Source organism: Pseudomonas sp. NPDC077186, assembly GCF_044543505.1.
Taxonomy (GTDB): domain Bacteria; phylum Pseudomonadota; class Gammaproteobacteria; order Pseudomonadales; family Pseudomonadaceae; genus Aquipseudomonas.
This window is the reverse complement of the sequence record NZ_JBITWE010000004.1, coordinates 446,009-500,698: the sequence shown is the minus strand read 5'-3', so window position 1 is coordinate 500,698 and position 54,690 is coordinate 446,009. Positions and strand designations below refer to the sequence as shown.

The window sequence follows — 54,690 nt, the reverse complement described above, 5'->3', positions numbered from 1 at the left end:
TGGTTTTGTGCCCATTCGATGCAGTAGTCGGCAATTGTTTCCCAACCCGGTTCGGCAATCAGCCAGTGGCTGTAGCCGCTGAAATGCTTGAAAGTGGTGACCGCCGTCGAGCCCCGGTGGCGACGATAGGCTGCCGCGACCGCGGCGGGGCGGACGCTACGGTCCGCGCCCGCAGCAATCAGCAACAGCGGTGGGCGGTCGGGATTGCCGAAGTCGATACGGCTACCGATGCCCAGCGCGTTGTCGAAGAATACCCGGCCCGGTGCCGGCACGATATGCCGCGCGTAGGCGGCGGCCTGCCGCTCTGACGTCAGGGTCTGCGCCATAGTGCGGGCGAAATGTTGCGGGCTCAGGTGCAGCACGCCGCGCCAGAGCGCCTGGCGCAGCAACCAGGGCCCGCTGCCGCGCAGCCCTTCCAGCCCGCCGTGGGCCGGTGGCGCGATGGCGATGCCGGCGCAGCCCAGCCCGCGGTCGAGCAGCAGCTGCACCAGCAGGCCGCCAAGGTCGTGGCCGATCAGCAGCGGCGGCTGTGCGAGGTCGCCGATCTGCCCTTCGTAGTGAGCGAGAATGGCGGCGATGCCCAGGCTGGCCGTTGCCCGCGGCGGCTGGCTGCGCTGACCCGCCGGGTCGGCAGCGAGCAGCGGCCAGGCCGGCGCGCTGCAGCTGTAGCCGCAGGCCTCGAAGCGACGACGAAATTGGCCCCAGATCAGCGGGGTGAGCCAGGTGCCGTGGATAAACAGGGCCTGCCGGCTCATGTTGACTGCGCTGTGCCGTTATGGCCGGCCGGCGGCATGCTGCGCTTGCGCAGGTTCCGCCGCCTGCTTGCCCGGCGTCAGGAAGTGGTCGATGCGTATCGCAACCCCGGCGCTCTGGAACTGCCTGGCCGCCGCCTCGATGCGTTGCTCGGCGCGGGTGACCCGGCCGTGGTGGCGCAGGTGTTCGAGCCAGGACTCGTCGAAGAAGAACTCCTGCCAGTGGCGCGGGTTCTCGCTGCTCTGCACCAGGCCCCAGGAGAACGCGCCGTTGCGCCGACGCATGCGCGCCACCTCGCTCATCGCCTGGCGAAAGGCGGCGGCCTGCTCCGGGGCGATGTCGTAGTGCAGGGTGACCATCACCGGGCCGCGCTCGAGGTCGGCTTCGTCGGCGAGGATCGGCGCCGGCCAGTGCAGCGACGGGGCGAGATCCTCGGCCTCGGTAACCGGCAGCGGGAAACGCGGCGTGAGCAGCCCACCCAGCGCCAGGCAACCGGCCGCGGCGAACATGGCGAGCGGAATCGACGCCTGGCTGGCGACGAAGCCCCACAGCGCGCCGCCGGCGGCCATGCTGCCGAAGAACACCAGGATATAGACCGACAGCGCCCGCGCCCGTACCCAGTCCGGCACCGAGGTCTGCGCCGCGACCTGCAGGCTCGATAGCACGGCGATCCAGGCCGCGCCGCTGAGCAGCATCACCGGCAGCAGGGCGGCGAAGTGGCGCAGGCTGGCCAGGGCCAGCAGCACCAGGGCGTAGAGCAGGCTGGCCAGCAGCACCAGGCGGTCGCTGCTGATGCGCTCGCGCACGCGCGGCAGCAAGGTGGCGCCAAGTACTGCACCGACGCCGACGCTGCCGAGCATCAGGCCGAAGTCGCTGGCGCTGCCCTGCAGCTCGCCGCGCACGATCAATGGCAGCAGCGACATACCGGCGCTGGCGCCGACGAAGAAGGCCGCCGCGCGTACCAGCACCGCTTGCAGCGGTTTCGAGGCGCGGCTGTAGCGCCAGCCGGCGCGCATGGCACCCAGCAGGCGTTCGGCCGGGAAGCTGGCGACCTGGCGCTCGCGCTTCCAGGTCAGCAGCACCGCCATCACCGCGAAGAACGACAGGGCGTTGAGGGCGAAGGTCGCCCAGGGGCCGCTCAAGCTGACCAGCACCCCGGCGATGGCCGGCCCGAGCGCACGGGCGACATTGATGCCGAGGCTGGACAGGGCGATGGCCGAGGGCAGGTCGCGCTTGCTTACCAGCTCCGGCGTCAGCGCCGACCAGGCCGGCATCATCAGCGCGGTGCCGACGCCCATGGCCAGGGTCATGCCCAGCAGCAGCCAGACCGTGGTCAGCCCGAGCAGGGTCAGCACCGCCAGCAGCGTCGCCACCGCCGCCATCCACAACTGCACGCCGAGCAGGTAGCGGCGCTTGTCGACGATATCGGCCATGGCGCCGGCCGGCAGCGCCAGGAGGAACATCGGCGCGGAGCCTGCGACCTGTACCAGCGCCACGTGCATGGGGTTGGCCGACAGGCTGGTCATCAGCCAGCCGGCACCCACCTCGTGCATCCAGGTGCCGATGTTCGAGGCGATGCTGGCCAGCCACAGCCAGCGAAAGGTGCTGTGCTTGAGTGCGCCCCAGGGCGAAGGTTTATCGCTGGCCATGTCAGAAGGCAAAGCAGGAGCAGCCGAAGGCGCCCCAGAAGCCCTGATGGTCGCTCACCGGCACATTGCTGCGGCGCGCGCGGTCGTGCTGGTGCTGATGCACCGCGCAGGCGCCGATGCACTGGTGGATGCTGGCGGCCATGGGCGCCGCTGCCGGCTTCCAGTGCCCTGGCACCATGGCCACCGGTGACCAGTCCGGCAGTACCGGCAGCGTGGGCGGGGCGAGTTTGTCGAACTCGCCGGTGCCATGCACCACCTTGCCGCCGACGATGGTCAGCACCGATTCCAGCCACTTGATCTGCTCTTCCTCGACGCTGAAGAAGTCCGCGCTCAGCGCCACCAGGTCGGCCAGTTGGCCCACCTTGATCTGGCCCTTCTTGCCCTGTTCGCTGGAGAACCAGGCGCTGCCATGGGTGAACAGCTGCAGCGCGGTGTCACGCGGCAGCCCCTGCGGGTTGAGCGTGGTGCCGCCGACCGTCTTGCCGCTGACCAGCCAGTACAGCGCCGTCCAGGGGTTGTAGCTGGCCACGCGGGTGGCGTCGGTGCCGCCGCCGACTGGCACGCCTTTGGCCAGCATGCGCTGAATCGGCGGGGTAGCTTCTGCGGCTTTGGCGCCGTAGCGGTCGATGAAGTACTCGCCCTGGAAGGCCATGCGGTGCTGGATGGCGATACCGCCACCGAGCGCGCGTACGCGTTCGATGTTGCGCGGGCTGATGGTCTCGGCGTGGTCGAACAGCCAGGGCAGGCCGTTGAATGGCATGTCGCGGTCGACCTTCTCGAACACGTCGAGCATGCGCGAGATGGATTCGTCGTAGGTGGCGTGCAGGCGGAACGGCCAGCGCTGTTCGACCAGATGACGCACCACCGGCTCCAGATCGGCTTCCATGCTCGGCGCCAGGTCTGGGCGCGGTTCGACAAAGTCTTCGAAGTCGGCGGCGGAGAACACCAGCATCTCGCCGGCTCCGTTATGGCGGAGGAAATCATCGCCCTGGTGCAGCTTGACGCTGCTGGTCCAGTTCTTGAAGTCGGTCAGCTCTTCCTTGGGCTTCTGGGTAAACAGGTTGTAGGCGATGCGCACGCTGAGCTGATCCTTGTCGGCCAGCTCCTGGATCACCTGGTAGTCGTCCGGGTAGTTCTGGTAACCGCCACCGGCGTCGATGGCGCTGGTCACGCCCAGGCGGTTGAGCTCGCGCATGAACTGGCGGGTGGAGTTGACCTGATACTCCAGCGGCAGCTTCGGGCCCTTGGCCAGGGTGGCGTAGAGGATCAGCGCATTGGGCCGGGCGATCAGCATGCCGGTGGGCTGGCCGCTGGCATCGCGCTGGATCTCGCCGCCGGGCGGGTTCGGCGTGTTCTTGTCGTAGCCCACGGCGCGCAGCGCGGCGCGGTTGAGCAGGGCGCGGTCGTAGAGGTGGAGGACGAACACCGGGGTGTCCGGTGCCGCTCGGTTCAGCTCATCCAGGGTCGGCAGGCGTTTCTCGGCGAACTGGAATTCGGTCCAGCCGCCGACCACGCGCACCCACTGCGGCGTCGGCGTGCGGCCGGCCTGCTCCTTGAGCATGCGCAGGGCGTCGGCCAGCGACGGCACGCCCTCCCAGCGCAGCTCCAGGTTGTAGTTGAGGCCGCCGCGGATCAGGTGCAGGTGCGAGTCGTTGAGGCCGGGAATCACCGTGCGTTTCTGCAGGTCGATGACGCGGGTGGCATCGCCGCGCAGGGCCATGGCTTCGGCATCGCTGCCGACGGCGACGAAGCGCCCGTCCTTGATGGCCACGGCGCTGGCCTGGGGTTTTTCGCGGTCGACCGTGTGCAGGCGGCCGTTGTAGAGAATGAGGTCGGCACTCATGTTGCCTCCTTGTGAACTGGCGGATGAGTCGCCGGACAAGGCGGCGAAGGGCAGGGTGGACCACAGCGCCCCGGCGGCGCCGAGCACGCTGCTGGTGGCGAGAAAATGGCGACGTTTCGGGTCGGAGGGATCCTGGCTCATGGTCGATCCTCGTCTGCGGTTGGGCTCAGCCAGGCGGCGAACAGCCGCGTGGCCATGGGCATGAACAGGTACACCACGAGCAGGACGATGCTCAGGGTGATCACGACGTTGCTCGGCAGGTAGCCGCCGAGCCAGGGAGCGAGCTGAAACAGGGGTTGCCAGAGCAGCGGCACCAGCAGGCTCAGCGGCAGGATCACCAGGAAGGTGACGCAGGCCTGTTTCCAGCGGGGCGGCGGCGTCTGCGCGCTTTCCGGCATGAACCAGAATTCCTTGCCCTGGGCGATCTCCAGCTGGTCGCCGGCGCGCAGCAGCGGCTCGATCTCGGCGATCAACTGGCGCCTTTGTTCGGAGTCGGTCCAGTTCTGCAACTGCTGCAGGCCGGCGAAACGCAGCACGCAGGTGAATTGCGCCAGGCTGGCCTGACGGCTGCGCACCACGTCCACGCCGAGGTGGCCTGGGCATTGGCTGGCGGTGGCGATGATGCGCCGTAGCCAGGCCTCGTAACGCGGCACATGGTCGGGGCGCACCTGGTGGCGCACCACCAGGGTGACGGTTTCCTGTTGCGTCTCGCTCATGCTGGAGACTCTGCGCGTGGCCTGGGTCTTGCCGAGCCGGTGACGTGCGGCGGGGCGCGGCGCCGGCTCGGCCGTCATCGGCTCAGATGGGGGCTGCCACCGGGGCCAGGGTCGGGCCGTGCTGCACACGCTCCGGCGCCTTGTGCACCATGGTGTAGGCGTAGTCCACGCCCATGCCGTAGGCACCGGAGTGTTCCTTGACCAGGGCCATGACGGCGTCGTAGGTGTCGCGGTTCTTCCAGTCGCGCTGCCATTCCAGCAGTACCTGCTGCCAGGTCACCGGCACCACGCCGGCCTGGATCATGCGCTGCATGGAGTAGTCGTGGGCGGCCTGCGAGGTGCCACCGGAAGCGTCGGCGACCATGTAGATCTCGTAGCCGGCGTCATGCATGGCGGAGAGGGCGAAGGTGGTGTTACACACCTCGGTCCACAGGCCGGAAACGATGACCTTGTTGCGGCCGTTCTTCTTCAGCGCGTCGCGGACTTTCTGGTCGTCCCAGGAGTTCATCGAGGTGCGCTCGAGCAGCGGCGCGTCGGGGAATACGGCGAGCAGTTCGGGGTAGGTGTGACCGGAGAAGCTTTCGGTCTCGACCGTGGTGATGATGGTCGGCACGTTGAAGATCTTGGCCGCCTTGGCCAGGCCCACGGTGTTGTTCTTCAGGGTTTGCCGGTCAATGCTCTGCACGCCGAAGGCCATTTGCGGCTGCTGGTCGATGAAGATCAGCTGGCAGTTGTGCGGGGTCAGGACTTCGGTTTTTGGATTGCTCATAGCGGTTACCTGTTGGGGGGCGGTGGACGATGCACGCATCCCGTCGGTCGTTACCGTCGGGTAGACGCAAGGACTATTGCAGAGCGGTCGTCGCCTGGATTGGATGGAACTGCGGTTTTGGCACAGGGCTGTGCCGAGCTTTGTCGACCGGCACGACGCAGGGGGGCTGCTAGAGTGAGTGCAGGGATTGCCTGGGGGATGTGCATGACAGGGGAAAGTCGCAAGCTGGGCCTGGGATCGCTGACCGCGCTGGTGGTGGGCTCGATGGTCGGTGGCGGGATCTTCTCGCTGCCGCAGAATATCGCCGCACGGGCCGATGTCGGCGCCGTGCTGATCGGCTGGGGCATCACCGCGGTGGGCATGCTGGCGCTGGCCTTCGTCTTTCAGAACCTGGCCAACCGCAAGCCGCAGCTCGATGGCGGGGTGTACGTCTACGCCAAGGCGGGCCTCGGCGATTACATGGGGTTTTCCTCGGCCTGGGGCTACTGGATCAGCGCCTGGCTGGGCAATGTCGGCTACTTCGTCCTGCTGTTCTCCACCCTGGGTTACTTCTTCCCGGTCTTCGGCCAGGGCAATACGCCGCTGGCCATCGCCTGTTCCTCGGTGCTGCTGTGGTGCGTGCATGCCCTGGTGCTGCGCGGCATCAAGGAGGCGGCGCTGATCAACCTGATCACCACCGTGGCCAAGCTGGTGCCGATCCTGCTGTTCATCGTCATCGTCGGCCTGGCCTTCGACCGCGACATCTTCACCCGTGACATCTGGGGCCGCAGCAATCCGCAGTTCGGCGGCGTGCTGGAGCAGGTGCGCAACATGATGCTGGTCACCGTGTTCGTGTTCATCGGCATCGAAGGGGCGAGCGTGTACTCGTCGCGCGCCGAGCGCCGCCGCGATGTGGGCAAGGCCACGGTGATCGGCTTTCTCGGCGTGCTGGCGCTGCTGATGCTGGTCAACCTGCTGTCGCTGGGGGTGATGAGCCAGCCCGAGCTGGCTGCGTTGCAGAACCCGTCCATGGCCGGGGTGCTGGAGCATGTGGTGGGGCGCTGGGGCGCGGTGCTGATCAGCATCGGCCTGGCGGTGTCGCTGCTCGGTGCGCTGCTGTCCTGGGCGCTGCTGTGCGCCGAAATCCTCTTCGTCTCCGCCAAGGACGGCACCATGCCGGCCTTCCTGCGCCGGGAAAACGCCAACCAGGTGCCGGTCAACGCGCTGTGGCTGACCAACGGCATGATCCAGCTGTTTCTGCTGATCACCCTGTTTTCCCAGGGCACCTACCTGTCGCTGATCTACCTGGCCTCGTCGATGATCCTGGTGCCCTACCTTTGGTCGGCGGTCTATGCGCTGCTGCTGGCGCTGCGCGGCGAAACCTACGAAGACCAGGCCAGGCTACGCCGCAAGGATCTGGCGATTGGCCTGCTGGCGGTGGGCTACGCGATCTGGCTGCTGTATGCCGGCGGGGTCAAGTACCTGCTGCTGTCGGCGCTGCTCTATGCGCCGGGGGTGCTGCTGTTTCTCAAGGCCAAGCGCGAGCAGGGGCAGATGCTGTTCACCCGCTTCGAATGGCCGATCTTCGCCGCCGTATTGCTGACCGCCGCGCTGGCCGGCTACGGCCTGTATGCCGGGCATCTGAGCTTGTAGTGCTGGACAAAGCGGCCAGCGCGCGGATAATCCGCCCCATCGCCCTCTGACTCTGGCCTCGCGACCCCCATGCGCAAATCCCTGCGTACCGCCCTGATCTGGATGCTGATGCTGGCCCTGCCGGCACAGGCCATGGCGGCGCTCGGCATGCAGTTGTGCGAGCAGGTGCATCGCAGCGGCGCCCTGCAGATGAGCGGCAGCGAGCATGGCGAGCACCACGACATGACGGCCGATAGCGCGCATGACGCGCATCAGGATGACGCGCCTGCTGCCAGCAGCGAGGCTCCCGGCGATGGAAGCCTCTGTACCCTGTGCGCCTTTTGCGTCGGTGTCGCCGCGCCCAGCCAGCCGTTTCTGAACAACTCTGCCCTGCAAGCCGTCGAGCCGGCTACAGCCTGGCCCGAGCGCCTCGTCGTCGGCGTGGCCGACACGCCCGAACGCCCCCCGCGTCTTTCTCTCGCCTGAGCCCCTTAGATAGCGCCGTCCTGCGGCGCCTGTAGCTCACGCGGCCGTCTGGCCGCCGTACGCGAGAACACATCATGACTTTGCATTCCCTTGCCGGATGGCTGCTGGGCATCGCCGCCCTGGCGCTGCCTGGCAGCCTGATGGCGGCCCAGCCCGACCCGCTGGACGCCAACGCCGCCGTGCCGGCGCAGGATTACCGTTCACCCTTGCAGCACTACCGCGCCCAGGCCGACGAGCCGTTGCAGGACTGGCGCGCGGCCAACGATCTGGTCGGCCGTATCGGCGGCTGGCGCACCTACAGCATGGAGGGCTGGGAGCAGCCGGCCGAGCAGGGTGCCGAGCCCGCCGAGGGAGGTGGCCATGACCACCATTAAATCCACCGTGCTGCTCTGCGCCGCGCTGCTGTTGGCCGGTTGCGCCGGCTTCAGCCAGGACGGCGGTTTCGACCCGGTGCAGCAAAACGCCGAGCGCCAGCTGGACAAGCAGCTGCTGTGGGCGCGCGACGAGGCCGGGCGCGGGCAGATCGAGGCGCGCGTCGCCGAGCTGCTGGCCGAACCCCTGAGCCTGGACGCCGCGGTGCAGCTGGCGCTGCTCAACAATCGCGGCCTGCAGGCGTCCTTCGACGAGCTGGGCATCGGCGAGGCCGAGCGCGTGCAGGCCGGGCGCCTGCCCAATCCCGGCTTCTCCTACGGCCGCCTGGAGAAGGGCAGCGAGGTCGAATACGAGCGCGGCCTGCACCTGAACCTGGCGCGCCTGATCGCCCTGCCGCTGACCTCGCGCCTGGAAGGCCGGCGCTTCGAGCAGCTGCAGCGGCAGACCAGCCTGGCGGTGTTCGAATTGGCCAGCGAGACGCGCAAGGCCTGGTACCAGGCGGTCGCCGCCGAGGAGAGCCTGGTCTACGCGCGGCAGGTGCTGGACGCCGCCGAAGCCGGCGCCGAGCTGGCCCGGCGCCTGGCCGCAGTGGGCAACTTCAGCAAGCTGCAGCAGGCCGAGCAGCAGAACTTCTACGCCGAGGCCGGCATCGGCCTGTTGCAGGCCGAACAGGCGCGGGTGCGCAGCCGCGAGCAGCTGACCCGACTGCTCGGCCTGTGGGGTGAGCAGCTCGACTACCGCCTGCCCGAACGCCTGCCGGCGCTGCCGAAAAACGCGGACGAGTTGCCGGACGTGGAGCGCCTGGCCATGAGCCAGCGCCAGGACATCCAGGCCGTGCGCCTGGATGCCGAGCGCCTGGCGCAGAACCTCGGTCTGACCCGCACCACGCGCTTCATCAACGTGCTGGAGCTGGGCGTGGTCAACAACCGCTCAAACGAGGAGCCGACCCAGCGCGGCTACGAGATCAGCGTCGAGCTGCCGCTGTTCGACTGGAGCGGTGCCAAGGTGGCGCGGGTCGAGGCGCAGTATCGCCAGGCGCTCAACCGCGCCGCCGAGACGGCGATCAACGCCCGCTCGCAGGTGCGCGAGGCCTACCACGCCTACCGCAACGCCTTCGAGCTGGCGCAGCACTACCGCGCCGAGGTGCTGCCGCTGCGCCAGCGCATCGCCGAGGAAAACCTGCTGCGCTACAACGGCATGTTCATCAGCACCTTCGACCTGCTCGCCGATGCGCGCCGTCAGGTGCAGGCGGTGGACGGCTACCTGCAGGCGCAACGCGACTTCTGGCTGGCTCGCGCCGACCTCGACATGGCCCTGTTGGGCGCGCCCAATCCCTCGCTCGGCGCGGCGCCTGCCGCTGCTGCCGAGCCGGCCGCCGCCGGCCACTGAACAAGGAAATTCCCAGATGGTTTCACGACGCGATTTCTTTCTCGGGGCCAGCGCCATCGGCGCTGCGGTGGCCACCTCGGCGGTCAGCCGGGTGGCCATGGCGGCCCTGCCCGAGCCGGTGCTGCAGGCCAGCGCCGACACCCAACCGCCGCTGCAGCCGGGCAGCGGGCGGCCCTACAACCCGGTGGTCACCCTCAACGGCTGGACCCTGCCGTGGCGCATGAACAACGGCGTCAAGGAGTTCCACCTGGTCGCCGAGCCGGTGGTACGCGAGCTGGCGCCCGGCTACAAGGCCCACCTGTGGGGCTATAACGGCCAGTCGCCGGGGCCGACCATCGAGGTGGTGGAGGGCGACCGGGTGCGCATCTTCGTCACCAACAAGCTGCCCGAGCACACCAGCATCCACTGGCACGGCCAGCGTCTGCCCAACGGCATGGACGGTGTGGCGGGCCTGACCCAGCCGGCGATCCCGGTGGGCAAGACCTTCGTCTACGAGTTCGTCGCCCGTCGCCCCGGCACCTTCATGTACCACCCGCACGCTGACGAGATGACGCAGATGGCCATGGGCATGATGGGCTTCTGGGTCACCCACCCCAAGGAGCATCATCCGCTGATCAGCGAGGTGGACCGCGACTACTGCTTCCTGCTCAGCGCCTACGACATCGAGCCGGGTGCCTACACGCCGAAGATCATGCAGATGCTCGACTTCAACCTGTGGACCTTCAACAGCCGGGTGTTTCCCGGCATCGACCCGCTGGTGGCGCGCCAGGGCGAGCGGGTGCGCCTGCGCGTCGGCAACCTGACCATGACCAACCACCCGATCCACCTGCACGGTCACGAGTTCGAGGTCACCGGCACCGACGGCGGGCCGACCCCGGTCGGCTCGCGCTGGCCGGAGGTGACCGCCGACGTGGCGGTGGGGCAGATGCGCCAGCTCGAGTTCATCGCCGACGAGGAGGGCGACTGGGCGCTGCACTGCCACAAGAGCCACCACACCATGAACGCCATGGGCCACGACGTGCCGACCCTGGTCGGCGTCGATCATCGCGACATGACCCGCAAGATCGCCAAACTGGTGCCGGACTACATGGTGATGGGCGAGCGCGGCATGGCCGACATGGCGGAGATGCAGATGCCGCTACCCGACAACACCGTGCCGATGATGACCGGCGACGGCCCGTTCGGCTCGGTGGAGATGGGCGGCATGTTCACCATGCTCAAGGTGCGCAAGGAGCAGGCCGCCGGCGACTACCGCGACCCGGGCTGGTTCAAGCATCCGGCCGGCACGGTGGCCCATGAGTGGAAGGGCGCACTGGCCAGCCCGAGCCGCTCGCACGACGGCGGTGGCCAGTCGATGCCGCTCAAGCAGCCGCTCGAAGCGCCGGTGGAAGTGCAGGTACGCAAGCCGGGCGGGCATGCCGGGCATTGACGGGGATCGGGTTGGCATGTGCCGCCCGGCCATAACGCAATTTGAGGAAATGCATCGATGAAATCACTACAGCTACTGGTACTGACCCTGGGCGGATTACTGGGCAGCCCGGCGGCGCTGGCCCACAGCGAGGCGCACAAGGGCCATCAGGCCGCCGCGACGATCAAGGAGCAGAAACCCTGGGGCATCGCCGGCGATGCGGCGCAGGTCGACCGCACCATCGAGATCCGCATGACCGACCAGATGCGCTTCACCCCGGACCATCTGCAGGTCAGGCAGGGCGAGACCATCCGTTTCGTCCACCGCAACGACGGGCAGATGCTCCATGAGTTCGTCATCGGCACCCGCGCCGAACTGGACGAGCACGCCGCGCTGATGGCCAGGTTTCCCGGCATGGAGCACGACGAGCCCTATATGGCCCACATCGCGCCGGGGCAGAGCGGCGAGATGATCTGGACCTTCAACCGCGTCGGCGAATTCGATTTCGCCTGCCTGATCGCCGGCCACTACCAGGCCGGCATGGTTGGCACCATTCGGGTGCTGGCCGACTGACCTAAGAGAGGAAATACGCATGAAGAAGCCACTGATGATCGCGGCCCTGGCCGCCCTGTTCAGCCTGCCGCTGCAGGCCGCCGACCCCGCGCCGCTGAGCCAGGGCGAGGTGCGCAAGGTGGACGCCGCCACGCAGAAAATCACCTTGCGCCACGGTCCCATCGCCAGCATCGGCATGCCGCCGATGACCATGGTCTTCGAGGTGCAGCCGGCCAGTCTGCTCGAGGGCGTCGAGGCCGGCGATCAGGTGCGCTTCCAGGCGCGCCAGGAAGGCAACCGCTATATCGTCACCGAGTTGCAGGTAGTCGAGTAGCCGGCGTTCTGCCGCAGCCTCGCTCAGCGCTGTGGCTGCGGCGCCGCGGCGGTCTGCAGCTGCGCCTGCGGCATGCCGATATGCTGGCCCTGGGAGTAGTCGATGCCCAGGGCCAGCACCTTCTCCTGCACCGCCGCCGAATGCACGAACTCGGCCACCGTCTGCATCTTCAGGCTGCGGGCGAACTGCACGATGCCCTGGGTCACGGCGTAGGCGTCGGGGTCGCTGTCGAGCTGGCGGATCAGGCTGCCGTCGATCTTGATCAGGTCGACGTTGAGCCGCAGCAGGTGCTCGAAGTTGCTGTAGCCGGTGCCGAAGTCGTCGATGGCGATGCGGCAGCCGAGTGCCTTGACCTCGTCGATAAAGGCGCGCACCTGGCTGTAGTTGTCGATGCCCTCGGACTCCAGGATTTCGAAGATCAGCCGCGGGCCGATGCCGCTCTGCTGCAGCTTGAGCTTGATCGCCCGGCTCAGCTCGGGGTCGATCAGGTCCTCGTAGGACAGGTTGAGGGAAAATTCGTAGGGCAGCTCGCGAAAGCGCTCGAAGCACTTGTCCAGCATCACCCGGGTGATCTGCCGGTGCAGGCGGATCTTCTTCGCCACGCCGAGAAAACGCCCCGGGTTGATCACCTGGCCGTCGTCGTCGCGCATGCGCACCAGGCACTCGAACTTGTCGATGCTGGCGCTGCGGTTGTCGTGGATCGGCTGGAAATAGGGCAGCAGCCGGTCGTCCTGCAGCGCCGCCTTGACCTTGTTGGCCCACAGCAGGTTCTGTTCGTACTCCTCGCGGATCTTCAGCGCCGGGTCGTAGAGCAGGTGATTCTTTTGCTGCAGGCGCGCCAGCTTGAGGGCGATGGCGGCCGAGGCGAGCAGGCTGTCGCGGCCCTGGCGCGCCTCGTCGGCGCTGAGGCTGGCGGCGCCGAGGGTGGCGTTGAAACCGATCTCCTGGCCCTGCCAGTCCAGGCGCTGGCGCTGGATAAAGGCGCCCAGCTCGGCCATGCGCGCCTCCAATTGCTCGCCGCTGTGGCGCGGCAGCAGCACGGCGAACTCGTCGGCGGTCAGGCGGTACAGGCGCGCCTGGCCGGCATCGAGGCGCAGGTGCTGGCTCAGGTGCGCGCCGAGGTGGCGGAGGATCTGGTCGCCGCAGGTGTGGCCATAGAAGCCGTTGATCTCCTTGAAGGCGTCCAGGTTGAGCAGGATCAGGCTCGGCCGCGGCGTGCGCCCGAGGTCGAGCAGCAGGCGGGCGCGGTTCGGCAGTTGGGTCAGCGGGTCGGTGTAGGACGCCTCCAGCTGGCGCATGGTGCTGGCGATCAGGCGCAGCAGCAGGGCGCCGAGCACCAGCAGCACCAGCCCGGTGACGGCGAGGATGCGCAGGTTGCTCTGGCGCATCGGCGCCAGCACCGCGTCGATCTCGTTCTGCGGCACGCCGAGGCCGAACAGCATGCCGGCGCGGGTCATGGCGAACAGCAGGGCATAGCGCTCGCCGTCGATCTGCAGCTCGCGACTGTACAGCGGTGCGCGTTCGCCGCCGTTCGCCCCGGGCGCGGCGGCGCGGGCCAGTTGTTCGGCGAGGATGGCGTCCATGATGCGCTGCGCGGCCGGGGTGTCTTCCTGCTCGCTGAGGCTGCTCAGCTTGCGGTTGTCGCGGTCGAGCAGGAAGGAAAAGGTGTTGGGGGTGAGCTTGATGTCGCTGATCAGGCGCACCACGTCCTCGCTGCGCCAGTCGCTGCTGGCCAGGCCGATGATGCGTCCGCGACGGTCGTGCAGCGGGGTGGCCAGGGTGATCACCGCGGCATCCGGCAGCGGGTTGTAGTAGGCGGCGCTCCAGAGTAGCGGTTCGGCCAGGGCCTGGCTGCGATCCTGCTCGCTGGGCAGCAGGCTGCGGTACCAGTCCTGCCGGCGTGGGTCGCCGGCCTGGCGGCGCACCTCGATGCGCCGGTCGGCGCTCCAGTGGGCATAGATTCCGGGGGCTTCGCCCAGCGCCGGAAAACGCCCCGGCTCGTACCACAGGCCGACGCCGAAGGCATCGGGAAAATCGCGCAGCTTCTGCTCCAGCTGCGCCGCCAGTTCGTCGGCCAGCGCATTGCGCTGCAGCAACTCGCCGATGCGCGCGAGGTTCTCGGTGTGCTGCTCCATGCGCCGGTGGTGGCCGTTGATGCGGCCGAGGTTGGCGTAGAAGCTGCCCTCGATCTGGCCGCGGCGCAGCTCGGCCATGGCGCGCTGGGAGAAGTCCAGGTTGAGCGAAGACATCACCCACATCGCCGCGATGAACAGCGCCACCAGCAGCAGAACCAGCAGCATCAGCAGTTGCTTCGAGGATTTCAGCGGCACGCCGGGCAGTCGGGGCAGGGCGAGCATCAGCGCTGCTGCTCCAGGGCCCGGCGCACCTGCAGCTGGGCTTGGGCGATCTGGCCATCGTCGAGCTGCACGCGCAGCTGCTGCAGCCTAGCCGCAGCACGCGGCTCGCCGTTGTCTTTGGCCAGGCTCAGCCAGACATAGGCGGCCGCGGTATCGGCGGGTACGCCGCGGCCTTCGGCATACAGCTCGCCGAGTTGGTACTGCGCCGCGGCGCTGCCCTGGCGCGCGGCGCGCAGCAGCCAGTCGCGCGCCTTGCCGTTGTCGACGGCGACGCCCTCGCCGTGCAGGTAGAGCAGGCCGAGGGCCAGCTGCGCGTCGCGATGACCCTGGCGCGCGGCCTGTTCGAAGCGTTGACGGGCCTTGCTCGGGTTCGGCGCGGCGCCCTGGCCGCGCTGGTACATCCGCGCGCTCTGGTACTGGGCCCGTGCCAGACCCTGCTCTGCGGCCTGCTCGAACCAGTTAAGGGCGCTGGCCGGGTTCTGTTCGACGCCCTGGCCGCGCAGGTACAGCTGACCGAGCTGGTAGCTGCCGTCGGGCGAGTGTTCGGCGGCGCGGCGCGCCCAGTGCAGCGCCTCGGGGTAGCGCTTGAGGCTGCTGGCGATCACCGACAGGTTGTACTGCGCCTTGCCGTCGCCGGCTTCGGCCGGCCCCAGGCAGGCGTCGCGGGCCTGGCTGTAGTTCTTGATGGTGAACAGCAGGTAGCAGTCGTTGGCCTGCTGGCGGTCGATACCGGCCGCGGCGGGCGCGGCTGCCGGCGCGGTGCGTGGGCGCGTCTGAGCCGTGTTGGCAGTGTCGGCGGCGGGGCGCGGCGTCGCGCCTGGTCGGGCTGGCGGCAGCAGGGCGGCGAACTGTTCGATTTGCCCCGGGCAGGAGTCGCCGTAGCTGGCGCGCATCTGTTGCAGCGTGGCCGCGGTCTTGTCGCGTTCGGCGTAGCGGCTGGCGACTTGCTGGCAGCGGCGCTGGCGTTCTTCCACCACCTGGCGCAGGTGTTCGGCGCGGCTGGCGTCGCTGCCATGCTGGTTCAGGTAACGGGTCAGCGGGGCGATATAGGGTTGGTCGAACAGCTGCGCCAGTTCCCGGTCGTACTGCGCGTTGTGTTGCGAGGCGCCCCAGTTGCCCAGGTTCTGCGCCTGTCGGCTGATCAGCTCGCCGGTCTTGCTCAGCAGCTCGGCCGATTTGGCGATCAGGTCGTCCTTCGGCGGCAGGCTCGAGCAGCCGCTCAACCAGGGTAGGCAGAAAAGACAGGCGATCAGCGTGCGCACGGTTCCCCCCAACTTCACGGCTGCCGAGGCGACGGGCAGCGTCTGCGTGCCGGCCTGTTCACTCTAGTCGAAAACCGCACAGGGCGATGGCGCGTGCGCGCGGGGAGGGCGGGTGTGGCAGGAGTCGACCGCGGCTGATGGCAGCCGCGGCCGGCGGAGACTCAGTTCAGCGCGTCGGTCAGCGCCTTGGCCGGCACCAGCTTGACCACCTTCTTCGCGGCGATCTCGATGGCCTTGCCGGTCTGCGGGTTGCGGCCGGTGCGTGCCGGGCGCTCGCTGACCTTCAGCTTGCCGACGCCGGGCAGGGTGATCTCGCCGTCGTTTTCCAGCGCGTCGCTGACAATTTCGCCCAGCTGATCGAGCAGGGCGCGTACCGAGGTCTTCGGCAGGTCGATGGCCTCGGCCAGGTCGCCGATCAGTTGGTCTTTGGTGATTGCCATGATGTAACTCCATTTTCGGGTGAGGGTTTCGGCCGCGGTGCCGGGCCTCGCTGGCCCGGGCGCTGTGGCCGAAAGCGGGGGGAACGCTAGCACAAAAGCCGGCGCTCGGGCGCGGCGGTGAACTCGCATTAGTCGCCGGCTCCGGGCTGCTGGTTCCAGCGGGCGAGCAAAAAGCGCAGCTGGCCGCGGATGCCCGGCTCGCTGGCGCTGTCGAAGGGCAGGCGAATTTCCAGGCTGCCGTCGGCCTGCAGGGTGCCGCCGAGTACCTGGTTGGCGGCATGCACGCCCTGGTTCTGCCAGGCGTGGTGCACCTGCCAGTCGCCGCTGGCGGCGCCGGGCGGGGTGATCTCCAGCACCAGGCTGTTGCGGAACAGGTAGCTGCCCTCGTAGTGCTGGTTGATCCAGAGTTTGCGCTCCACCTCGTAGTCCGGCACCCGCACGTTGAACGTCAGGGTGTAGGCCAGACCCTTGCGCCGCGAGTTGACCCGCGCGCGGTCGGCGAGAAACAGGCTGCCGAGGTATAGCTTGCCATGCTGCTGCGGCGCCTTGAGCCAGTGCTGGTGCGCCAGGCAGGCCACCGAGTCCTCCTCGGCGGTGCGCCGGCTGAGGTACCACAGCTTGCCGCGCGGCGCGGCGAGCACCTCGAACTGATACAGGGCGTTGACCGTCTGGCCCTGGGCCTCGGCCTTGCGCAGCTCTTTGGGCAGCGCGATGGCGTCGACCTCGGCCCAGATGTCCACGCGCACGTCGCCGAACAGGAAACGGCTGAGGTTCTGGTAGGCCTCCTCGCTGTTGACTATGCCGAAGTAGCCGGAATGCGCGCGGTAGGCGAAGGCCTTGGCGCAGGGCGCAGCCGGCTTGCCCTGGGCGTCGAGGCCGCACAGGGTGGCGTTGTCGATGCGCACCAGGCCGTCGCTGCCGTGGCCGGCGAAGGTGCGCGACAGGCCCAGGCCGGCCTCGTAGTCCAGGCGGTTGGTGCCGACCATGCAGAAGAAGCGCTTGGACGCAAAGCGCGCCTCGGGCAGCCAGTCGACCCGCTCGGTGGCCTGGTAGGCGGCCTCCAGGCCGAGGAAGCCGGCCAGGCGCTCGCGGTTGAAATTGCTGATGTCGCTCAGGCTCAGCCAGCTCGGCGGGTTGATGCCGAGCAGGTCGATGCCGTTGTGCGGGGTGGCGTAGGTGAACACCTTGTCCACCAGCTGCGCCGCGCCCTTGGGGTCGAGCTTGGGGTTCTGCAGCAGGCCGCGGCAGACCAGACCGCCCATGGAGTGGGCGACCAGGTAGCAGCGAAAGTCCGCGGCGGCGATGGCGTTCTTCGGGTTGCCGCAGACCAGCTCGCGCACCTTGAGGATCAACTCGCCGAGCTTGCCGGCGAACACCTCCAGGCTCGGCGTGCTGCCGATGCCGAGCAGGCGCGAGGCCTCGTCGTAGTAGCGGTAGACGATGATCGAACGGCTGCCCATGCGGTTGTCCGGGTTGGCCGCCCATTCCGGGTCGAGGATGTCGTAGCCGTCCTCGTACACGTCCTGGTAGCCGAACTCCGAGGCCAGGCGGATCACCGGCGACTCGAAGACGAACTTGCGCGGCTGGCGCGTCTTCTCCGCCACCGCGCGGTACAGGGTGGAGCCGAGGTTGAAACCGCAGAAGGGGTCGGCGCTGGTCTGGTCGATCTCGCCGGGCGTCATGGCGTAGCCGCGCACGTAGATGATCGGGTGGAAGGGGCTGTGCGGGTTGGCCATGGGCGCTCCTGAGAGGGTGCGCGCGTGCCTCGGGACTGCTCATCAGGGCCGGACTGCGGGATGCGACGAGTTGCGCGGGATGCCAGCCAAGGCTAGCCGAAAGCCGCGGCTTGTCGCGGCATTTGGTCGGCCGGGCGGCGCACCGGCGCGCCTCGTCTAAGCTACTGGTACCTGGCTGATACCGGAGTGCCATCATGCTGCGTGCCTTCGCCGACCTCGGCTTTCGCTGGAAAATCGCCTTGCCCATCCTGTTGCTGGCCGCCTTGCTGGTGACCATGGGCGTGCTCGGCATGCGCGGCATCGCCCAGATGGCCGAATCCAGCACCACCCTGACCAACCGCCATCTGCCCGCCATCAGCCTGCTGCTCAACGCCGACCGCGACCTCTATCAGGCCTTCGTCGCCGAGCGCAGCCTGCTGGGCGAAGGCGCCAGCGCGCATGTCGCCGGACTGAAGACGGCCCATGCCGAGAACCTGCAGCAGGCCTACGACCGCGTGCACAAGTTCGCCGACATGCAGCCGGGCAGCGAGGCGCTGGCGCTGGTGGCCGAGTTCGACCGCGGTTTCGCGCGCTGGAAGGCCACCTCGCAGCGGGTGCTGGAACTGGCCGCCAGCGATCCGGACGGCGCCAGCCGGCTCAGCTTCGGCGACAGCGAGGCGCAGTTCGAGGCGGCGCGCACCGCTATCGACAAGCTCGGCGAGCTGGAAGACGGCGCCGCCAACGCGGTCGGCACCGCCGCCATCGCCCGCGGCGAGGCACTGGCCTGGCAGCAGGGGCTGATCATCGCCATCGGCCTGGGCGTGTGCCTGGTGCTGGTGCTGGGCTTTCCGCTGCTGGTGACCCGGCCGCTGCACAACCTGCTGTACCGCATCGAGCAGATCGCCGATGGCGACGGCGACCTGCGGGTGCGCCTCGACGTGCTGTCGAAGGACGAGCTGGGCAAGCTCAGCCATGCCTTCAACCGCTTTCTCGACAAGCTGCAGCCGCTGATCAAGGAAGTCGGCCGGGTCACCGGCGAGGTGGCCGACTCGGCGCAGAGCCTGGCCGGCATGGCCGCGGCCAACGATCGGCTGATCAGCAGCGAGCATGCCGCAGTGGATCAGGTCAGCACCGCCGCCACCGAGATGAGCGCGGCGGTGCACGAGGTGGCGCGCAACGCGCAGAACGCCGCCGATGCCGCGCGCCATGCCGAGGTGCAGTCGCGCGAGGGCGCCGAGGTGGTCGGCGCCACCATCCATTCGATTCGCCAGCTGGCCCAGGAGGTGGAGAGCGCCTCCGACACCATCCAGACCCTGGAACAGGAAACCGCCAATATCGGCGCGGTGCTGGCGGTGATCAAGGGCATCGCCGAGCAGACCAACCTCCTGGCGCTGAACGCCGCCATCGAGGCGGCGCGGGCTGGCGAGCAGGGTCGCGGCTTCGCCGTGGTCGCCGACGAGGTGCGCGCCCTGGCGGCGCGCACCCAGGAGTCGACCAAGGACATCCAGCAGATGATCGAGCGCCTGCAGGTCGGCGTGCAGAATGCGGTCAAGGCCACCCATTCGGGCAGCGCGCGGGCGCGGCAGAGCGTCGAACAGGCCGCCGGGGTCGACCAGGCGCTGAGCGTTACCGGCGATTCGGTGCAGCGCATCAACGACATGGCCGCGCAGATCGCCACCGCCTGCGAGGAGCAGAGCAGCGTCACCGAGGAGATCGCGCGCAATATCAGCGATATCCGCGACCTCTCCAACGAGGCGGCGCAGACCTCGGAGCAGAGTACCCGCGCCAGCCAGCACCTGTCCGAGCTGTCCCATGGGCTGGCCCAGCTGGTGGGCCGTTTCCGTGTCTGAATAGGGCCACCGACTAATCTAAGTGATTGAAGCGGTTGTAACTTTGCGTTTAGTCGCTACAATGGCGCGGCCCGTCGCCAGGCGGGCAGCGTTATGGTGGCCCTGCCGGTCCCCTCGCATTGATCAGCCGTGAACCCGGTCAGGCCCGGAAGGGAGCAGCCGCAGCGGTGACATCGAGTGCCGGGGTGTGGCTGGTAGGGTCCACCTCCAGTTTCTCCGGCGTCCGCCGATTCTTCAAGCCTTCGACTATTTAGGCGTCCGCGCTTCGGCGGCAACTCTCTGCGCCCAAGAAAAAATTTCCAGGAGAAATTTTTAACGTCGCGCAGCGACGGCCCGTAGGGTGGCCGCCATGGATGGCAGGCCATAAAAAGCCCGCGACGGGCGCGGGCTTTGCGGTCTGCGAGACTCAGGCCAGGCGATAGCTGAGCACGCTGTCCTGTTCCTTGAGGGTCTTGCGCAGGTCGGCGGGGATATTGCCGGCGCGCACCGCCAGCTCCAGGCGGATTTCCTCGAGGCTCTGGGCGAAGGCGTCGCGGTCTGCGAGCTGCGGTTTGCCCAGCACGCGGCTGTAGACGGTGCTGTCGCTCTCGTCGAGCAGGGCGAGGACGATGCTGCCATCCGGGCGCGGCGGGCTGAAACTGGCGCGCAGCGGGCTGAACAGGCGCTCGACGAGTTGCTGGTTGGTGAGTTCCATGACCTTACTCCATCCTGAGGGTGACACTCTGTGACCCGGGGAGTCTGGGTAAGTTCAGGCGGTCAGCGACTGTTTGGTGCGCTCGATCACACGCTGCAGCGATTCACCGCTGTACTGACCGGGGTACAGCCGCTGGCTGTACTGGGCGATGCCGGCCTGGTTGACCAGGGTGAAGCTGAAGCTGCCCTTGCGAGTGGCCTGGATGCGGCAGTCGAAGGGCGCGAAGGCGCGGGTGAGGGTGCCAATGGCATCCTGAATCTGATGTTGAGTATTCATTTTTCTGGGTACTTCCTAAAAACAGCTGCGCGTCAGTGCGCGGAATATTGCTCCATGAGGTCGGCCTGCTACGGCCATCGGCATGAACCTGCTCGGAGCTTGATTAGCACGATAAAGTTCCGATGTTACGGTTCTTCAACGGGTCGGTACGTCGGAGGCAGGCGAAGCACTGCGCCGGGTGGCGAGTCGGCCTGATCAGTCAGCAGGTGGGATCGGGGAGGGCGGCAGCAGCGGCGTGCTACGCGTTGAACCGGGAAACCAGCGAGAGGGCGCGAGGCCCGAATGACTTACAGCGTGGTACGAACGCGGCGTATGGTAACGGCTTGGTCAAGAATTAGCCAGCGACATTTTTCCTCGGTGCCGCGTGCCAGAGGGCGGGCGCGGGCGGCGGATGCAATTTGCCGGTCGCTCCGCTAGGATTAGCCCACTTTTGCTTTCCTCATACGACGGTTTTCCATGAGTTATCAGGTTCTTGCACGTAAATGGCGTCCGCGCTCGTTCCGCGAAATGGTCGGCCAGACCCATGTGCTCAAGGCCCTGATCAACGCCCTGGACAGCCAGCGCTTGCACCACGCCTACCTGTTCACCGGCACTCGCGGGGTGGGCAAGACCACCATCGCGCGGATCATCGCCAAGTGCCTGAACTGCGAGACCGGCATCAGCTCCACGCCCTGCGGCAGCTGCTCGGTGTGCCGGGAGATCGACGAGGGGCGCTTCGTCGACCTGATCGAAGTGGACGCCGCCAGCCGTACCAAGGTCGAGGACACCCGCGAACTGCTCGACAACGTGCAGTATTCGCCGAGCCGCGGACGCTTCAAGGTCTACCTGATCGACGAAGTGCACATGCTTTCCACCAGCTCGTTCAACGCCCTGTTGAAGACCCTGGAGGAGCCGCCGCCCCACGTCAAATTCCTCCTCGCCACCACCGACCCGCAGAAGCTGCCGGTCACCGTGCTGTCGCGCTGCCTGCAGTTCTCGCTGAAGAACATGCCGCCGGAGCGGGTGGTCGAACACCTGACTCACGTACTGACTGCCGAGAACGTGCCGTTCGAGGACGACGCCCTGTGGCTGCTCGGCCGCGCCGCCGACGGCTCGATGCGCGACGCCATGAGCCTGACCGACCAGGCCATCGCCTTCGGCGAGGGCAAGGTGCTGGCCGCCGATGTGCGCGCCATGCTCGGCACCCTCGATCACGGCCAGGTCTACGGCGTGCTGCATGCGCTGATCGAGGGCGATGCCCGTGCGTTGATCGAGGCGGTGCGCCACCTGGCCGAACAGGGCCCGGACTGGAACGGCGTGCTCGCCGAGATGCTCAACGTCCTGCACCGCGTGGCCATCGCCCAGGCCCTGCCGGAGGCGGTGGACAACGGCCAGGGCGACCGCGAGCGGGTGTTGCAGCTGGCCCAGGCGCTGCCCGCCGAAGACGTGCAGTTCTATTACCAGATGGGCCTGATCGGCCGTCGCGACCTGCCGCTGGCGCCGGATCCACGCGGCGGCTTCGAGATGGTGCTGCTGCGCATGCTGGCCTTCCGTCCGGCCGATGCCGACGACGCACCGAGGGTGACGCTAAAGCCCTTGGGGATCAGCCAGGCCACTGCTGATTCCCAACCAGATCCAGTGGCCGGCCCCGCTATGGCGGCGTCGGCTGCCGTCGTTGTCGCTGCGCCTGCCGCAGCCGTTGTCAGTGCCCCGGCGCCTGCCGAGCCGGCACCGGTGAGCGCGGCCCCGTCAGCGCCTGTTGCCGAGCCCGAGCCGATTCAGTCGCCGAGCGCAGCGATCGGCGCCACGCTGCCCGCCGAGCCCGAGCCCGAGCCCGAGCCCGAGCCTGCTGCAGTCGATCTGCCCTGGGAAGCGCCCGCGCTTGCCGCGCCGACCAGCGAAGCGGCACCCTCTGCGCCCCAGGTCGAACCCGTGGCGGCCGTCGTGGCTGCCGAACCAGTGGTCGAGGCAGCGCCAGCGGCAACTCCGGCTCCGCCTGAACCGGCCGAGCCGCCCGCGGCAGGCGCAGCGGAGGGCGACGAGGACGAGCCGCCGCTCGGCGATTACGACTATGTGGAAATGGACGCCGAGACGCTGGACTACGATTTCGGCCAGACCGAGGTCGCGGCGCCGGCCGCCGCCGAACCCCTGCCCGCGGCCAAACCGGCCACCGGCCTGGCCGCCGAGTGGCTGGCGCTGTTCCCGCAGCTTGGCCTGGGCGGCATGACCGGCAGCATCGCCGCCAACTGCACGCTGATCGAAGCCAATGGCGACGATTGGTTGCTGCACCTGGACCCGGCGCACAGTGCGCTGTTCAACCCGACCCAGCAACGCCGCCTCAACGATGCGCTGAACCAGCAGCAGGGGCGCGCCATCAAGCTGCGCATCGAGTTGCGCAAGCCCGAGCAGGAAACCCCGGCGCAGGCCGCTGCGCGTCGCCGTGCCGAGCGCCAACGCAGCGCCGAGGCGTCGATCCAGGCCGATCCGCTGGTGCAACAGATGATCCAGCAGTTCGCCGCCAAGGTGCGCGACGGCAGCATCGAACCCATCGACACCCCCAGTTAACCCCCGAACACCGAGGATACCGAGATGATGAAAGGTGGCATGGCCGGCCTGATGAAGCAGGCCCAGCAGATGCAGGAAAAGATGCAGAAGATGCAGGAAGAACTGGCCAACGCCGAGGTCACCGGCCAGTCCGGCGCCGGCCTGGTCAGCGTGGTGATGACCGGTCGCCACGACGTCAAGCGCATCACCCTGGACGACAGCCTGATGCAGGAAGACAAGGAAGTGCTCGAAGACCTGATCGCCGCCGCAGTCAACGACGCGGTGCGTAAGGTCGAGCAGAACAGCCAGGACAAGATGGCCGGCATGACCGCAGGCATGCAGCTACCTCCCGGCTTCAAAATGCCTTTCTGAGCATGTGACGCCCAGCCGGCACGCATTACTGCGTTGCGAAAGGCCCCGAGCATCCTCATTTACAGACGTAAACTCCGGTGCTCGGGGCCTTTCGCGCCTTGTACTGCATACCGTCTGATCGCCCCCGTGGTGGCGGTCGGATCAAATGCACCAAGTGTGTAGCCCGGATGCAATCCGGGAATGCCCAGTGACATCTTTCCCGGATTGCATCCGGGCTACGAACCTGTAGGAACCCCATGAGCTTCAGCCCCCTGATCCGTCAACTGATCGACTCCCTGCGCATCCTCCCCGGGGTGGGGCAGAAGACCGCCCAGCGCATGGCCCTGCAGTTGCTCGAACGTGACCGCAGCGGCGGCCTGCGCCTGGCCCAGGCGCTGAATGCGGCGATGGCAGGGGTCGGCCACTGCAAGCGCTGCCGCAGCCTGAGCGAGGACGAGCTGTGCCAGCTGTGCCTCGACGAGCGTCGCGACGACAGCCTGCTGTGCGTGGTGGAAGGACCGATGGACGTGCATGCGGTGGAGCACACCGGCTATCGCGGCCGCTACTTCGTGCTCAAGGGGCATCTGTCGCCGCTCGACGGGCTGGGGCCGGAGGCCATCGGCATCCCCGAACTGCTCGAGCGCATCGCCGCCGGCAGCTTCAGCGAAGTGATCCTGGCCACCAACCCGACGGTGGAAGGCGAGGCCACGGCCCACTACATCGCCCAGTTGCTGGCCGGCAAGGGCCTGGTCGCCTCGCGCATCGCTCACGGCATGCCGCTGGGCGGCGAACTGGAGCTGGTCGATGGCGGCACCCTGGCTCATGCGCTGGCCGGCCGCCGGCCGATCAGCCTCTGATCAGCCGTAGTCTCTGGCATCTCTCTGCAATGCCCGCGATCGCCGCCGCCCTGCGCCGCGCCGCCCTGCTGCTGGTGCTCGGGGCACCTGTTGCCGCACAGGCCCAATGTCCGAGCGGGCAGGTGCAGGTCTGCCTCGGTGGTTCCTGCCTGTGCGTGCCCGATCCGGTTCGGCTGCGTGAGGACGGCCTGAACCTGGCGGCGACACGACTCGAGTCCTGGCTGCTGCAATCGCGCCAGGCGGCGCTGCGGGCCGGCACCGAGCCGCTACCGCTGATGATCCGCGCGCAGCTCGCGCCTTTCTACGATGCCGCGTTGCTGGACGAGGTGCGCTTTCGCGTGGACATCACCGAGGAGATGGACGCCGCCACCCTCATGCTGCAGAACCCGGACGTGCAGGCCGTGACCCTGGTCGATGTGGTGGTGTTTCGCAGCGGCGAGGCGGCCGAGCACGACGTGGCGCTCTGGGCCCATGAGCTGTGGCATGTGCAGCAGTATCGCGACTGGGGCAGCGATGGCTTCGCCCAACGTTACACCCGCGATTTCCAGTCCGTGGAGGGGCCGGCCTACGAGATGCAGGCGCGGGTCAGAAGGGCCTTGCGCGAGCAGAAATAAAACGCTCGCTTGAAAACCAAGCAAGCGCTAGGTTAGGGTGACCGAAACAATAACGGGAGAACCCCGCATGGCCGCCCCTCAGTCGTACTTCGATGATTCCCACCAACTGATCCGCGATTCGGTGCGGCGCTTCGTCGAACGCGAGATACAGCCGCATATCGATGGCTGGGAGGAGGCCGAGGAGTTTCCCCGCGAGCTGTACCTCAAGGCAGGCGCGGCGGGCATTCTCGGTATCGGCTACCCGGAGCAGTATGGCGGCAGCCACGAGGGCGATGTATTCGCCAAGGTGGCGGCCAGCGAGGAGCTGATGCGTTGCGGCTCCGGCGGTCTGGTGGCCGGGCTCGGCTCGCTGGATATCGGCCTGCCGCCGGTGCTCAAGTGGGCCAGGCCGGCGTTGCGCGAGCGGGTGGTGCCGCAGGTGCTGGCCGGCGAGAAGATCATGGCGCTGGCGGTGACCGAGCCGTCCGGCGGCTCCGACGTGGCCAACCTCAAGACCCGCGCCGTGCGCGACGGCGATTGCTACCGGGTCAGCGGCAGCAAGACCTTTATCACCAGCGGCGTGCGCGCCGACTACTACACGGTGGCGGTGCGCACCGGCGGCGAGGGCTTCGGCGGCGTCAGCCTGCTGCTGATCGAGAAGGGCACGCCGGGTTTTTCCGTCGGGCGCAAGCTGAAGAAGATGGGCTGGTGGGCCTCGGACACCGCCGAGTTGTTCTTCGACGACTGCCGGGTGCCGGCGGAAAACCTGATCGGCGCGGAGAATGCCGGGTTTGCCTGCATCATGGCCAACTTTCAGAGCGAGCGTCTGAGCCTGGCGATCATGGCCAATATGACCGCGCAGCTGGCGCTGGACGAATCGCTGCGCTGGGCGCGCGAGCGCCAGGCGTTCGGCAAGCCGCTGGGCAAGTTCCAGGTGCTCAAGCACCGCCTGGCCGAGATGGCCACCCAGCTGGAGGTGTCGCGCGAATTCACCTACCGCCAGGCGGCGCAGATGGCCGCGGGCCGCAGCGTGATCAAGGAAATCTCCATGGCCAAGAACTTCGCCACCGATATCGCCGACCGCCTCACCTACGATGCGGTGCAGATCCTCGGGGGCATGGGCTACATGCGCGAGAGCCTGGTGGAGCGGCTGTACCGCGACAACCGCATCCTCTCCATCGGCGGCGGCACGCGCGAGATCATGAACGAGATCATCGCCAAGCAGATGGGGCTGTAGAACCTGCCGTGGGAGGGGCTTTAGCCGCGATCATTCTCAAAAAGGGCGGAAAAGCTCGCCGCTGAAGCGCCTCCCACGGGGCATGGCCCTGCGCGGTTATCAGGACGCCGCCTGACTCTGCGCCGCCTGGCGCAGGCGGGCGATGTCGCGCTGCGGCGGCGAGCCGAACAGGCGGCTGTATTCGCGGCTGAACTGCGACGGGCTCTCGTAGCCGACGCGGTAGCTGGCTGCCGCCGCCTCCAGGTTGTCGCACAGCATCAGCCGGCGCGCCTCCTGCAGGCGCAGCTGCTTCTGGTACTGCAGCGGGCTGAAGGCGGTGACCGCCTTGAAGCGGTGATGCAGGGTCGAGGGGCTGAGGTTGACCTCGCGCGCCAGCTCCTCGATGCGCAGCGGCTGATCGAAGTTCTTGCGCAACCATTCGATGGCGCGCGAGATGCGCTGGCTCTGGCTGTCGGCGATGACCACCTCGTGCAGGCGATGGCCCTGCGGGCTTAGCAGCATGCGGTAGAAGATCTCGCGCAGCGCCAGCGGCGCCAGCATGGCGATGTCGCGCGGGGTTTCCAACAGGCGCAGCAGGCGGATCACCGCGTCCAGCAGGCGCGGGTCGAGGCGATCGAGAAACAGCGCGCGTTGCGAGGCGGCATCGGGGGCCGCGATAGGCGGCATCTCGGTCAGCAGGCTGCTGATCAGCGCCGGATCGATTTCCAGCGCCAGGCTCAGGTAGGGCTGCTGCGGGCTGGCCTCGATCACCCGACCGGTCACCGGCAGCACCACCGAGGCCACCAGGTAATTCAGCGGATCGTAGACATAGAGCTCGTCGCCCAGGCGGATCTCCTTGCTGCCCTGCGCGATGATGCACAGGCAGGGGTCGTACACCGTCTGCATCGGCAGGCTGGGCGTGGTGGCCCGCGCCAGTTTCAGGCCGGGAATGGCGGTGACATGCACCCCGTCTTCGGGCACGAAGCGCTCGACCAGGCGCGCCAGTTCATGGCTGAGTTCGGCCAGCGGGGTCTCGAGCGCGCTGGTACCGGGGGAGGCTGACTGCATGGCAAATCTCCTGAGCAAGGGTGAAGCCTAGCCAGGTTTTTCAGGCAAGTCATGAGAGGTAGCAGGATTAGGCAAGCATTCGCCAGGAATGGGCAAATCGCCGATGAAACAAGGTGTTTCATCCATGGCGACAGCCCTTTCCTATTCGTCCTCTGCCAAATTGCGCTGGCAGTTTTAGGCAAGAATTGGCCAGTAATCGACTAACGCTCGTACGCCGGCCGGCCTAGTCTCTGCAGGCATCGCCGATTGCCCTGCCGTAGCGCCGACAGAGGCAAGCCACTGCGCCAATTCAGCGGCAGTCGCGCTATCGCCGGCTGATCGGTGATTGGGCCCCATTCGCCACGAGGAGGGCAGGCCATGTCCGGCAAATGGCTGCTCGCGCCCCTGACCCTGCTGCTGCTCGCCACCGCCTGGCTCGATTCGCCGGCCGGCGACTGCGCGCCGTTCGGCGAGCCCGACGCCGCGCCCCAGATGCGGCAGCGCAACGCCGCGGGCCTGTACTGAATGCATTCCAGGAGGTTGTCATGTGCATCGTTCACCGTATGACCTTGCGCGCCCGCCAGCGCCGTTCGGCGCAACTGGGCCAATGCCTGGCCCGGCTGGATGGCGTCGGCATCGATGGATCGGGTTGCCTGGAGCTGCGGATTTTCCCGCTGCCCGGCGATGCCCTGGTTTGGCAGGTGGAGGGGCGCTGGCGCTCGGTCGCGGCGCGGGACGCCTTTCTCGCCGGCGAAACCTTGCGCGGCGTGCTGGCCGAGGCCATTGGCGCAGACCTGATCGCCAGCCTCGAATGCGCGCTGGAGCCGCTGCAACAGGTGGCCTGAGGCGTCGGCCGCGTCCGCGGCGTGCTGAGCGAGGGCGGCAGAGGCATGGCTTGCCTTTGTGAATTTATCGGCGTAGATTTTCATGAAATTACAAATTGATAATTTCATGAGGCGCCCATGTTCCGCCACGCCAGCCAGCACGTCGACAGCTATTACGCCCACAGCTGCGCCGATCGCCTGAGCGAGCATGCGCCGCTGCAGGGCGAGCAGCGCTGCGAGGTGCTGGTGATCGGCGGCGGTTTCAGCGGCCTGCACACGGCGCTGCGCCTGGCCGAGGCGGGCAAGCGGGTGATTCTGCTGGAGGCCAGCCGGGTGGCCTGGGCCGCGTCCGGGCGTAACGGCGGCCAGGCGATTCTCGGCTGGTCCTGCGATATGCCGCCGCTGGAAAAGGCCCTGGGTCTCGAACGCGCCCGCCGGCTGTGGGACGGCATGGCCTGGGCCGCCGGCGAGCTGCGCGAGCTGCCGCAGCGCCACGGCTTCGACTGTGACTACCGCCGCGGCCACCTGTGGACAGCGGTGCTGACGCGGCGGGTGGCGCTGCTGCACGAATGGCAGGAGGAGGCCGCGCGCAAGTGGGGCCATCGCACGCTGCAGTTCGTCTCCCGCGAGCAGATGCCGGAGTGGGTCGCCAGCGAGCGCTACCAGGCCGGGCTCTTCGATCCCGAGGCCGGCCACCTCAATCCGCTCAAGCTGGCCCTGGGCCTGGCCGAAGCCTTCGTCCGCGCCGGTGGGCGGCTGCATGAGCAGAGTCGCGCGCTGAGCCAGCAGGCGCATGCCGGGGGCTACCTCGTGCGCACCGCGCAGGGCAGTGTGCAGGCCGAGCAACTGGTGCTGGCCTGCAACAGTTATATCGACAGCCTGGAGCCGCGCCTGGCCCGGCGCATCCTGCCGGTGGGCACCTACCAGATCGCCACCGCGCCGCTCGGCGCCGAACGCGCCGCGGCGCTGCTGCCGCGCAACGCCTGCGTCACCGACAACCAGTTCGTGCTCGATTATTTCCGCCGCACTCCCGACCACCGCCTGCTGTTCGGCGGCGGCTGCACCTACCTGGGCGGCCTGCCGCAGGACATGGCGGCGGCCACCCGGCCGTTCCTCGAACGGGTGTTCCCGCAGCTGGCCGGCGTCGCCATCGACTTCGCCTGGGGCGGGCATATCGACGTGACCCGCGCGCGTACCCCGGATGTCGGCGGCGAGCACGGCCGCTACTGGCTGCAGGGCTATTCCGGCCACGGCGTGTTGCCCACCCTGGCGGCGGCGCGGGCGGTCAGCGACGCCATCCTCGGCCGGCCCGACGAACTGGCGCTGTACCAGCAGCTGCGCAATCCGGCGTTTCCCTTCGGCGAGCGCCTGGCCGCGCCGCTGGAGGCCATCGGCAAGGCCTGGTATCGACTGCGTGACTATTTCTGATCAAGAGGCGGCGATGGACAAGCACGAAGAAATGGCCGCGCTGGCCATCCTCATCCACGACCTGCGCAAGCACAAGAAGGTTACCCTGAACGAGCTGGCCGAACGCATCGGCCGCTCGGTGGGCTTCCTGTCCCAGGTCGAGCGCGGCCTGTCGCGGCCGACCGTGGCGGACCTGACCGCCATCAGCGAGGCGCTCGACGTGCCCACCACCTATTTCTACAACCTGCCCAGGCCCAAGGCGCTGGACTGGGTCACCCGCCCGGACGAGCGGCGCACCCTGTATTTCGCCGGCGGCATCACCGACATCATGGCCTCGCCGACCCTGCAGGGCGCCTTCACCCTGCTCGAAAGCCTGCTCGAACCCGGTGCCAGCAGCGGCGAGCGGCAGATGAGCGACCGCTCGGAGCAGGGCGGTTACGTGCTCGAAGGCCAGCTGACGCTGTGGCTGGGCGAGGACGAACAGAGCGCCACCCTGTATCCCGGCGACGCCTTCCAGGTGCCGAGCTATGCGCGCCTGCGCTACGCCAACCTGGGCGACGCCCCGGCGCGGGTGCTGTGGATTTACACCTGATTCTGCGACCTGGACACCACAACAATGACTACCGATGCACTGCTCGATGAAGTTCGCCAGTTCCGCCAGGCCCACCCCGAGGTGCGCTTCGTCGACCTGATCTGCCTGGATATCCCCGGGCATTTCTACGGCAAGCGCTACCCCGTGGAGATGCTGGAAAAGGTCGCCGCCGGCAGCGCCCTCAAGCTGCCGCAGAACTGCGTGCTGCTCGGCGCCCAGGGCGGGCTCTACGAGATCGGCGACTACTGCTTCCACGATGGCGACCCAGACGCGCCGCGGCGGCTGATCCCCGGCACGCTCAAGCCGGTGAACTGGGAACGCCAGCCGCTGGGGCAGATGCTGATCAGCTCCGACGGCACCGGAGCGCCCATCGAGTTCGAGCCGCGCGAGGTGCTGGCGCGGGTGGTGCAGCGCCTGGCCGCGCGCGGCATTCGCCCGGTGGTGGCCTTCGAGCTGGAGTTCTACCTGTTCGACAAGGCGCTCAAGGATGGCCTGCCGCAGTTCCCTCGCGACGACCTGAGCGGCGATGCCGACGATCAGCCGAACATGCATATCGAGCGGCTGTCGCGTTTCGCCGACGTGCTGGGCGACATCACCGAGACCGCGCGCCTGCAGGGCATCGACGCCACGGTGATCACCGCCGAGCTGGGTCCTGGGCAGTTCGAGATCAACTTCGGCCACAACGCCGACCCGCTGCAGGCCGCCGACTGGTCGGCGCTGTTCTGCCGGCTGACCCGCGGCGTGGCGCTCAAGCACGGCCATCGCGCCAGCTTCATGGCCAAGCCCTACCTGCAGCATCCGGGCAGCGGCATGCACCTGCACGTCAGCCTGTACGACCAGGCCGGCGACAACCTGCTGGCGCGCGACGGGCAGCGCCCGCTGCGCCATGCCGTGGCCGGCTGCCTGGCATTGTTGCCGGAGCTGATGCCGATCTACGCGCCGAACCACAACAGCTACCGCCGCTTCGGCGCCATGGTCAATTCGGCCAGTAAAGCCAGCTGGGGCTTCGAGGATCGCGACGCCTGCGTGCGCATCCCCGAGTCGGACGCGCGCAACCTGCGCCTGGAGTTCCGCCTGCCCGGCGCCGATGCCAACCCCTACCTGGTGCTGGCGGCGCTCTTGACCAGCATCGAGCAGGGCCTGGACGCGCAGGTCGAGCCCATCGCCCCGCTCAACGACGACCGCGCAAGCGGCATCGACTTTCCCAAGGACATGCTCGAAGCGGTGCGCCGCATGCAGGCCAGCGAGCGGGTCACCGCCGGCCTCGGCCGCGAGTTCGTCATGGTCTATTGCGAGAACAAACGCCAGGATCACCTGGCCTTCATGCACGACATCAACCCGCGCGAATACCGCTGGTATCTGTAAGGAGGCGCCATGCACAACCCGAAAACCGCCCAGTGGCAGGCCATGAGCCGCGCCCATCACCTGGCGCCGTTCAGCGACTACAAACAGCTGGCCGAGAAGGGCCCGCGCATCATCACCGAGGCCAAGGGCGTGTACCTGTGGGACAGCGAGGGCCACAAGATCCTCGACGGCATGGCCGGGCTCTGGTGCGTGGCCGTCGGCTACGGTCGCGAGGAACTGGTCGAGGCGGCGGCGACGCAGATGCGCCAGCTGCCGTTCTACAACACCTTCTTCCAGACCGCCCACCCGCCGGTGCTGGAGCTGGCCCAGGCCATCGCCGAACTGGCCCCCGAAGGCATGAACCACCTGTTCTTCACCGGTTCCGGCTCGGAAGGCAACGACACCATGCTGCGCCTGGTGCGCCACTACTGGGCGTGCCAGGGCCAGCCTGCCAAGAAGATCATCATCGCCCGCGAGAACGGCTACCACGGCTCCACCGTGGCCGGCGCCAGCCTCGGCGGGATGAAGGGCATGCATGAGCAGGGCGACCTGCCGATCCCCGGCATCGCCCATATCCCGCAGCCCTACTGGTTCGGCGAGGGCGGCGACAAGAGCCCGGACGAGTTCGGCCTGTGGGCCGCCGACCAGTTGGAGGCGAAGATTCTCGAGCTGGGCGTGGAGAATGTCGCCGCCTTTATCGCCGAGCCGATCCAGGGCGCCGGCGGCGTGATCATCCCGCCCGAGAGCTACTGGCCGCGGATCAAAGAGATCCTCGCCAAGTACGACATCCTGTTCGTCGCCGACGAGGTGATCTGCGGCTTCGGCCGCACCGGCCAGTGGTTCGGCAGCGACTACTACGGCCTCGAGCCGGACCTGATGACCATCGCCAAGGGCCTGACCTCGGGCTACGTGCCCATGGGCGGGCTGATCGTCAGCGACCAGGTGTTCGACGTCATCGAGGCGCACGGCGACTTCAACCACGGCTTCACCTACTCCGGCCACCCGGTGGCGGCGGCGGTGGGCCTGGCCAACCTGCGCCTGCTCAAGGACGAAGGCATAGTCGAGCGGGTCAGGACGGAAACGGCACCCTATTTGCAGCAACGTCTGCGCGAACTGACCGAGCATCCGCTGGTGGGCGAGGTGCGCGGCGTCGGCATGCTCGGCGCCATCGAGCTGGTGCGGGACAAGGCGACGCGCAAGCGCTTCTCCGGCGAGGTGGGTGTGGGCATGGTCTGCCGCGGTCATTGCTTCGACAACGGTCTGATCATGCGCGCCGTGGGCGACACCATGATCATCGCGCCGCCGCTGGTGATCAGCCTGGCCGAGATCGACGAGCTGGTGGAGAAGGCGCGCAAGTGCCTGGACCTGACCTGGGAACAGGTTCGTAGCTCTGTGTGAGTAGCAATTCGCGGCTGAAGCGGAATACCGCCCAGCCGCTCCTACAGGTGCAGCCTTCGTGCCGCTTACTCGAGGCTGTTCTTCAGCGCCTGGGCGGCCTGATCCAGCGCACTGCCGGCCCTGGTCATCTCTGGCCGGCCAAGACCGGCAGCAGCCATTCGCTTCAATGCAAGAACCCTGTGCACTGGGCTCCGGCAACCGCCAAGGATCCATGGCTCAGGAATGCGGGTAACTGTCCACCACCCGCTGGTACTGGCTCGGCGAGGCGCCGATATGGTGCTTGAAGAAGCGCGTGAAATGCCCCTGCTCGGAGAACCCCAACGACTCGGAAAGCAAGCCCAGGGTGCCACTGCGCTCGCTGTCGAGCCAGGAAAAGGCACGTCGCATCCTCGCCGCGTTGAGCAGCAGGTTGGGGGTCATACCGGTGTCCTTGCGAAACAGGGAATAGAAGTGCGCGCGCGACAGACCACAGCTTTTGGCCGCATTGTCGATTGGCGCCGGGTCATCCAGGTGATTGAGCAAATAGTCGGTACCTTTGCGTACCCGCGCGTCGCGGTAGTCATTGATGGTACGAGCGCCCATTCGACAGAGATGCCGCCACTGCGAGGAGTCTTCGATCAGTTGGATGAGGAAGTCGAACAAATAAAACTCGATACGCTCCTGTGGAACCAGGCCAGGGCTGTGCATTTCAGCAATCAAGCGATCCGCCAGATTGCGGTTTTGCGTGCTCAGTTCCATGGCGGATTGCGCAAAAAAGTCTGGACGACTGCTCAAGGCGAGCGACTGTTGCGCGGTGGCAAGCCAGGCCGGCTCGATGTACAGAGCCAGAATCAAGGTATTGCCGGCACCTGCCTGATAATCGAAATAGTGCGGTTCCCAGGCGTTGACCAAGACTGCATTGCGGTCGGTCAGCGGCACCTGACGGCCGCGGACGTTGAAGAAGGTGTCGTCTCCCGCCACTTTCACCAGCACATGGCATTCCGAATGGGTATGCATGACCAAGGGTTTATTCATGTTCAACAAGGCAACTCGGCCGAAATTGCCATGAAATACGCGTTGTGCGTCTGACATAAGCTGTTCTCCCTCATCTACTGGATGAGCGTTGTCCGCAGCGCTTGGTTCTCTCTGCGCCGTCTTGGAAGATTTCCCTCGGGGCGGTTAGCCGAAGGTCGGCAGGCGTATCGATATCCAGGTGGATACCTGAACCCTCCACGTCGCAAGCCGCGTGCTCATGGAGGAACTCAGGGGCACTGCTATCGCCATCGAGTCCCTGCAGCGCTGGCCAGAAATCTTGGCCAAACCACACCGGATGTGCTGAGTAGCCTCGATAGCGGGGTTGAGCAATATTTGATCGATTCACCTTGGCGCACAATTATCCTTGAGTCGTAGAGCCGATCCGGGGCATATCGCCGCGCACAGGGCAGCGACCTGCTCACAAGGCATGACGCGCCTTGCCGTGGTACACGCGCAGGACATCCGCCATGACCGCCAGTGCTATTTCCGCCGGCGCCTTGCTGCCCAGATTCAGACCGATGGGCATGTGCAGGCGCGCGATCTGCTCGTCGGACAGGCCGCCAACGCGCTTGAGCCGTTCGGCGCGCTTGGCCGAGGTGGCCTGCGAGCCCATGGCGCCAATGTAGAACGCCGGGGTGCGCACCGCCTCCATCAGGGCCAGGTCGTCGATACGCGGATCGTGGGTCAACGCCACCACTGCGGTGGCGGCGTGGCAGCCGCCAGCAGCGATAAACAGCGAGGGCAGCACGCGCTGCATCTGCACGCCGTCGAGCACGATGTGCTCGACCTCCTCACGGGGGTCGCAGGCGATCACCTCGCAGCCGATGGCACGGGCAAAAGCGGCGCAGGCCTCGGCCACCGGGGAGAGCCCGGCGAGGATCAGGCGCAGCACCGGGCCGACATGAATGCGCACCGTTTCATCGACGACTTGCACCCGTTCGCTACCCTGACCGGCGTCCGGATCCAGGCGCAGCGCACCACTGCCAAGGTCGACATGACGCACCAGGCGATGCTGACCGAGCAAGGCCGCCTGCAGGGCTTGCAGGTGCTCGATCCACTCGCCGCTGGGCGCGCGGTGTTCCACCAGCACCACCAGCACCCCACCGCAGGGCAAACGCAGGCGCCGACTCTCCTCGGCGCTGTCGCCGTAGCGGACAATCTGCGCCGGCTCGCGCAGCTCGCCACGCGCCAGGCTGGCAAGGAATTCCTCCTCGACACAGCCGCCGGAGAGTGAACCGACATGCTCGCCGGCACCGCTGGCCACCAGCATCGCTCCCGGCGCACGCGGCGCCGAGCCATAGGTCGAGAGAACCGTACAGAACCACAACGCACGACCGGCACGGGCCCAGTCGAGCGCCTGGCTGACAACCTGTAGATCGAGATGGCGCATGCTTCCAGTACCTCGTAGAGCCGCTATCACCCGTGCCTTCACAGGGGAGGCAGCAGACGCGAAGTTGCCCGTTTCGCCCCTGTCCAGACATGCACGGGTGCGGGAAATCCCCGGTGATGCCTGCGTTTTGTCGTTGCAGCGTTTTATCAGCCGTCTGCCGGATGGTCAGGTTACGGCACGCAATGGGGCACGCCTTGCCAACCCGATGGAATATTGGTCTTTACGTCCGCCGATTTGCCTTTTCGTCTAAATAAGGGCTGATGGGCCAAGCCATCACCCGGGATACCGGGAAGGGCTCAAAACAAAGTCAGGCTGTAGCTGAGGATCAGCCGGTTCTCGTCGACGTCGGTGCGGTAGTTGGAGCGCGCGGTGACGTTGCGCACGCGCACGCCGAAACCCTTGAGCGCGCCGCTCTGCACCACGTAGCCGATATCCAGGTCGCGTTCCCAGTCCTTGCCCTCGTAACGCGCACCGCCGCGGTTGGTGGCCTGGGCATCGACATTGTCGCCACGGATATAGCGCACCCCGGCCACCAGCCCGGGCACGCCCAGGGCGGCGAAGTCGTAGTCGTAGCGCAGCTGCCAGGAGCGCTCGTCGGCCGAGGCGAACTCGAAGGTCGGCACCTCGTTGCCCAGCGGGCTGACGTTGGCGAACACCCGCGGGAAGGCATGGTCGCCGAACATCGACTGGTAGCCGACATAGAAGGTGTGGCCACCGTGCTTGGCCGACAGCAGGGCGAACAGCGCCTGGTTGTCGATGTCGCCGATCAGCTGCTTGCCGTCTTCGCTGGAGTCGTAGAAGCCAAGGTTGGCACCAAGTACCCAGTTGCCTACTGGCTCGCTGTGCTTGAGGCCGAGGAAGCGCTGCTGGTAGATGTCCTCCAGCTGGCCATACCAGGCGCCGAACGAGGTGCGCCCGGCATTGAAGGCATGGTCGCCGCCGGCGTAGTTGAAGGTATCGCTGGTCGCCGCGCGCTGCGGCAGGTGGCCGAGCATGGCCAGCATCTTGTCGTCGCCGGCCTCGTTGCGCAGGCTGGTGGAGTTGAGGTGGCCGGCTTGCAGGGTCAGCCCGGCGAACTCGTTGGAGACGACGCTGACACCCTGGTAGCTGGGCGGCAGCAGGCGGATATCGGAATAGGTCAGCACCGGCAGGTTGGGCTGCAGTTCGCCCAGCTTCAGCTCGGTCTTGGACAGGCGCAGCTTCGCCGCCAGGCCCAGACGGCTGTAGTCGTCGGCGGCCTTGCCGCTCTCGCGGGTCGGCAACAGGCCGGTGTTCACTCGATCCGGGCTGCTGTCGAGCTTGAGGCCGAGCAGGCCGATGGCATCCACGCCGAAACCCAGCGGCCCCGGGGTGTAGCCGGACTTGACGTTGAGGATGAAACCCTGCGCCCACTCCTCGGACTTGGACTGCTGGTTCGGCCCGACGATGTCGGAGAAGTCGCGACTGAAGTAGTAATTGCGTGCTTGCAGGGTCGCCGTGGCGTCCTTGAAAAGATCGCTGTCGGCCGCCAAAACCTGGAACGGCAACCCCAGCAACAAGCCGGTGTAGAACAGGCAATGGGTGGCTTTGCATAGGTGAGTTAAGGCAAAGGTCATCGTTGTTAGCTCTCTTTCTTATTCGATTTTTAGGCAAAAGAGCTCCCACGGGCCTCATGCTGGCCCATGTGTGGCAGTGGGAACTCTCGTGGGCTACGGCGCTTAAGAAGTGCGCGCTCTGTCGTTACTCGGCGAGGGCCACGCGGCTCTAGGCGGCCCGCTCACGGCGCAACTCGCCGAGCACCCAGGATACCGCCACGCCGATCACCAGCGCCCAGAATGGCGCGCTGATACCGAACAGGCTGAACTTGCTCATGGCCACCACCAGGGCGACGAATGCACCGATCTGGCAACCGGTTTCTTTGTGGAAGGCCTGCTGCAACGAGCTGAGCAAAACGCCGATCATCGCCAGGCCGGCGACCACCAGGATCAGTTCGCGCGGCAAGGCGAGGATGAACGGCACGGCGACACCGGCGAATACGCCAAACAGGGCGAACAGCACGCCATTGACCAGGGTCGCCCCGTAGCGTTGACGCGGATCGTCGCCGGCCTGCTCGGAACCGCAGATCGCCGTCATCGGCCCGGCGATATTGGCGTTGTGCCCACCCAACAGCCCGGCCAGCATGCCACCCACACCGCTCACCACGGTCATCGCATTGACCGGAGGCTTGTAGCCCTCGACCATCAGCACACCGGTGGCCTGGGCATTCTCGGCACCGATCACCAGCGCCGCCAGCGGCACCGATATGGCGAAGAAGGTCGCCAGGGTGAACATGGGCGTGGTGAAAGCCGGCATGACGAAGGCGATATCCACATCCGCCGGTTTCAGCAGGCCCAGAGCCAAGGCTGCGGCGAAGCCCACCAGCCCGGCAGCCAGCACCGGCGGCACCGCCTTGACGAAGCGCATGACCAGGAAGAAGGTCAGCGCCGCCAGACCGGCCATCAGCGGAACGCTGCCGACTGCCTCTACCGCGCCGACGCCGAAGCGGATCATCGCCCCGGCGATCATCGCCATGACGATGGGCATCGGCAGCCAGCGCATCAACTTGCCGATCAACCCGCTCAAGCCGAGCAGCAGGACCAGCGCACCGCTCATGATGAAGGCACCGACCGCCTCGCGAAAATCCAGACCGCTAAGTGCCGCGATCATGATCGCCGCGCCAGGAATCGAGTAAGCACCGCAGATCGGCTGGCGGTAGCGCAGCGCCATGCCGATGCTGATCAGTCCGCCGAGCACGTAGATGGCGAATAGCCAGGCAACCGTCTGGCCATTGCTCAAATGGCCGGCTTCGGCGGCGCTGATGACGATCAGCGCCGGCCCGGAACAGCCGAACAGCGCGGCTACGACCCCGGCGCTGACCGACTTGAGGGTGAATGCCTCTCGCAGTGAATAGCCTGCTGAGACGCCGGAAGGTGGTGCAAAAACAGTGTTCGCTTTATTGCCAGGCATGACCCGTTCTCCGCGATTGTTGTTGTACTGCGGTATGGCCGTTGTCTGCCGGGGCCTGCCGCAGGCAAGCCCCGACGGGAAGATCACTCGCCGCGGAATACCGCCGGCCGCTTGCTGTGGAACGCCTCGACGCCTTCCTTGAAGTCATGCGAGCTGCGCAGGCGGCTGTAGCAATGGCCTTCCATCTCGATGGCCACGCTCAGCGGCGCGTCTTCGTTGTCGTTGATCAAGCGCTTGGCCGTGCGCTGGGCCAGCGGCGAGAAGCGCCGCAGTTCATCGACCAGCGCGTCTACCGTGCTTTCCAGCTCGGCGTCCGCCACGCACTCGGTGGCGATGCCCCAGTCGTAGGCCTGTTCGCCGCTGATGCGCTTGGCGCGCATGACCATGTGCTTGGTGCGGGCCACGCCGATGATCTTCTGCAGGCGCGCCGAACCACCGGAGCCGGGGATCTGCCCGAGATTCTGCTCGGGCAATGCGTAGCGAGTGGTCTCCGAGGCGATGCGGAAATCGCAGGCCAGCGACAGCTCGAAACCGACGCCGAAGGTGTAGCCACGGTTGGCGGCAATCACCGGCTTCTCGCAGCGCACCGGCGCGGCGACGTTCCAGGCCAGCTTGGAGACGTGCTCCGGCGAGGCCTCGAGGAAGCCCTTGATGTCGCCGCCGCTGGAGAAGTGCTCGCCCACCGCGCGCAGCACGATGACGCGCACCTGCGGATGTGCGTCAAGCGCTTCGAAGACCTGGCGCAGCTGGTCGCGCTGGCCCATGGAGATGACGTTCAGCGGCGGGCGGTTGAGGATGATGTCGGCGCGCTCACGGGCCGCATCGACCTCGACCTGGAAACCGTCGAACGGGGTTTCGAGAAATTGCTGGATCGCTTGCAGTTGCATGATGAATGTCCTCGGGATAGTGAGCGGTCAGCCTTTTTGGGCCTGTTCCTGGTGCTGGGCCAGCAAGACGCGGCGCAGCACCTTGCCAACGGGGGATTTGGGAATTTCGTCGATGAACTGGTAACGCCGCGGCCGCTTGAACTTGGCCAGGCCGGAGGTGATGCAGTGGGCATCCAGTTCGCTTTCGTCGACCTCGGCACGCCGCTTGATGAAGGCGGCGATGATCTTGCCCCACTGTTCGTCCGGCAGACCGACCACCACCACTTCCTCGACGGCGGGGTGCAGTGAGAGCACGTTCTCGATCTCCACCGGGCTGACGTTCTCGCCGCCGGTGATGATCAGGTCGTCCACCCGCCCGGTGACAAACAGGTCGCCGTCCTCATCGAAATAGCCGGTGTCGCCGGTGAAGTACCAGCCGTCGCGCAGCGCCTTGGCCGTGGCTTCGGGGCGGTTCAGGTAGCCTTCGAACGCCTCGTCGCTGGCCAGGTCGGCGACGATCTGGCCTTCTTCCATGGGCTTGCTTTGCACCTGTGCCGATTCGGCGTCGATCGGCACCACCCGCACCCGCTGGTTCAGCGCGCTGCGCCCCGAGGAGCCAGGCTTGCGGCTGGCCTGCTGGTCGATGGTGAAGGTATAGATCTCCGAGCTGCCGTAGTGGTTGACGAACAACTGCGGCTGGAACGCCTGCTCGACACGGCGCATCAGCCCGTCGCTCATGGGCGCGCCGGCGAAGCCGATTTTCTCCACGCTGGCGACCCGTTCGCGGGTGAAGGCCGGGTGCTCGATGAGCATGTGATAGAGGGTCGGCACCAGGTACAGGTTGCTGACCTGTTCCCGCTCGATGGCCTCCAGGGTGGCCTCGACGTCGAACTTCGGCACGCAGACGAAATGCCCGTCGATCAGCGCCATGGCCAGCAGCGAGCGCACCCCCATGGTGTGGTACAGCGGCATCACGCCGAGGGTGCATTCACCGTGGCGATAGAGGTTCTGCGCCACATGGGCGACCGCCGCGGCGCGTTCCGCGCTATGCCGGCGCGGCACGCCCTTGGGCTTGCTGGTGGTGCCGGAGGTATAGAGCAGCAGGGAGAAATCCTCGGGCGTGGCGCGCAGGATGGTCGCCGTCGGCGCCTCTGCGCACAGCTCGGCGAAGCTCAGGTCGCCGTCCGCGGCGCGCTGACCCGCGGCGATCCGCGGCAGATTGAGCGCGGCCGTGCAGGCAGCGACCGCGGCCACGGTGGCGTCGTCGTAGGCCACTGCGCGGATCTGCGCATCCTCGATGCAGTAGGCCAACTCCTCGGCAGTCGAGCGCCAGTTCAGCGGGGTCATGACGATGCCGGCGAACTGGCAGGCCCAATGCAGGGTCGCCATCTGCCAGCGGTTCTGCATGGCCACCAGCAGGCGATCACCCCTGCCCAGCCCGAGTGACTCGAGGCCGTGGGCAGCACACTGGATATCGGCGAACCACTGTTCGTAGGTTTTTTTCACCGTGCCGTCGCTGACCGCAGTTGCCAGCGGGCGGCGTTCCGTGGCAGCGAGGAAGCTGCGTCCGAGATCGAACATTATTGTTGTACCTCTTCGTTCGTTTGGCGTTGGGCAGCCACTTCCAGCACTGCCTGGACAATGCCGGTGTAACCGGTACAGCGGCACAGGTGCCCGGAAAGCATGTCGCGCACTTCGGCCTCGCTCGGGTCGGGCTGCCGCTCGAGGAAATCCACGCAGGACATGAGGATGCCCGCAGTGCAGAAACCGCACTGCAGGGCGTGATGACGGCGGAACGCCTGTTGCAGGTCGCTCAGCGTGTCGTCGTCGGCCAGCGATTCGACTGTCTCGATGCGCCGCTCGTGGGCCTGCACGGCGAGCATCAGGCAGGAACGCACGGCGACGCCGTCCACCAGTACCGTGCAGGCGCCGCAAACGCCGTGTTCGCAGCCGACATGGACGCCGGTGGCACCGAGGTCGTGGCGCAGGAAATCGCACAGCTGGGTACGCGGCTCGGCCAGGCCTTCGCGCGAGCGGCCATTGAGCTCGAGACGGACGGGAAAACGTTGTTCGGCGGTTGCGCGCATGTTCAGACTCCTTCGATGAGCCGGTGACCCAGCTCGCGAATCAGTTGCCGGCGGTAGGCCGCGCTGGCGTGTACATCGTCCTGGGCGTCGAGCGACCAGGCGGTTTCGTTGAGCGCGTCGGCCAGCGCCGCGCCGCGCGGCAGGCTGCGCATCACCGGGCGGTCGGCGACCCCGCCGACGCCCAGGCGCACCTCGTCGGTGCCGACACAGGCGGCCAGCGAGACGATGGCGAAGTCGCCGTGGCGCATGGCGATTTCCCGGAAGCGGTAGCCGATGCCCTCGCGTTTGAGCGGGAAGCGCACCTCGACGAGCAGTTCGTCGGCGCGTTTGTCGGTGGTGAGGATGCCCTGGAAGAACTCGGCGGCCTTGACCACGCGCTTGCCCTTCTTCGATTCCAGGACGATCTCGCCGCCCAAGGTCACCAGGCACAGCGGCAGCTCGGCGCTGGGGTCGGCGTGGGCCACCGAACCGCACACGGTGCCGCGGTTGCGGGTCTGGAAGTGGCCGATCCAGGGCATCGCCAGGGCCAGCAGCGGCACCTCGTCGACCAGCGTCGGCCGCGCCAGCAGTTGCGCCTGGCGCACCGCCGCGCCAACCGCCAGGCAATCCTGGCGCAGCTCGATATAGTCCAGGTCGGCGACCTGGTTGATGTCGATCAGCAGCTTGGGCTGGGTCAGGCGCATGTTCAGCACCGCCATCAGCGACTGCCCGCCGGCAATGATGCGCGCATCCGCGCCATACTCGGCGAGCAGATCGAGCACCTGGCGGCGGCTCTCGGCGCGGACGTAATCGAAGGCAGCCGGTTTCATTGCGCACCTCCCTTGCCGAACAGCCCGGCCAACAGCGCACGCAGACGGCTCCACCAGCCAGCGGCGCTCGCCTGGCCACTGACCCGCTGCGACAGGCGGGTGAAAATCTGCCCGATGATCACTTTCGAGGCACCTTGCATCATGCGGCTGCCGACCGCGGCGACCTTGCCGCTGACGACGACCTGATATTGGTATTCCAGGCGCGTGTGACCGTTCTCCAAGGCGACGAAACGCACCCTGGCGTGGCCCTCGGCCGAGCCCATGGAACTGGTGCCGGAGCCGGACAGGCGTAACGAATGCGGTGGGTCCAATTCGCTCAGGGCGACCTTGGCCTCGAAGCGCGCGCGGATCATGCCGACGCCAACGGTGACGTCCGCGCGGTAGCGATTCTCGCCCTGCAGTTCGAGGGCATGGCAGCCGGGGATGATCGCCGCCAGGGTGGCCGGGTCGAGCAGGGTGTCGAACACCTGCTGTGGTGGCGCCGGGATCACCACCGCATCGTTGGCGCGCAGGGCCGAACCACCGGCCGGCTCTGCGGCGAAAGCGTCGTCCTGCTGCATGCCGGCCGGCCGCGGCGGCTCGTCGATGCCGATCATGCTGCGCACCTTCGAGGGGGTCAGCGGCAGGCGGATGTCGGCGCGGCCGAGGGCATCGGCCACGGCGTTGGCGATGCATACCGGCGTGCTCATGTTGTTGCCCTCGCCGACGCCCTTGGCCCCCAGGGGGGTGAACGGCGACGGTGTTTCCAGATGCAGGATCACCGGCTCGAGCACTTCCGGTGCAGTGGGCACCAGGTAGTCGGCGAAGGTTCCAGAGAGGAAGCTGCCGTCCTCGCCATAGGCGAACTCTTCCATCAGCGCCGCGCCAAGCCCCTGGGTAAAGCCGCCGCGGATCTGTCCGTCGACCAGCGCGGGATTGAGCAGGCGGCCGGCATCGTGGCAGGTCACGTAGCGGTCGAGGTGAATCGCGCCGGTGACGCGGTCGATCTCCAGGCCACAGATGTCGAAGACGAAGCCGTAGCACAGCGAGCTGTTGATGTGATCGTCGTCGTCCGGCGCCATGAGCTGCGGCGGGCTCCAGAATGCGGTCTCGCGCAGGCCGCCCGGTTCGCCTTGCGGGAGCAGGCCAGGCGTCCAGTGGGTAGCGCCGGCGATGCGGTGAAAGGCTGCAGAAGGACCGCCGTTGGCGACGAAGATCTTGCCGCCTCCGAAGCGGATGTCCTCCGGTTTGGCTTGCAATTGCGCGGCGGCGATCGCGGCGAGGCGATCGCGTACCTTCAGCGCGGCCTGGTAAACCACCCCGGCCACCGCGCCGGCGAAGCGGCTGGAATAGTTGCCCGAGGCGATCGACCAGGCATCCTTCTGGGTGTCCAGTTCGACGTTGACCACGATCGATTCCAGCGCCACGCCGAGCACATCGGCGACTATCTGCGCCACCGCGGTCTGGTGCCCCTGGCCCTGGGGTGTCGAGGAGACGTGCACGCTGACGTCTCCGAGCGGGCCGACGTTGATGGTCGCCGTGCTCACCGCACCGTTCTTCGGCCCGGCCTTGCGCCGTTCCTCGGGCATCATCGCAGTGGTGATGTAGCCCATGTTGGAGATCGACGGCTCGATCACCGCGGCATAGCCGATGCCATACAGCCGGCCTTCGCCGCGCGCCTGGTCGCGGCGGCGCAGCAACTCGTCGAGACCGCCGTCCTTGACCGCCAAATCGATGCCGGCCTGGTAATTGCCGGAATCCAGCAGAGCGCCGGCCGCGGCACGGTAGGGGAAGGCGTCGGCCGGTACCAGGTTGCGGCGGATCACCTCCAGCGGATCGAGATCCAGCTGCACGGCGATATGCTGCAACAGACGCTCCAGGGCGAAGTACACCTGCGGGCCGCCGAAGCCTCGGTTTAGGCCGGTGGGGGTCTTGTTGGTCAGCACCACGCGGTTGCGCACCAGCAGGTTACGAATCGCATAGGCACCCGTGAGGTTGCCGTGCATACGGTAGAAGGTGGCCGGCTCCGGTGCGCGCAGGTAGGCGCCGCAGTCGTCGATCTGGTCATAGCGCAGGGCGGTGATGCGACCGTCGGCCTGCACCGCCGCCTCGATTTCGGTGACCCGATTGGTCGCGGAGGACGCGCCTTGCAGATGCTCGAGGCGGTCTTCGACCCATTTCACCGGGGCTCCGACCTTGCGTGCCGCCAGTCCCATCATCACCACGTAGGGGAACACGCCCTGTTTGATCCCGAAGCTGCCGCCGGAGTCTTTCGGCGTGCGCAGACGCAGGCGGTTGCTCGGCACGTTGAGCGCGCGGGCCATCACCGTGTGCAGCGCATAGGGTCCCTGGAAGTTGGCCAGCACGTCGTAGATGCCGGTGGCGCGTTCGTACTGGGCAAGCACCACGTAGCATTCGATGGGAGTGCAGGAGCTGCGCGGAAAGCTCACCTTCAGCGAGACCCGGTGCGGCGCCTGCGCGAAGGCTTGTTCCGGTTCGCCGTAGCGGAAATGCCGCTCGTTGACCACGTTGCTGCCGACTGCCTCATGCAGCACCGGCGCCTGTTCGGTGGTGGCGGCCTCCGGGTCGATGATCGGCGGCAGCGGCTCATAGTCGACACGTACGCCTTCCAGGGCGTCTTCGGCCAGGTAACGGCTCTCGGCGATCACGACCGCCACCGGCTCGCCGACGTAGCGCACCTTGTCCACGGCGATGCACCAATGCTCCATCGGCTGGCGCACGCCGACCGGGAATGGCAGGGCCCAACGCTTGATGTCCTCACCGATGAGTACGCCGTGCACGCCTTTCATCAGCAGCGCTTTGGAGAAGTCCACGGCAGTGATGCGCGCATGGGGATGGGGTGAACGGACAATGGCCGCGTGCAGGGTACCGGGCGCGGTGGCTGCATCGTCGGCATAGCAGCCCAGGCCACGCAGCAATGCAGCATCCTCGACACGGGTCTGACGAGCGCCGATATGGCCGCTGTGCTGGGTAACGGGGTCAGGCTGATATAGGTTCATCACTACTTCTCGCGTTTATCGCTGTGCGCGATTGACTCGTAGTGAAGAGTAGGGATCCCGGGCGGCCGGCCGCCTTGCCCGGGCCGATGAATATCTGCCCGGCCGTCCGCTGCCTTGCCTTTCAGTCTGACGGAGTGAGGATGGCGGCGTTCTTCCGGACGCGCTTTGGTATGGGCAATGCTGCTTGGGCCGCCTCGGTGGGTCGTCGAGCGTTCACCTGGATCACCTTGGTGTCCACCGGGATGGCGGACGGATCCACAAGGGCAGTTCTGGTTGCAGCAGGCGCTGGACAGCTGCTCGTCGGCCGGTGCCGCTGCGAGCGGTCATCTTCGCGGTGACCACATCGCACCAGGGGCTGGGGGGTACGCCGATGGCAATCGGCATGGCGATTCAGTGGCAAGCCGCAGCGATACGGGATGGCTGCGGTGTTTCCTCTTGGGCCCGCTGACGGCCTGGCCGTCAGCGGTCGCCCCTGTGTGTCAGACGATGGTCAAGGTGACGTCGATGTTGCCGCGGGTGGCGTTGGAGTAGGGGCAGACGATGTGCGCGCGATCCACCAGGGTCTGCGCCGCTTCGCGGTCCAGGCCCGGCAGGCTGATGCGCAGCTCCACCTCGATGCCGAAGCCGGTGGGGATAGCGCCGATGCCAACGGTGCCTTCGATAAAGGTGTCGGCCGGGATGTTCAGCTTGTCGCGGGCGGCGACGAACTTCAGGGCGCCGAGGAAGCAGGCCGAGTAGCCGGCGGCGAACAGTTGCTCCGGGTTGGTGCCGTTGCCGCCGGCGCCGCCGAGTTCCTTCGGCGTGGTCAGGGCGATGTCCAGTACACCGTCGGAGGAGACGGCGCGGCCTTCACGGCCGCCGAAGGCTTCAGCGGTAGCACGGTAGAGAACGTTTTCGATGGTCATGACGGTATTCCTCTTGAGATGCGATGGGGTGGTGACTAGGGATTGGTCGATCAGCCTTCGTGGTTGATCAGCCATTCGGGGTACAGGCCCTTGCCGTTCTGGCTGGCTTGGCCGTTGTCGGCCAGTACCGGGGCGGCAAGAACAAGGGTAGCGGTCAGTGCGATCAGGGTTTTCATGGCTTTCTCCAGGGCTTTGATGGATGGCGGTGGAGACGATTGCGCGATCTCCGTGGAATGTTTTGCGCTAATGTTTTGTGCGCAAGTCATTTCCATGGGGTGAACTGTAGTGTGCATATATTTTGCGCGCAAGATAATTTTTTGAGTTTTTCGCTATAGCCCTAGAAATACAGGGCATAAGCAGGCGTGACGGTGCCTAGAGGCGGTGGAAACGCTCGGGCGGCGTGGCGTTATGGCCGCGAATGGGCCTTGAGGTGGAGGCCGCCCAAGCGCTGTCAGACGCGAGGGGCGGCATGAGCGCCTGGTTTACAGCGACTGCTGCAGGTGGCTGCGCAGCTCCACCAGTTCTTCTTTGAGCGAGGCGAGCTGCTCCAGGCTCAGGCCGGAGGCCTTGAGGATGCAGGCCGGTAGCGCCTTGGCCTGCTCGTGCAGGGCGCGGCCCTGGTCGGTGAGGTAGAGTTGCACCACGCGTTCGTCCTGGTTGCTGCGTACCCGCTGCAGCAGGCCCTCGCTTTCCAGGCGCTTGAGCAGGGGGGTGAGCGAGCCGGGGTCGGTGAGCATGCGTGCGCTGATCTCGCCGACGGTAATGCCGTCGTTCTCCCATAGCACCAGCATGGCCAGGTACTGCGGGTAGGTCAGCCCCAGCGCCTGCAGCAGCGGCTTGTAGGTCTTGGTCATCAGCAGCGAGGTGGAATAGAGGGCGAAGCACAGCTGGTTGTCCAGCAGCAGCTCGGCGCAGGGCTGCACTTGGGTGGTCATGGTGGTGGCCTGTGAGGGGGGAGTGTGCTTAAAGCTAGCGCGCCAATGATCGTTGCGCCAGAGGCAGGTGCGGGGGTTACCCGCACCTCGACCAGGCTAGCCGCAGGATACGCGGGTGATGACGCGCTGGTCGTCGACGTTGAGATTGAGGCGCTGGCCGTTGTATTCCAGGGTCACCACGCTGCTGGGGGTGAGCACGCGGGCGGTGCTGGCGCCGGCCTGCTGGCGGGCCTGTTCGAGCAGCTCGGGAGTGGCCACCTGACCCTGCAAGTGCTCTACGGCAGCCGAGGTGCAACCCTGGCTGGGGTCGGCGGGCTTGGGCGCGGGTTTATCGGCTGTGCTGCAGCCGGCGGCGAGCAGGGCGGTGGCGAACATCAGGCTGAAACGGGTCTTGAGAGTCAACGTTATGGGCTCCTTGTCCATGATCTTCTGCATTATTGCGATTGCGCGCCTTCGAGGCGCGCCAGACGTTCTTCGAGGGCGGCGATGCGCGCTTCCAGTTCGACCAGGCGCTCGTCGTTAGGTGCCGAGGTCTCGCTGCGCGAGCTGGGGCGGTTGGCCAGCAGGCTTTCCAGGTCGGCCGGCTCGCCCAGCAGGTGCATGTAGCGATCCTCGCGCTGGCCGTTCTGGCGCGGCAGCAGCACCACCAGGCCACGGCCGATCAGGCGCTCCAGCTGGTGCTGGATTTCGGCGACGTCGTCGAAGTCGTGCATGCGGTTGCTGCGCGTCAGTAGCTCGCTCAGGGTCTGCGGGCCGCGCAACAGCAGCAGGCCGAGCAGCACGGTCTGTGGCTTGACCAGCTCCAACTGCTTGTCGCAGCGCTGCTCCCAGCGGTCGGCGCGGCTGCCCATGACCAGGCGCACCAGCTCGCGGCCTTCCAGGCTGCGCAGGTAGCGGCCGACCTCGCCGGTCTCCAGGTTCATCAGCGGCTCGCGGCTGGTCTTCTGGTTGCAGGCCAGTTGCAGGGCGTTGAGGGTCAGCGGATAGCTTTCCGGGGTGGTCAGCTGTTTTTCGATCAGGCAGCCGAGCAGGCGCACTTCGATGGCGTGCAACGGGGTGTCGCCGACCAGGGGTGAAGGGGTATGGGACATGAGTGGATCCTGCCGCGGGGAAATAGCCTCTAGCCTAGCGGTATCCGCCCTCAGCCGACAGGCTCCAGTGTGCGTTCGAGCAGATTCAGGCTGGCGTCCAGCACCTGCTGGCGGGCTTCGCCGCCTGCCAGCATGCGCGCTAGCAGCACGGCGCCGAGGCATTGGGCGAGGATGGCCCAGGCCAGTTGCGGGTCGCCCAAGATCTCCGCCCAGGCCTGCTGCAGCTGCACTGTCCAGTCTTCCACGCGCTGACGCACGGCCAGGTCGGCACGGGCGATCTCGGCGCCGAGGGCGGGCAGGGCGCAGCCCTGCTGCGGCTGCTCGACATGAGCCAGGCTGAGGTAGGCGGCCAGGCAGCGCTTGAGCTTGTCGCGCCCGCCATCGCTGGCGCCGAGGCGGGCCAGGCTGTTGCTCAGCTCGCGTTCGAGCAGCGCGGCGAACAGTGCATCCTTGGAGTCGAAGTGGCTGTAGAAGGCCGCGCCGCTGAGGCCGATGGCCTTCATCAGGGCGTCCACGCCGGTGGTGGCGAAGCCGCCCTGCTTGGCGATGGCGCCGCTGCTGGCGAGCAGCTTCTCGCGGGTTTCGGCCTTGTGTTCGGCGGAGTAGCGCATGGTTCTCTCCGGGGGAATGTCGCTTGACCTGGCGCGGAGCCTAGCATAACGTCCGTTCACCTAACGACCGTTTAGTAATGAGGTGCGCCATGAGTGACGCCAACAACAAGAAAGTCGCACTGGTTATCGGCGCAGGCGATGCCACCGGCGGTGCCATCGCCCGGCGTTTCGCCCGCGAAGGCTATGTCGCCTGCGTCACCCGGCGCAGCCTGGACAAACTGCAGCCGCTGCTCGAGCAGATTCGCGCCGAGGGCGGCGAGGCCCATGGCTTCGCCTCCGATGCGCGCCAGGAAGAGCAGGTGGCCGAGCTCATCGAGCGTATTGAGACGGAAGTCGGCCCGATCGAGTCGATGGTGTTCAACATCGGCGCCAACGTGCCCTGCAGCATCCTCGAGGAGACCGCGCGCAAGTACTTCAAGATCTGGGAAATGGCCTGCTTCGCCGGGTTCCTCACCAGCCAGGCGGTGGCCAAGCGCATGGTCGCCCGCGGCCGCGGCACCATCCTGTTCACCGGCGCCACCGCCGGTCTGCGCGGCGCCGCCGGGTTCGCCGCCTTCGCCGGCGCCAAGCACGGCATCCGCGCCCTGGCGCAGAGCATGGCGCGCGAGCTGGGCCCGCTGAACGTGCATGTCGCCCATGTGGTGGTGGACGGCGCCATCGACACCGCCTTTATCCGCGACAGCTTCCCCGAGCTCTACGCCAAGAAGGACCAGGACGGCATCCTCGACCCCGAGCATATCGCCGACAGCTACTGGTACCTGCACAGCCAGCCGCGCGATGCCTGGACCTTCGAGCTGGACCTGCGGCCCTGGATCGAGCGCTGGTAATTGCCCCGCAGCCATAACGACAAGCGAGTGACCGCCATGAGCAAGACCGTGGAATTCTTCTTCGACCTGGGCAGCCCGGCCTCCTACCTGGCCCATAGCCAGCTTCCCGCCATCTGCCGCGACAACGGCGCCACGCTGGTCTACCGGCCGATGCTGCTGGGCGGCGTGTTCCAGGCCACCGGCAACGCCTCGCCGGCGATGATTCCGGCCAAGGGCCGCTACATGCTGCGCGACCTGGCTCGCTTCGCCGAGCGCTACGGCGTGCCGATGCGCTTCAACCCGCATTTTCCGCTCAATACCCTGAGCCTGATGCGCCTGGTCGTCGCCATCCAGCTGCATCAGCCCGAGCGCTTGGAAGCGGGCCTGCAGGTGCTGTTCCAGGCCATCTGGGTCGATGGCCTGAACCTCGGCGACCCGGCGCTGGTGGCCGAGGTGCTGACCGCGGCCGGCTTCGACGCCGAGGCGCTGCAGGCGCAGCTCGCCGAACAAGAGGTGAAGGACGCGCTCAAGGCCTGCACCGAGGAGGCGGTCAAGCGCGGCGTGTTCGGCGCGCCGACCTGCTTCGTCGACGGCGAGATGTTCTTCGGCCAGGATCGTCTGGACTTCGTGCGCGAGGCGCTCGCGCGCTGAGGCTCTGGCACAATGGCCGGCGTTACCGCCGATCATTGTGCGAGCCCCCGATGAACCCTGAAGCGCTGAAACTCCTGGTGACCCGCCGCATGCCCTACGGCAAGTACAAGGACCGGCTGATCGCCGACCTGCCCGGGCACTACCTCAACTGGTTCGCCCGCTCAGGCTTTCCCAAGGGCGAACTGGGCCAGCTGCTGGCGCTGATGCAGGAGATCGACCACAACGGCCTCAAGCCGCTGCTCGATCCGCTACGGCGGGATGCATAGCCCGGATGCCATCGGGGGAAAGCCTTGCGGTCTACCCCGGCTTTAATCCGGGCTACGGGCTGCGACGCACCCTGCAGCGTGCTCAATGCCAGCTACGGCCGTGATCCAGTTTCTGGTCCACCAGCCATTTGCCGTGCGCCAGCGAGGCGCGCTGGGCTTTTTCCAGCTCGCTGAGGAAGGCGCAGTCGTGCGGCAGCGGCAGACGTTTGCTGGTGTGGCCGTCAGGGTCGGTGATATGGCAGCCGCCGGCCCAAGGGGTGGGAATGCCGGGGTGCTCCATCACATCGGCGCTGATGTGGTGGTCGCGATGGACGCAGGTCATGGTGCTCATGGGCTTCTCCTCATGGCGAGGTGCCGCCCTCGGGCGTCGACGCCTGCCCGAGGTTTCCGGCCCAGCGGCCGGTTATGCGGCACCGCGTGGACGAGTGGCGTCGGTTCCTACACCATAGCCCAGGTGCGGGCGGCAACGGCGTTAGCCGACAAACGCACAGGGCCGGCATTGGCCGGCCTCGTGACTTATTCGGGCGCGCAAAGCTACTCGGCCACCTCGCGCACCTTGCCCGCGGCCTTGGGCGCGAAGCGCGCGGCCAGGCGCATCGAGACGGTCACCAGGCGCTGGTACAGCGCCGGCATGCTGCGCTGCATCCAGTCCAGCACATGGGCGTCGGCACCGATGAGGATGCGCCGCTTGTTGGCTAGCACGCCGTTAATGATGACCTTGGCCGCCTGATCCGGCGTGGTACGCAACAACTGGTCGTTGAACTGCTGACGTGCCTGCTCGGCGGCTTGCCCTGTGACCTTGGCCAGGCTGTCGTTCATTCGCGCGGTCTTGGCGATATTGGTGCGAATGCCACCGGGGTGCACGCAGCTGGCCGACACGCCGCAAGCGTCCATGTCCAGCTCCTGGCGCAGGGATTCGGTGAAACCGCGCACGGCGAACTTGCTGGCGTTGTAGGCGCTCATGCCGGGCTGGGAGAACAGGCCGAACACGCTGGAGACGTTGACCACATGGCCGGCGCCGCTGGCCTTGAGATGGGGCAGAAAGGCCTTGGTGCCGTTGACCACGCCCCAGAAGTTGATGTTCATGATCCACTCGTAGTCGGCGTAATCGTTGCCTTCCACGGTGCCGCCCTGCGCCACGCCGGCGTTGTTGAAGATGGCGTTGACCCGGCCGAACTCGCTGACCACCTGCTCGGCCCAGGCCTCGACAGCGGCGCGGTCGGCGACGTCGACCCGCTGCTGGCTGACGGTGACGCCAAGTCGGCGCGCCTGCTCCGCGGTCTCGTGCAGACCCTCGAGATTGACGTCGGACAGCGCCAGGTGGCAGCCCTGGCGGGCCAGGTGATAGGCGAGGGCGCGGCCGATGCCGGAGCCGGCGCCGGTGATGGCGGCTACTTTGTTTTCGAAGGATTTCATGCGCTGGCCTCCTGCACGTCGAGGATGAGGGCGTTGCTCTGCGCCGGGTGTACGGCGTCCTTGCGGCTGAAGTGGTAGGCCGCCGAGTCGAAGTGGCGGGTGAGCATGCGGAAGCGCCAGGTGAAACCGGGCCATACCGTGCAGTTGCGCCCGCTGACCGGGTGCAGGTACCAGCTCATGCAGCCGCCGGCGTTCCACACCGTGCCGCCGAGGGTGCCCTGGATCTTGCGGTTGAAGGTGTCCTGAGCCTCGCGCTTGGGTTCCAGGCTCTGCAGGCGGCCGTCCTCGACCTGCTTGAGGGCGCCGAGCACGTAGGCGATCTGCGACTCGATCATATAGACCATGGAGTTGTGGCCCAGCCCGGTGTTCGGCCCCATGAGGAAGAACAGATTGGGGAAACCGGCGGTCATGGTGCCCTTGTAGGCTTCCGGGCCCATCGGCCAGGTGTCGAGCAGGTCGACGCCGCCGCGGCCGAATACCGTGCCGCGCGGCAGCGGGTCGCTGGGGGTGAAACCGGTGCCGAAGATGATGGCATCGACTTCGCGCTCCTGGCCGTCAGCGGTGCGCACGGCGCCGGGGAGAATCTCGGCGATGCCATCGGTGATCACCTCGACGTTGGCCTGGGTCAGCGCCGGGTAGTAGTCGTTGGAGATCAGCACGCGCTTGCAGCCCATGGTGTAGTCCGGGGTGACCTTGGCGCGCAGCAGTGGGTCCTTGATCTGCCTGTTGATGTACAGCTTGGCGATGCCCTGGGCCAGGCGCAGCAGGCGCGGGGCGAAGGCGAAGGCGATCACCCGGCTTTCGAGGATACCGTACAGGGCGCCGCGCCAGAGCTTCTGCGCCAGCGGGAAGCGCCGGAAGCGGGCGCGCTCGCCGTCACGAATGGCGCGATCGGGCTTGGGCATGATCCATGGCGCGGTGCGCTGATAGAGGTCGAGGCGGGCCACCTGCTGCTGGATCTGCGGTACGAACTGGATCGCCGAGGCGCCGGTGCCGATCACCGCCACGCGCTTGCCGGTGAGGTCGTAGTCGTGGTTCCACTGCTGCGAGTGAAAGACCTCGCCGCTAAAGTGTTCCAGGCCCTTGAGCTTGGGAATCGACGGGGTGGACAGCGCGCCCATGCCGGAGACCACGAACTGCGCGCTGTAACGGTTGCCGGCGCGGTCCTGCAGGTGCCACAGCTCGGCCCGCTCGTCCCAGCGCATCTGCACCACCTCGGTGCCGAGCAGGGTCTTGTCCTGCAGGCGGTACTTTTCCCAGCAGCCTTCCAGGTATTGCTTGATCTCCGGCTGTTTGGCGAACATCCGCGTCCAGTTCGGATTGGGCTCGAAGGAGAAGGAGTACAGGTGCGATTGCACGTCGCAGCCGCAGCCCGGGTAGTTGTTCACGCGCCAGGTGCCGCCAACGCCGGCCTCTTTCTCGAACAGGAGGAAGTCCTGCTCGCCCTGTTGCTTGAGGCGTATCGCCATGCCGAGGCCGGAGAAGCCGCTGCCGAGGATGGCGATCTTGCAATGGCGGGCAGCGGTAGGGGGTGACACGGGCGCATTCATGGCCGAACTCCTGCTTGTCGTTCTTGTTGGGGTCTACAGCTGTATACCAAGGTAGACAGATGTATACTCGCGGCGCGCCAGCGGACCAACAAGCCAACTTTCGGTAGGGGTGAGGATGCACAGCGACGAAACGCAGCTACGCGACAAGGCCGGCGAAGCCCCCGGCAAGCGCCTGCTGATGGAGGCGGCGTTACGTCTCACCTCAACCAGCCGCAGCCTCAGCAGCCTGGGCCTGCGCGAGCTGGCGCGCGAGGCCGGGCTCAATCCCAATACCTTCTACCGGCATTTTCGTGACGTCGACGATCTCGGCCTGAGCGTGATCGGCGAGATCACCCGGCTGCTGCGTCAGCCCTTGCGCGACCTGCGCCGCGAGGCCGCGCAGCGCGCGGTCAGGAACGAGGGGCCGGTGCTGCCCAATCTGCTGGGCATCGACCTCGGCCGCGGCCGGCGCGTCTGCCACGAGACGGTGCAGCTGTTCTTCGACTTCGTCGCCGCGCACCCCGAGGCCTTTATCATCGGCGTGCGCGAACTGCACGGCGCCTCGCCCGTGTTGCGCGAGGCGCTGCGCCGGGTGATGGACGATTTCGCCGACGACATGGCCGAGGACATCCTCGAGTTCAAGCTGCTGCCGGGGATCGTCAGCGCGGCGGCGGTGCGCCAGGTGTCCGGGTTGATCAGCCGCAGCCTGTTCGAGCAGTCGCTGGACTATATCGGCCAGCCGCAGCGGCGCGCGGCGATCTGCGCGCTGGCCGAGGAGCAGATCGTCATGCTGTTCACCGGTGCCAGCGTGCTGCAGAGTCTGGGGCAGTTGCGCCTGGGGTAGGGTGCGCCGTTGCGTGTCGCCGGTGGTGCGCACGGCGCACCCTACATGGCGCGCGGCATGTTCCTCTGCGCTCATGCATGAAAAAGGGCGGCCTAGGCCGCCCAAAGGGACATCAGTTGCTGAAGCCCAGGCGCTCGCGCCAACGGCTTTCCAGTTGCGCGGTGTCGTGATCCTTGGGGTGGAAGCCGGGGCGGTAGTAGTCCAGGTAGGGGCCGATCAGCTTGGTGAAGAAGCCGTTGCGTGGGCCGAACAGCTTCTTCAGGCCGAAGCCCCAGCTGCGCCAGTTCAGCAGCTGGCCGTCCTTGCGCAGCAGGTGCACCTGGAACCAGCCGATCACGCCGAGGAAGATCAGGGTGGTCAGCAGCATCACCAGGGTGCGGGTGAAATAGCCGCCGTAGACCTTCTGGTACACGTCGTAGCAGACCGCCTTGTGCTCGTTCTCCTCGATGGCGTGCCACATCCACAGCTGGTACAGCTTGGGGTCGTTCATCTGGGTGGTGAGGTCTTCGCGCTTGAGCAGCTGTTCGGCCATGGTCGCGGTGAAGTGCTCCAGGGCACAGGTGGCGGCCAGGCGCTGCTTCTTGGTGCTGACCTTGGTGACCCACTCCAGCAGCACCTTGATGCGCAGCTCCAGGCGCTCCAGGTCGATATCGTGCTCGTTGGCGTAGTCGTTGTAGGCCGCGTGCTCCTTGGAGTGCATGGCCTCCTGGCCGATGAAGGCGCTGATGTCCTTCTTCAGCTGCGGCTCGTCGACCTGGTCGCGCACCGCCCGCACGCTGTCGACGAAGAACTTCTCGCCGTAGGGGAACAGCGACGACAGGTTGTTCATGAACTGGCTCATGAAGGGATCGTCGTAGA

54 protein-coding genes, 1 other RNA gene and 1 pseudogene (2 of these 56 only partly in view) are annotated in these 54,690 nt (G+C 67.0%); 25 read left to right on the top strand and 31 right to left on the bottom strand.

Going from position 1 to position 54,690, the window contains the following annotated elements; genetic code table 11:
- The 5 genes from ACIGKL_RS17895 to ACIGKL_RS17875 form a co-directional block, all read right to left on the bottom strand.
- Window positions 1–755, bottom strand: partial view of an alpha/beta fold hydrolase gene (locus tag ACIGKL_RS17895; RefSeq protein WP_397487811.1) — the 5' portion only. The gene continues 16 nt to the left of window position 1, outside the view; 755 of the gene's 771 nt are visible here — the first part of the coding sequence; its start codon is at window positions 753–755; its stop codon lies off the left edge, out of view.
- Between the two features lie 18 nt (window positions 756–773).
- Window positions 774–2,402, bottom strand: coding sequence for an MFS transporter (locus tag ACIGKL_RS17890; protein WP_397487810.1), 1,629 nt, complete (start codon window positions 2,400–2,402; stop codon window positions 774–776).
- 1 nt (window position 2,403) lies between these two features.
- Window positions 2,404–4,245, bottom strand: coding sequence for an amidohydrolase (locus tag ACIGKL_RS17885; protein ID WP_397487883.1), 1,842 nt, complete (start codon window positions 4,243–4,245; stop codon window positions 2,404–2,406).
- 137 nt (window positions 4,246–4,382) lie between these two features.
- Window positions 4,383–4,961: an antibiotic biosynthesis monooxygenase gene (locus tag ACIGKL_RS17880; RefSeq protein ID WP_397487809.1), complete on the bottom strand. Its 579-nt coding sequence runs from the start codon at window positions 4,959–4,961 to the stop codon at window positions 4,383–4,385.
- A gap of 82 nt (window positions 4,962–5,043) precedes the next feature.
- Window positions 5,044–5,730: a hydrolase gene (locus tag ACIGKL_RS17875; RefSeq protein ID WP_397487808.1), complete on the bottom strand. Its 687-nt coding sequence runs from the start codon at window positions 5,728–5,730 to the stop codon at window positions 5,044–5,046.
- A 204-nt stretch (window positions 5,731–5,934) separates the two neighbouring features.
- Between ACIGKL_RS17875 and arcD the strand changes: the two genes are divergently transcribed.
- From arcD to ACIGKL_RS17840, 7 genes are all read left to right on the top strand, one after another.
- On the top strand, window positions 5,935–7,362 hold the full coding sequence (arcD, locus tag ACIGKL_RS17870) for an arginine-ornithine antiporter (RefSeq protein ID WP_397487807.1): 1,428 nt from the start codon (window positions 5,935–5,937) through the stop codon (window positions 7,360–7,362).
- Between the two features lie 69 nt (window positions 7,363–7,431).
- A complete protein-coding gene (locus ACIGKL_RS17865; protein WP_397487806.1) occupies window positions 7,432–7,827 on the top strand; it encodes a hypothetical protein in 396 nt (131 codons plus the stop codon).
- A gap of 74 nt (window positions 7,828–7,901) precedes the next feature.
- Complete coding sequence (locus tag ACIGKL_RS17860; protein WP_397487805.1) at window positions 7,902–8,201, top strand: hypothetical protein; 300 nt, start codon at window positions 7,902–7,904, stop codon at window positions 8,199–8,201.
- The gene (locus tag ACIGKL_RS17855) at window positions 8,188–9,588 is read left to right on the top strand and encodes a TolC family protein (RefSeq protein WP_397487804.1); all 1,401 of its coding nucleotides are present in this window, start codon (window positions 8,188–8,190) and stop codon (window positions 9,586–9,588) included. The genes ACIGKL_RS17860 and ACIGKL_RS17855 overlap by 14 nt, the downstream gene beginning before the upstream one ends.
- A gap of 16 nt (window positions 9,589–9,604) precedes the next feature.
- Complete coding sequence (locus ACIGKL_RS17850) at window positions 9,605–11,017, top strand: multicopper oxidase family protein (RefSeq protein ID WP_397487803.1); 1,413 nt, start codon at window positions 9,605–9,607, stop codon at window positions 11,015–11,017.
- 57 nt (window positions 11,018–11,074) lie between these two features.
- A complete protein-coding gene (locus tag ACIGKL_RS17845) occupies window positions 11,075–11,569 on the top strand; it encodes a plastocyanin/azurin family copper-binding protein (RefSeq protein WP_397487802.1) in 495 nt (164 codons plus the stop codon).
- Between the two features lie 19 nt (window positions 11,570–11,588).
- Window positions 11,589–11,882, top strand: coding sequence for a copper-binding protein (locus ACIGKL_RS17840; protein ID WP_397487801.1), 294 nt, complete (start codon window positions 11,589–11,591; stop codon window positions 11,880–11,882).
- 23 nt (window positions 11,883–11,905) lie between these two features.
- Here the strand turns inward: ACIGKL_RS17840 and ACIGKL_RS17835 are convergent, their stop codons facing one another.
- The 4 genes from ACIGKL_RS17835 to ACIGKL_RS17820 form a co-directional block, all read right to left on the bottom strand.
- Window positions 11,906–14,239 (bottom strand): EAL domain-containing protein, encoded by a 2,334-nt coding sequence (locus ACIGKL_RS17835; RefSeq protein WP_397487800.1) that lies wholly within the window; start codon window positions 14,237–14,239, stop codon window positions 11,906–11,908.
- Complete coding sequence (locus ACIGKL_RS17830; protein WP_397487799.1) at window positions 14,239–15,501, bottom strand: tetratricopeptide repeat protein; 1,263 nt, start codon at window positions 15,499–15,501, stop codon at window positions 14,239–14,241. Before ACIGKL_RS17830 ends, ACIGKL_RS17835 begins: the two co-directional genes overlap by 1 nt.
- Before the next feature lie 161 nt (window positions 15,502–15,662).
- Window positions 15,663–15,941 carry an HU family DNA-binding protein gene (locus tag ACIGKL_RS17825; protein ID WP_021443254.1) on the bottom strand — a complete coding sequence of 93 codons (279 nt, stop codon included), beginning with the start codon at window positions 15,939–15,941 and terminating at the stop codon, window positions 15,663–15,665.
- A 128-nt stretch (window positions 15,942–16,069) separates the two neighbouring features.
- Window positions 16,070–17,677 (bottom strand): esterase/lipase family protein, encoded by a 1,608-nt coding sequence (locus ACIGKL_RS17820; protein WP_397487798.1) that lies wholly within the window; start codon window positions 17,675–17,677, stop codon window positions 16,070–16,072.
- Window positions 17,678–17,871: 194 nt separating this feature from the next.
- Between ACIGKL_RS17820 and ACIGKL_RS17815 the strand changes: the two are divergent.
- From ACIGKL_RS17815 to ffs, 3 genes and pseudogenes are all read left to right on the top strand, one after another.
- Window positions 17,872–18,648 (top strand): annotated as a pseudogene (locus ACIGKL_RS17815) (MCP four helix bundle domain-containing protein); the annotation flags it as partial.
- A 78-nt stretch (window positions 18,649–18,726) separates the two neighbouring features.
- Window positions 18,727–19,506 (top strand): methyl-accepting chemotaxis protein, encoded by a 780-nt coding sequence (locus ACIGKL_RS17810; protein WP_397487881.1) that lies wholly within the window; start codon window positions 18,727–18,729, stop codon window positions 19,504–19,506.
- A gap of 103 nt (window positions 19,507–19,609) precedes the next feature.
- An RNA gene (gene ffs / locus ACIGKL_RS17805) (signal recognition particle sRNA small type) lies at window positions 19,610–19,706 on the top strand.
- 206 nt (window positions 19,707–19,912) lie between these two features.
- Here ffs and ACIGKL_RS17800 read toward each other — a convergent pair.
- Window positions 19,913–20,200, bottom strand: a complete 288-nt coding sequence (locus ACIGKL_RS17800; RefSeq protein ID WP_397487797.1) for a DUF3509 domain-containing protein — start codon at window positions 20,198–20,200, stop codon at window positions 19,913–19,915.
- Window positions 20,201–20,254: 54 nt separating this feature from the next.
- Window positions 20,255–20,476, bottom strand: coding sequence for a hypothetical protein (locus ACIGKL_RS17795; protein WP_021443250.1), 222 nt, complete (start codon window positions 20,474–20,476; stop codon window positions 20,255–20,257).
- A 456-nt stretch (window positions 20,477–20,932) separates the two neighbouring features.
- Here ACIGKL_RS17795 and dnaX point away from each other — a divergent pair, with 456 nt between their 5' ends.
- The 5 genes from dnaX (at window position 20,933) to ACIGKL_RS17770 (ending at window position 26,037) form a co-directional block, all read left to right on the top strand.
- Window positions 20,933–23,020, top strand: a complete 2,088-nt coding sequence (gene dnaX, locus ACIGKL_RS17790; protein ID WP_397487796.1) for a DNA polymerase III subunit gamma/tau — start codon at window positions 20,933–20,935, stop codon at window positions 23,018–23,020.
- A 24-nt stretch (window positions 23,021–23,044) separates the two neighbouring features.
- Entirely contained in the window at window positions 23,045–23,371 is a 327-nt protein-coding gene (locus ACIGKL_RS17785) for a YbaB/EbfC family nucleoid-associated protein (protein ID WP_108486060.1), read from the top strand.
- 236 nt (window positions 23,372–23,607) lie between these two features.
- Window positions 23,608–24,207 (top strand): recombination mediator RecR, encoded by a 600-nt coding sequence (gene recR, locus ACIGKL_RS17780; RefSeq protein WP_397487795.1) that lies wholly within the window; start codon window positions 23,608–23,610, stop codon window positions 24,205–24,207.
- A 29-nt stretch (window positions 24,208–24,236) separates the two neighbouring features.
- Window positions 24,237–24,821 carry a DUF4157 domain-containing protein gene (locus tag ACIGKL_RS17775; RefSeq protein WP_397487794.1) on the top strand — a complete coding sequence of 195 codons (585 nt, stop codon included), beginning with the start codon at window positions 24,237–24,239 and terminating at the stop codon, window positions 24,819–24,821.
- Between the two features lie 67 nt (window positions 24,822–24,888).
- Window positions 24,889–26,037 carry an acyl-CoA dehydrogenase family protein gene (locus tag ACIGKL_RS17770; protein WP_397487793.1) on the top strand — a complete coding sequence of 383 codons (1,149 nt, stop codon included), beginning with the start codon at window positions 24,889–24,891 and terminating at the stop codon, window positions 26,035–26,037.
- Between the two features lie 99 nt (window positions 26,038–26,136).
- Here ACIGKL_RS17770 and ACIGKL_RS17765 read toward each other — a convergent pair whose 3' ends face one another.
- On the bottom strand, window positions 26,137–27,084 hold the full coding sequence (locus tag ACIGKL_RS17765) for an AraC family transcriptional regulator N-terminal domain-containing protein (protein ID WP_397487792.1): 948 nt from the start codon (window positions 27,082–27,084) through the stop codon (window positions 26,137–26,139).
- 357 nt (window positions 27,085–27,441) lie between these two features.
- Between ACIGKL_RS17765 and ACIGKL_RS17760 the strand changes: the two genes are divergently transcribed.
- From ACIGKL_RS17760 to ACIGKL_RS17735, 6 genes are all read left to right on the top strand, one after another.
- The gene (locus ACIGKL_RS17760; protein WP_397487791.1) at window positions 27,442–27,588 is read left to right on the top strand and encodes a hypothetical protein; all 147 of its coding nucleotides are present in this window, start codon (window positions 27,442–27,444) and stop codon (window positions 27,586–27,588) included.
- 20 nt (window positions 27,589–27,608) lie between these two features.
- Window positions 27,609–27,908: an antibiotic biosynthesis monooxygenase gene (locus ACIGKL_RS17755; protein ID WP_397487790.1), complete on the top strand. Its 300-nt coding sequence runs from the start codon at window positions 27,609–27,611 to the stop codon at window positions 27,906–27,908.
- Between the two features lie 117 nt (window positions 27,909–28,025).
- Entirely contained in the window at window positions 28,026–29,315 is a 1,290-nt protein-coding gene (locus ACIGKL_RS17750) for an NAD(P)/FAD-dependent oxidoreductase (RefSeq protein WP_397487789.1), read from the top strand.
- A gap of 13 nt (window positions 29,316–29,328) precedes the next feature.
- Window positions 29,329–29,886, top strand: a complete 558-nt coding sequence (locus ACIGKL_RS17745) for a helix-turn-helix domain-containing protein (RefSeq protein WP_397487788.1) — start codon at window positions 29,329–29,331, stop codon at window positions 29,884–29,886.
- Window positions 29,887–29,910: 24 nt separating this feature from the next.
- Window positions 29,911–31,251 (top strand): glutamine synthetase family protein, encoded by a 1,341-nt coding sequence (locus ACIGKL_RS17740; protein ID WP_397487787.1) that lies wholly within the window; start codon window positions 29,911–29,913, stop codon window positions 31,249–31,251.
- A 9-nt stretch (window positions 31,252–31,260) separates the two neighbouring features.
- Complete coding sequence (locus ACIGKL_RS17735) at window positions 31,261–32,628, top strand: aspartate aminotransferase family protein (RefSeq protein ID WP_397487786.1); 1,368 nt, start codon at window positions 31,261–31,263, stop codon at window positions 32,626–32,628.
- A gap of 216 nt (window positions 32,629–32,844) precedes the next feature.
- Here the strand turns inward: ACIGKL_RS17735 and ACIGKL_RS17730 are convergent, their stop codons facing one another.
- The 15 genes from ACIGKL_RS17730 to ACIGKL_RS17660 all read right to left on the bottom strand — a co-directional run bounded on the left by ACIGKL_RS17730 (window position 32,845) and on the right by ACIGKL_RS17660 (window position 48,320).
- Window positions 32,845–33,699, bottom strand: coding sequence for an AraC family transcriptional regulator (locus ACIGKL_RS17730; protein ID WP_397487785.1), 855 nt, complete (start codon window positions 33,697–33,699; stop codon window positions 32,845–32,847).
- Window positions 33,700–34,060: 361 nt separating this feature from the next.
- Window positions 34,061–35,032 carry an XdhC family protein gene (locus ACIGKL_RS17725; RefSeq protein ID WP_397487784.1) on the bottom strand — a complete coding sequence of 324 codons (972 nt, stop codon included), beginning with the start codon at window positions 35,030–35,032 and terminating at the stop codon, window positions 34,061–34,063.
- 296 nt (window positions 35,033–35,328) lie between these two features.
- On the bottom strand, window positions 35,329–36,627 hold the full coding sequence (locus tag ACIGKL_RS17720; RefSeq protein ID WP_397487783.1) for an OprD family porin: 1,299 nt from the start codon (window positions 36,625–36,627) through the stop codon (window positions 35,329–35,331).
- 148 nt (window positions 36,628–36,775) lie between these two features.
- The gene (locus ACIGKL_RS17715) at window positions 36,776–38,017 is read right to left on the bottom strand and encodes a benzoate/H(+) symporter BenE family transporter (protein WP_397487782.1); all 1,242 of its coding nucleotides are present in this window, start codon (window positions 38,015–38,017) and stop codon (window positions 36,776–36,778) included.
- Between the two features lie 83 nt (window positions 38,018–38,100).
- Window positions 38,101–38,904 carry an enoyl-CoA hydratase/isomerase family protein gene (locus tag ACIGKL_RS17710; protein WP_075747172.1) on the bottom strand — a complete coding sequence of 268 codons (804 nt, stop codon included), beginning with the start codon at window positions 38,902–38,904 and terminating at the stop codon, window positions 38,101–38,103.
- A 27-nt stretch (window positions 38,905–38,931) separates the two neighbouring features.
- Complete coding sequence (locus ACIGKL_RS17705) at window positions 38,932–40,464, bottom strand: AMP-binding protein (RefSeq protein WP_397487781.1); 1,533 nt, start codon at window positions 40,462–40,464, stop codon at window positions 38,932–38,934.
- On the bottom strand, window positions 40,464–40,970 hold the full coding sequence (locus ACIGKL_RS17700; protein WP_003461286.1) for a (2Fe-2S)-binding protein: 507 nt from the start codon (window positions 40,968–40,970) through the stop codon (window positions 40,464–40,466). The genes ACIGKL_RS17705 and ACIGKL_RS17700 overlap by 1 nt, the downstream gene beginning before the upstream one ends.
- A gap of 2 nt (window positions 40,971–40,972) precedes the next feature.
- Window positions 40,973–41,779, bottom strand: a complete 807-nt coding sequence (locus ACIGKL_RS17695) for an FAD binding domain-containing protein (RefSeq protein WP_397487780.1) — start codon at window positions 41,777–41,779, stop codon at window positions 40,973–40,975.
- Window positions 41,776–44,778: a molybdopterin cofactor-binding domain-containing protein gene (locus ACIGKL_RS17690; protein ID WP_397487779.1), complete on the bottom strand. Its 3,003-nt coding sequence runs from the start codon at window positions 44,776–44,778 to the stop codon at window positions 41,776–41,778. Before ACIGKL_RS17690 ends, ACIGKL_RS17695 begins: the two co-directional genes overlap by 4 nt.
- A 479-nt stretch (window positions 44,779–45,257) precedes the next feature.
- Window positions 45,258–45,683 (bottom strand): organic hydroperoxide resistance protein, encoded by a 426-nt coding sequence (locus ACIGKL_RS17685; RefSeq protein ID WP_397487778.1) that lies wholly within the window; start codon window positions 45,681–45,683, stop codon window positions 45,258–45,260.
- Window positions 45,684–45,733: 50 nt separating this feature from the next.
- Window positions 45,734–45,859, bottom strand: a complete 126-nt coding sequence (locus ACIGKL_RS17680; RefSeq protein WP_397487777.1) for a hypothetical protein — start codon at window positions 45,857–45,859, stop codon at window positions 45,734–45,736.
- 306 nt (window positions 45,860–46,165) lie between these two features.
- Window positions 46,166–46,618, bottom strand: coding sequence for a MarR family winged helix-turn-helix transcriptional regulator (locus ACIGKL_RS17675; protein WP_397487776.1), 453 nt, complete (start codon window positions 46,616–46,618; stop codon window positions 46,166–46,168).
- 96 nt (window positions 46,619–46,714) lie between these two features.
- Entirely contained in the window at window positions 46,715–47,020 is a 306-nt protein-coding gene (locus tag ACIGKL_RS17670; RefSeq protein ID WP_397487775.1) for an I78 family peptidase inhibitor, read from the bottom strand.
- A 32-nt stretch (window positions 47,021–47,052) separates the two neighbouring features.
- Entirely contained in the window at window positions 47,053–47,709 is a 657-nt protein-coding gene (locus tag ACIGKL_RS17665) for a YceH family protein (protein WP_397487774.1), read from the bottom strand.
- Between the two features lie 50 nt (window positions 47,710–47,759).
- Window positions 47,760–48,320 (bottom strand): TetR/AcrR family transcriptional regulator, encoded by a 561-nt coding sequence (locus tag ACIGKL_RS17660; protein ID WP_397487773.1) that lies wholly within the window; start codon window positions 48,318–48,320, stop codon window positions 47,760–47,762.
- A gap of 89 nt (window positions 48,321–48,409) precedes the next feature.
- On the opposite strand from ACIGKL_RS17660, the gene ACIGKL_RS17655 reads away from it, so the two are divergent.
- From ACIGKL_RS17655 to ACIGKL_RS17645, 3 genes are read left to right on the top strand one after another with little or no spacing between them, the layout of a single operon-like run.
- The gene (locus ACIGKL_RS17655) at window positions 48,410–49,147 is read left to right on the top strand and encodes an SDR family oxidoreductase (protein ID WP_397487772.1); all 738 of its coding nucleotides are present in this window, start codon (window positions 48,410–48,412) and stop codon (window positions 49,145–49,147) included.
- 36 nt (window positions 49,148–49,183) lie between these two features.
- Window positions 49,184–49,777: a 2-hydroxychromene-2-carboxylate isomerase gene (locus ACIGKL_RS17650; protein ID WP_397487771.1), complete on the top strand. Its 594-nt coding sequence runs from the start codon at window positions 49,184–49,186 to the stop codon at window positions 49,775–49,777.
- Between the two features lie 50 nt (window positions 49,778–49,827).
- Window positions 49,828–50,043, top strand: coding sequence for a DUF3820 family protein (locus ACIGKL_RS17645; RefSeq protein WP_397487770.1), 216 nt, complete (start codon window positions 49,828–49,830; stop codon window positions 50,041–50,043).
- An 82-nt stretch (window positions 50,044–50,125) separates the two neighbouring features.
- Here the strand turns inward: ACIGKL_RS17645 and ACIGKL_RS17640 are convergent, their stop codons facing one another.
- The 3 genes from ACIGKL_RS17640 to ACIGKL_RS17630 all read right to left on the bottom strand — a co-directional run bounded on the left by ACIGKL_RS17640 (window position 50,126) and on the right by ACIGKL_RS17630 (window position 53,009).
- Window positions 50,126–50,374, bottom strand: a complete 249-nt coding sequence (locus ACIGKL_RS17640) for a hypothetical protein (protein ID WP_397487769.1) — start codon at window positions 50,372–50,374, stop codon at window positions 50,126–50,128.
- Window positions 50,375–50,577: 203 nt separating this feature from the next.
- Window positions 50,578–51,459, bottom strand: a complete 882-nt coding sequence (locus tag ACIGKL_RS17635; RefSeq protein ID WP_397487768.1) for an SDR family NAD(P)-dependent oxidoreductase — start codon at window positions 51,457–51,459, stop codon at window positions 50,578–50,580.
- Window positions 51,456–53,009, bottom strand: coding sequence for a flavin-containing monooxygenase (locus tag ACIGKL_RS17630; protein WP_397487767.1), 1,554 nt, complete (start codon window positions 53,007–53,009; stop codon window positions 51,456–51,458). The genes ACIGKL_RS17635 and ACIGKL_RS17630 overlap by 4 nt, the downstream gene beginning before the upstream one ends.
- Window positions 53,010–53,124: 115 nt before the next feature.
- Between ACIGKL_RS17630 and ACIGKL_RS17625 the strand changes: the two genes are divergently transcribed.
- The gene (locus ACIGKL_RS17625; RefSeq protein WP_397487766.1) at window positions 53,125–53,832 is read left to right on the top strand and encodes a TetR family transcriptional regulator; all 708 of its coding nucleotides are present in this window, start codon (window positions 53,125–53,127) and stop codon (window positions 53,830–53,832) included.
- Between the two features lie 112 nt (window positions 53,833–53,944).
- Here the strand turns inward: ACIGKL_RS17625 and ACIGKL_RS17620 are convergent, their stop codons facing one another.
- Window positions 53,945–54,690, bottom strand: partial view of a metal-dependent hydrolase gene (locus tag ACIGKL_RS17620; protein ID WP_397487765.1) — the 3' portion only. Its footprint extends 91 nt past the window's final position; the window shows 746 of its 837 coding nt (coding positions 92–837); its start codon lies off the right edge, out of view; it ends in the stop codon at window positions 53,945–53,947.

Coding starts and splice junctions, on each gene's coding strand:
- ACIGKL_RS17890 (WP_397487810.1), bottom strand. CDS start 2,402: ATGGCCAGCGATAAACCTTCGCCCTGGGGCGCACTCAAGCACAGCACC.
- ACIGKL_RS17885 (WP_397487883.1), bottom strand. CDS start 4,245: ATGAGTGCCGACCTCATTCTCTACAACGGCCGCCTGCACACGGTCGAC.
- ACIGKL_RS17880 (WP_397487809.1), bottom strand. CDS start 4,961: ATGAGCGAGACGCAACAGGAAACCGTCACCCTGGTGGTGCGCCACCAG.
- ACIGKL_RS17875 (WP_397487808.1), bottom strand. CDS start 5,730: ATGAGCAATCCAAAAACCGAAGTCCTGACCCCGCACAACTGCCAGCTG.
- arcD (WP_397487807.1), top strand. CDS start 5,935: ATGACAGGGGAAAGTCGCAAGCTGGGCCTGGGATCGCTGACCGCGCTG.
- ACIGKL_RS17865 (WP_397487806.1), top strand. CDS start 7,432: ATGCGCAAATCCCTGCGTACCGCCCTGATCTGGATGCTGATGCTGGCC.
- ACIGKL_RS17860 (WP_397487805.1), top strand. CDS start 7,902: ATGACTTTGCATTCCCTTGCCGGATGGCTGCTGGGCATCGCCGCCCTG.
- ACIGKL_RS17855 (WP_397487804.1), top strand. CDS start 8,188: ATGACCACCATTAAATCCACCGTGCTGCTCTGCGCCGCGCTGCTGTTG.
- ACIGKL_RS17850 (WP_397487803.1), top strand. CDS start 9,605: ATGGTTTCACGACGCGATTTCTTTCTCGGGGCCAGCGCCATCGGCGCT.
- ACIGKL_RS17845 (WP_397487802.1), top strand. CDS start 11,075: ATGAAATCACTACAGCTACTGGTACTGACCCTGGGCGGATTACTGGGC.
- ACIGKL_RS17840 (WP_397487801.1), top strand. CDS start 11,589: ATGAAGAAGCCACTGATGATCGCGGCCCTGGCCGCCCTGTTCAGCCTG.
- ACIGKL_RS17835 (WP_397487800.1), bottom strand. CDS start 14,239: ATGCTCGCCCTGCCCCGACTGCCCGGCGTGCCGCTGAAATCCTCGAAG.
- ACIGKL_RS17825 (WP_021443254.1), bottom strand. CDS start 15,941: ATGGCAATCACCAAAGACCAACTGATCGGCGACCTGGCCGAGGCCATC.
- ACIGKL_RS17820 (WP_397487798.1), bottom strand. CDS start 17,677: ATGGCCAACCCGCACAGCCCCTTCCACCCGATCATCTACGTGCGCGGC.
- ACIGKL_RS17810 (WP_397487881.1), top strand. CDS start 18,727: ATGGCCGCGGCCAACGATCGGCTGATCAGCAGCGAGCATGCCGCAGTG.
- ACIGKL_RS17800 (WP_397487797.1), bottom strand. CDS start 20,200: ATGGAACTCACCAACCAGCAACTCGTCGAGCGCCTGTTCAGCCCGCTG.
- ACIGKL_RS17795 (WP_021443250.1), bottom strand. CDS start 20,476: ATGAATACTCAACATCAGATTCAGGATGCCATTGGCACCCTCACCCGC.
- dnaX (WP_397487796.1), top strand. CDS start 20,933: ATGAGTTATCAGGTTCTTGCACGTAAATGGCGTCCGCGCTCGTTCCGC.
- ACIGKL_RS17785 (WP_108486060.1), top strand. CDS start 23,045: ATGATGAAAGGTGGCATGGCCGGCCTGATGAAGCAGGCCCAGCAGATG.
- recR (WP_397487795.1), top strand. CDS start 23,608: ATGAGCTTCAGCCCCCTGATCCGTCAACTGATCGACTCCCTGCGCATC.
- ACIGKL_RS17775 (WP_397487794.1), top strand. CDS start 24,237: ATGCCCGCGATCGCCGCCGCCCTGCGCCGCGCCGCCCTGCTGCTGGTG.
- ACIGKL_RS17770 (WP_397487793.1), top strand. CDS start 24,889: ATGGCCGCCCCTCAGTCGTACTTCGATGATTCCCACCAACTGATCCGC.
- ACIGKL_RS17765 (WP_397487792.1), bottom strand. CDS start 27,084: ATGCAGTCAGCCTCCCCCGGTACCAGCGCGCTCGAGACCCCGCTGGCC.
- ACIGKL_RS17760 (WP_397487791.1), top strand. CDS start 27,442: ATGTCCGGCAAATGGCTGCTCGCGCCCCTGACCCTGCTGCTGCTCGCC.
- ACIGKL_RS17755 (WP_397487790.1), top strand. CDS start 27,609: ATGTGCATCGTTCACCGTATGACCTTGCGCGCCCGCCAGCGCCGTTCG.
- ACIGKL_RS17750 (WP_397487789.1), top strand. CDS start 28,026: ATGTTCCGCCACGCCAGCCAGCACGTCGACAGCTATTACGCCCACAGC.
- ACIGKL_RS17745 (WP_397487788.1), top strand. CDS start 29,329: ATGGACAAGCACGAAGAAATGGCCGCGCTGGCCATCCTCATCCACGAC.
- ACIGKL_RS17740 (WP_397487787.1), top strand. CDS start 29,911: ATGACTACCGATGCACTGCTCGATGAAGTTCGCCAGTTCCGCCAGGCC.
- ACIGKL_RS17735 (WP_397487786.1), top strand. CDS start 31,261: ATGCACAACCCGAAAACCGCCCAGTGGCAGGCCATGAGCCGCGCCCAT.
- ACIGKL_RS17730 (WP_397487785.1), bottom strand. CDS start 33,699: ATGTCAGACGCACAACGCGTATTTCATGGCAATTTCGGCCGAGTTGCC.
- ACIGKL_RS17725 (WP_397487784.1), bottom strand. CDS start 35,032: ATGCGCCATCTCGATCTACAGGTTGTCAGCCAGGCGCTCGACTGGGCC.
- ACIGKL_RS17720 (WP_397487783.1), bottom strand. CDS start 36,627: ATGACCTTTGCCTTAACTCACCTATGCAAAGCCACCCATTGCCTGTTC.
- ACIGKL_RS17715 (WP_397487782.1), bottom strand. CDS start 38,017: ATGCCTGGCAATAAAGCGAACACTGTTTTTGCACCACCTTCCGGCGTC.
- ACIGKL_RS17710 (WP_075747172.1), bottom strand. CDS start 38,904: ATGCAACTGCAAGCGATCCAGCAATTTCTCGAAACCCCGTTCGACGGT.
- ACIGKL_RS17705 (WP_397487781.1), bottom strand. CDS start 40,464: ATGTTCGATCTCGGACGCAGCTTCCTCGCTGCCACGGAACGCCGCCCG.
- ACIGKL_RS17700 (WP_003461286.1), bottom strand. CDS start 40,970: ATGCGCGCAACCGCCGAACAACGTTTTCCCGTCCGTCTCGAGCTCAAT.
- ACIGKL_RS17695 (WP_397487780.1), bottom strand. CDS start 41,779: ATGAAACCGGCTGCCTTCGATTACGTCCGCGCCGAGAGCCGCCGCCAG.
- ACIGKL_RS17690 (WP_397487779.1), bottom strand. CDS start 44,778: ATGAACCTATATCAGCCTGACCCCGTTACCCAGCACAGCGGCCATATC.
- ACIGKL_RS17685 (WP_397487778.1), bottom strand. CDS start 45,683: ATGACCATCGAAAACGTTCTCTACCGTGCTACCGCTGAAGCCTTCGGC.
- ACIGKL_RS17680 (WP_397487777.1), bottom strand. CDS start 45,859: ATGAAAACCCTGATCGCACTGACCGCTACCCTTGTTCTTGCCGCCCCG.
- ACIGKL_RS17675 (WP_397487776.1), bottom strand. CDS start 46,618: ATGACCACCCAAGTGCAGCCCTGCGCCGAGCTGCTGCTGGACAACCAG.
- ACIGKL_RS17665 (WP_397487774.1), bottom strand. CDS start 47,709: ATGTCCCATACCCCTTCACCCCTGGTCGGCGACACCCCGTTGCACGCC.
- ACIGKL_RS17660 (WP_397487773.1), bottom strand. CDS start 48,320: ATGCGCTACTCCGCCGAACACAAGGCCGAAACCCGCGAGAAGCTGCTC.
- ACIGKL_RS17655 (WP_397487772.1), top strand. CDS start 48,410: ATGAGTGACGCCAACAACAAGAAAGTCGCACTGGTTATCGGCGCAGGC.
- ACIGKL_RS17650 (WP_397487771.1), top strand. CDS start 49,184: ATGAGCAAGACCGTGGAATTCTTCTTCGACCTGGGCAGCCCGGCCTCC.
- ACIGKL_RS17645 (WP_397487770.1), top strand. CDS start 49,828: ATGAACCCTGAAGCGCTGAAACTCCTGGTGACCCGCCGCATGCCCTAC.
- ACIGKL_RS17640 (WP_397487769.1), bottom strand. CDS start 50,374: ATGAGCACCATGACCTGCGTCCATCGCGACCACCACATCAGCGCCGAT.
- ACIGKL_RS17635 (WP_397487768.1), bottom strand. CDS start 51,459: ATGAAATCCTTCGAAAACAAAGTAGCCGCCATCACCGGCGCCGGCTCC.
- ACIGKL_RS17630 (WP_397487767.1), bottom strand. CDS start 53,009: ATGAATGCGCCCGTGTCACCCCCTACCGCTGCCCGCCATTGCAAGATC.
- ACIGKL_RS17625 (WP_397487766.1), top strand. CDS start 53,125: ATGCACAGCGACGAAACGCAGCTACGCGACAAGGCCGGCGAAGCCCCC.